Annotated in this window: 55 protein-coding genes and 1 pseudogene (2 of these 56 only partly in view); 31 read left to right on the top strand and 25 right to left on the bottom strand. The window is 69.0% G+C overall.

Annotated features, from left to right (window positions below; all coding sequences use genetic code 11):
* The 3 genes and pseudogenes from BVIR_RS17290 to BVIR_RS16110 form a co-directional block, all read right to left on the bottom strand.
* On the bottom strand, positions 1-989 hold the 5' portion of the coding sequence (locus tag BVIR_RS17290; protein ID WP_055038980.1) for an argininosuccinate synthase. Its footprint begins 244 nt before the window's first position; only the first 989 of its 1,233 coding nucleotides appear in the window; the start codon lies at positions 987-989; its stop codon lies off the left edge, out of view.
* A 93-nt stretch (positions 990-1,082) separates the two neighbouring features.
* A pseudogene (locus tag BVIR_RS17285) lies at positions 1,083-1,529 on the bottom strand (phosphatase PAP2 family protein); the annotation flags it as partial.
* Between the two features lie 185 nt (positions 1,530-1,714).
* Complete coding sequence (locus BVIR_RS16110) at positions 1,715-2,251, bottom strand: L,D-transpeptidase family protein (RefSeq protein WP_055038543.1); 537 nt, start codon at positions 2,249-2,251, stop codon at positions 1,715-1,717.
* Positions 2,252-2,392: 141 nt separating this feature from the next.
* Between BVIR_RS16110 and BVIR_RS16105 the strand changes: the two genes are divergently transcribed.
* From BVIR_RS16105 to leuB, 4 genes are all read left to right on the top strand, one after another.
* Positions 2,393-3,091 carry a response regulator transcription factor gene (locus BVIR_RS16105; RefSeq protein ID WP_055038542.1) on the top strand — a complete coding sequence of 233 codons (699 nt, stop codon included), beginning with the start codon at positions 2,393-2,395 and terminating at the stop codon, positions 3,089-3,091.
* 114 nt (positions 3,092-3,205) lie between these two features.
* Complete coding sequence (locus tag BVIR_RS16100; RefSeq protein WP_082417259.1) at positions 3,206-3,673, top strand: cyclic nucleotide-binding domain-containing protein; 468 nt, start codon at positions 3,206-3,208, stop codon at positions 3,671-3,673.
* 48 nt (positions 3,674-3,721) lie between these two features.
* Positions 3,722-4,945, top strand: coding sequence for a lytic murein transglycosylase (locus BVIR_RS16095; RefSeq protein ID WP_055038541.1), 1,224 nt, complete (start codon positions 3,722-3,724; stop codon positions 4,943-4,945).
* 240 nt (positions 4,946-5,185) lie between these two features.
* A complete protein-coding gene (gene leuB / locus BVIR_RS16090; protein WP_055038540.1) occupies positions 5,186-6,298 on the top strand; it encodes a 3-isopropylmalate dehydrogenase in 1,113 nt (370 codons plus the stop codon).
* A gap of 210 nt (positions 6,299-6,508) precedes the next feature.
* Here leuB and BVIR_RS16085 read toward each other — a convergent pair whose 3' ends face one another.
* Positions 6,509-6,811 (bottom strand): hypothetical protein, encoded by a 303-nt coding sequence (locus BVIR_RS16085; RefSeq protein WP_055038539.1) that lies wholly within the window; start codon positions 6,809-6,811, stop codon positions 6,509-6,511.
* A gap of 241 nt (positions 6,812-7,052) precedes the next feature.
* On the opposite strand from BVIR_RS16085, the gene BVIR_RS16080 reads away from it, so the two are divergent.
* Positions 7,053-7,265, top strand: coding sequence for a hypothetical protein (locus BVIR_RS16080; protein WP_055038538.1), 213 nt, complete (start codon positions 7,053-7,055; stop codon positions 7,263-7,265).
* Between the two features lie 297 nt (positions 7,266-7,562).
* Positions 7,563-8,597: an aspartate-semialdehyde dehydrogenase gene (locus BVIR_RS16075; RefSeq protein WP_055038537.1), complete on the top strand. Its 1,035-nt coding sequence runs from the start codon at positions 7,563-7,565 to the stop codon at positions 8,595-8,597.
* A 177-nt stretch (positions 8,598-8,774) separates the two neighbouring features.
* Here the strand turns inward: BVIR_RS16075 and BVIR_RS16070 are convergent, their stop codons facing one another.
* Positions 8,775-9,458 carry a carbonic anhydrase gene (locus tag BVIR_RS16070; RefSeq protein ID WP_055038536.1) on the bottom strand — a complete coding sequence of 228 codons (684 nt, stop codon included), beginning with the start codon at positions 9,456-9,458 and terminating at the stop codon, positions 8,775-8,777.
* 178 nt (positions 9,459-9,636) lie between these two features.
* On the opposite strand from BVIR_RS16070, the gene rlmN reads away from it, so the two are divergent.
* Together rlmN and BVIR_RS16060 are read left to right on the top strand one after the other, a co-directional pair.
* Positions 9,637-10,869, top strand: a complete 1,233-nt coding sequence (rlmN, locus tag BVIR_RS16065) for a dual-specificity RNA methyltransferase RlmN (protein ID WP_055038535.1) — start codon at positions 9,637-9,639, stop codon at positions 10,867-10,869.
* Positions 10,866-11,390, top strand: a complete 525-nt coding sequence (locus BVIR_RS16060) for a hypothetical protein (RefSeq protein ID WP_055038534.1) — start codon at positions 10,866-10,868, stop codon at positions 11,388-11,390. Before rlmN ends, BVIR_RS16060 begins: the two co-directional genes overlap by 4 nt.
* On the opposite strand, the gene BVIR_RS16055 is transcribed toward BVIR_RS16060, so the two are convergent.
* Positions 11,365-12,009 carry a LysE family translocator gene (locus tag BVIR_RS16055; protein WP_055038533.1) on the bottom strand — a complete coding sequence of 215 codons (645 nt, stop codon included), beginning with the start codon at positions 12,007-12,009 and terminating at the stop codon, positions 11,365-11,367. The two genes, BVIR_RS16060 and BVIR_RS16055, sit on opposite strands and share 26 nt — an antisense overlap.
* A 120-nt stretch (positions 12,010-12,129) precedes the next feature.
* Here BVIR_RS16055 and BVIR_RS16050 point away from each other — a divergent pair, with 120 nt between their 5' ends.
* A complete protein-coding gene (locus BVIR_RS16050) occupies positions 12,130-13,104 on the top strand; it encodes an NADPH:quinone oxidoreductase family protein (protein ID WP_055038532.1) in 975 nt (324 codons plus the stop codon).
* Between the two features lie 176 nt (positions 13,105-13,280).
* On the opposite strand, the gene BVIR_RS16045 is transcribed toward BVIR_RS16050, so the two are convergent.
* The 5 genes from BVIR_RS16045 to mnmE all read right to left on the bottom strand — a co-directional run bounded on the left by BVIR_RS16045 (position 13,281) and on the right by mnmE (position 20,354).
* Positions 13,281-14,162 (bottom strand): ParB/RepB/Spo0J family partition protein, encoded by an 882-nt coding sequence (locus tag BVIR_RS16045; protein WP_055038531.1) that lies wholly within the window; start codon positions 14,160-14,162, stop codon positions 13,281-13,283.
* 241 nt (positions 14,163-14,403) lie between these two features.
* Positions 14,404-15,210, bottom strand: coding sequence for a ParA family protein (locus tag BVIR_RS16040; RefSeq protein ID WP_055038530.1), 807 nt, complete (start codon positions 15,208-15,210; stop codon positions 14,404-14,406).
* A gap of 3 nt (positions 15,211-15,213) precedes the next feature.
* Positions 15,214-15,921: a 16S rRNA (guanine(527)-N(7))-methyltransferase RsmG gene (gene rsmG, locus BVIR_RS16035; RefSeq protein ID WP_055038979.1), complete on the bottom strand. Its 708-nt coding sequence runs from the start codon at positions 15,919-15,921 to the stop codon at positions 15,214-15,216.
* 577 nt (positions 15,922-16,498) lie between these two features.
* Complete coding sequence (mnmG, locus tag BVIR_RS16030; RefSeq protein ID WP_055038529.1) at positions 16,499-18,382, bottom strand: tRNA uridine-5-carboxymethylaminomethyl(34) synthesis enzyme MnmG; 1,884 nt, start codon at positions 18,380-18,382, stop codon at positions 16,499-16,501.
* 640 nt (positions 18,383-19,022) lie between these two features.
* Complete coding sequence (gene mnmE, locus BVIR_RS16025; RefSeq protein ID WP_055038528.1) at positions 19,023-20,354, bottom strand: tRNA uridine-5-carboxymethylaminomethyl(34) synthesis GTPase MnmE; 1,332 nt, start codon at positions 20,352-20,354, stop codon at positions 19,023-19,025.
* Between the two features lie 81 nt (positions 20,355-20,435).
* Between mnmE and BVIR_RS16020 the strand changes: the two genes are divergently transcribed.
* Positions 20,436-22,490, top strand: coding sequence for a thioredoxin domain-containing protein (locus BVIR_RS16020; RefSeq protein ID WP_082417431.1), 2,055 nt, complete (start codon positions 20,436-20,438; stop codon positions 22,488-22,490).
* Between the two features lie 196 nt (positions 22,491-22,686).
* On the opposite strand, the gene rho is transcribed toward BVIR_RS16020, so the two are convergent.
* From rho to hemE, 3 genes are all read right to left on the bottom strand, one after another.
* Positions 22,687-23,952 (bottom strand): transcription termination factor Rho, encoded by a 1,266-nt coding sequence (gene rho / locus BVIR_RS16015; RefSeq protein WP_055038527.1) that lies wholly within the window; start codon positions 23,950-23,952, stop codon positions 22,687-22,689.
* Positions 23,953-24,195: 243 nt separating this feature from the next.
* Positions 24,196-24,717: a protoporphyrinogen oxidase HemJ gene (gene hemJ / locus BVIR_RS16010; protein WP_055038526.1), complete on the bottom strand. Its 522-nt coding sequence runs from the start codon at positions 24,715-24,717 to the stop codon at positions 24,196-24,198.
* The gene (gene hemE, locus BVIR_RS16005) at positions 24,717-25,739 is read right to left on the bottom strand and encodes a uroporphyrinogen decarboxylase (protein WP_055038525.1); all 1,023 of its coding nucleotides are present in this window, start codon (positions 25,737-25,739) and stop codon (positions 24,717-24,719) included. Before hemE ends, hemJ begins: the two co-directional genes overlap by 1 nt.
* 362 nt (positions 25,740-26,101) lie before the next feature.
* Here hemE and BVIR_RS16000 point away from each other — a divergent pair, with 362 nt between their 5' ends.
* From BVIR_RS16000 to dnaQ, 5 genes are all read left to right on the top strand, one after another.
* On the top strand, positions 26,102-26,944 hold the full coding sequence (locus BVIR_RS16000; RefSeq protein WP_055038978.1) for a pyruvate, water dikinase regulatory protein: 843 nt from the start codon (positions 26,102-26,104) through the stop codon (positions 26,942-26,944).
* A 25-nt stretch (positions 26,945-26,969) separates the two neighbouring features.
* Positions 26,970-27,566, top strand: coding sequence for a Maf family protein (locus BVIR_RS15995; protein WP_055038524.1), 597 nt, complete (start codon positions 26,970-26,972; stop codon positions 27,564-27,566).
* A complete protein-coding gene (locus tag BVIR_RS15990) occupies positions 27,563-28,432 on the top strand; it encodes a shikimate dehydrogenase (RefSeq protein WP_055038523.1) in 870 nt (289 codons plus the stop codon). The genes BVIR_RS15995 and BVIR_RS15990 overlap by 4 nt, the downstream gene beginning before the upstream one ends.
* Positions 28,429-29,025 (top strand): dephospho-CoA kinase, encoded by a 597-nt coding sequence (coaE, locus tag BVIR_RS15985; RefSeq protein ID WP_055038522.1) that lies wholly within the window; start codon positions 28,429-28,431, stop codon positions 29,023-29,025. The genes BVIR_RS15990 and coaE overlap by 4 nt, the downstream gene beginning before the upstream one ends.
* A gap of 132 nt (positions 29,026-29,157) precedes the next feature.
* On the top strand, positions 29,158-29,895 hold the full coding sequence (dnaQ, locus tag BVIR_RS15980) for a DNA polymerase III subunit epsilon (RefSeq protein WP_055038521.1): 738 nt from the start codon (positions 29,158-29,160) through the stop codon (positions 29,893-29,895).
* Positions 29,896-30,040: 145 nt separating this feature from the next.
* On the opposite strand, the gene secB is transcribed toward dnaQ, so the two are convergent.
* Positions 30,041-30,526: a protein-export chaperone SecB gene (gene secB / locus BVIR_RS15975; RefSeq protein ID WP_055038520.1), complete on the bottom strand. Its 486-nt coding sequence runs from the start codon at positions 30,524-30,526 to the stop codon at positions 30,041-30,043.
* Between the two features lie 258 nt (positions 30,527-30,784).
* On the opposite strand from secB, the gene BVIR_RS15970 reads away from it, so the two are divergent.
* The 3 genes from BVIR_RS15970 to BVIR_RS15960 are packed head-to-tail and all read left to right on the top strand — an operon-like array spanning position 30,785 to position 33,253.
* Complete coding sequence (locus tag BVIR_RS15970; RefSeq protein ID WP_055038519.1) at positions 30,785-31,471, top strand: Tim44/TimA family putative adaptor protein; 687 nt, start codon at positions 30,785-30,787, stop codon at positions 31,469-31,471.
* 58 nt (positions 31,472-31,529) lie between these two features.
* On the top strand, positions 31,530-32,672 hold the full coding sequence (gene mltA / locus BVIR_RS15965; RefSeq protein WP_236823635.1) for a murein transglycosylase A: 1,143 nt from the start codon (positions 31,530-31,532) through the stop codon (positions 32,670-32,672).
* On the top strand, positions 32,669-33,253 hold the full coding sequence (locus BVIR_RS15960; protein ID WP_055038518.1) for a Smr/MutS family protein: 585 nt from the start codon (positions 32,669-32,671) through the stop codon (positions 33,251-33,253). The genes mltA and BVIR_RS15960 overlap by 4 nt, the downstream gene beginning before the upstream one ends.
* 151 nt (positions 33,254-33,404) lie before the next feature.
* On the opposite strand, the gene BVIR_RS15955 is transcribed toward BVIR_RS15960, so the two are convergent.
* The 3 genes from BVIR_RS15955 to hslV form a co-directional block, all read right to left on the bottom strand.
* On the bottom strand, positions 33,405-34,994 hold the full coding sequence (locus tag BVIR_RS15955; protein ID WP_211197752.1) for a peptide chain release factor 3: 1,590 nt from the start codon (positions 34,992-34,994) through the stop codon (positions 33,405-33,407).
* Between the two features lie 289 nt (positions 34,995-35,283).
* Positions 35,284-36,591, bottom strand: a complete 1,308-nt coding sequence (gene hslU / locus BVIR_RS15950; RefSeq protein WP_055038976.1) for an ATP-dependent protease ATPase subunit HslU — start codon at positions 36,589-36,591, stop codon at positions 35,284-35,286.
* A gap of 19 nt (positions 36,592-36,610) precedes the next feature.
* Positions 36,611-37,177: an ATP-dependent protease subunit HslV gene (gene hslV / locus BVIR_RS15945; RefSeq protein ID WP_055038516.1), complete on the bottom strand. Its 567-nt coding sequence runs from the start codon at positions 37,175-37,177 to the stop codon at positions 36,611-36,613.
* Positions 37,178-37,332: 155 nt separating this feature from the next.
* Here hslV and hisB point away from each other — a divergent pair, with 155 nt between their 5' ends.
* The 10 genes from hisB to BVIR_RS15895 all read left to right on the top strand — a co-directional run bounded on the left by hisB (position 37,333) and on the right by BVIR_RS15895 (position 45,217).
* Positions 37,333-37,926: an imidazoleglycerol-phosphate dehydratase HisB gene (gene hisB / locus BVIR_RS15940; protein WP_055038515.1), complete on the top strand. Its 594-nt coding sequence runs from the start codon at positions 37,333-37,335 to the stop codon at positions 37,924-37,926.
* A gap of 136 nt (positions 37,927-38,062) precedes the next feature.
* Complete coding sequence (locus BVIR_RS15935) at positions 38,063-38,515, top strand: DUF2628 domain-containing protein (protein WP_055038514.1); 453 nt, start codon at positions 38,063-38,065, stop codon at positions 38,513-38,515.
* A complete protein-coding gene (gene hisH, locus BVIR_RS15930; protein WP_055038513.1) occupies positions 38,515-39,165 on the top strand; it encodes an imidazole glycerol phosphate synthase subunit HisH in 651 nt (216 codons plus the stop codon). The genes BVIR_RS15935 and hisH overlap by 1 nt, the downstream gene beginning before the upstream one ends.
* Entirely contained in the window at positions 39,162-39,899 is a 738-nt protein-coding gene (gene hisA, locus BVIR_RS15925) for a 1-(5-phosphoribosyl)-5-[(5-phosphoribosylamino)methylideneamino]imidazole-4-carboxamide isomerase (protein ID WP_055038512.1), read from the top strand. Before hisH ends, hisA begins: the two co-directional genes overlap by 4 nt.
* 126 nt (positions 39,900-40,025) lie before the next feature.
* Positions 40,026-40,802: an imidazole glycerol phosphate synthase subunit HisF gene (hisF, locus tag BVIR_RS15920; protein WP_055038511.1), complete on the top strand. Its 777-nt coding sequence runs from the start codon at positions 40,026-40,028 to the stop codon at positions 40,800-40,802.
* Positions 40,803-40,809: 7 nt separating this feature from the next.
* Positions 40,810-41,157 carry a phosphoribosyl-ATP diphosphatase gene (locus tag BVIR_RS15915; RefSeq protein WP_055038510.1) on the top strand — a complete coding sequence of 116 codons (348 nt, stop codon included), beginning with the start codon at positions 40,810-40,812 and terminating at the stop codon, positions 41,155-41,157.
* A 225-nt stretch (positions 41,158-41,382) separates the two neighbouring features.
* Complete coding sequence (coaA, locus tag BVIR_RS15910; protein WP_055038509.1) at positions 41,383-42,345, top strand: type I pantothenate kinase; 963 nt, start codon at positions 41,383-41,385, stop codon at positions 42,343-42,345.
* 155 nt (positions 42,346-42,500) lie between these two features.
* The gene (locus tag BVIR_RS15905; RefSeq protein WP_055038975.1) at positions 42,501-43,193 is read left to right on the top strand and encodes a glutathione S-transferase family protein; all 693 of its coding nucleotides are present in this window, start codon (positions 42,501-42,503) and stop codon (positions 43,191-43,193) included.
* 26 nt (positions 43,194-43,219) lie between these two features.
* Complete coding sequence (gene queG / locus BVIR_RS15900; protein WP_236823634.1) at positions 43,220-44,314, top strand: tRNA epoxyqueuosine(34) reductase QueG; 1,095 nt, start codon at positions 43,220-43,222, stop codon at positions 44,312-44,314.
* A 3-nt stretch (positions 44,315-44,317) separates the two neighbouring features.
* Positions 44,318-45,217: an NAD-dependent epimerase/dehydratase family protein gene (locus BVIR_RS15895; protein WP_055038508.1), complete on the top strand. Its 900-nt coding sequence runs from the start codon at positions 44,318-44,320 to the stop codon at positions 45,215-45,217.
* Positions 45,218-45,347: 130 nt separating this feature from the next.
* Here BVIR_RS15895 and BVIR_RS15890 read toward each other — a convergent pair whose 3' ends face one another.
* The 4 genes from BVIR_RS15890 to BVIR_RS15875 form a co-directional block, all read right to left on the bottom strand.
* Entirely contained in the window at positions 45,348-46,067 is a 720-nt protein-coding gene (locus BVIR_RS15890; protein ID WP_236823632.1) for a M48 family metallopeptidase, read from the bottom strand.
* Positions 46,068-46,323: 256 nt separating this feature from the next.
* Positions 46,324-47,931: a polyhydroxyalkanoate depolymerase gene (phaZ, locus tag BVIR_RS15885; RefSeq protein WP_055038506.1), complete on the bottom strand. Its 1,608-nt coding sequence runs from the start codon at positions 47,929-47,931 to the stop codon at positions 46,324-46,326.
* Positions 47,932-48,163: 232 nt separating this feature from the next.
* On the bottom strand, positions 48,164-48,973 hold the full coding sequence (locus BVIR_RS15880) for an ABC transporter permease (protein ID WP_055038505.1): 810 nt from the start codon (positions 48,971-48,973) through the stop codon (positions 48,164-48,166).
* Complete coding sequence (locus BVIR_RS15875; RefSeq protein WP_055038504.1) at positions 48,970-49,728, bottom strand: ABC transporter ATP-binding protein; 759 nt, start codon at positions 49,726-49,728, stop codon at positions 48,970-48,972. Before BVIR_RS15875 ends, BVIR_RS15880 begins: the two co-directional genes overlap by 4 nt.
* A 189-nt stretch (positions 49,729-49,917) precedes the next feature.
* Between BVIR_RS15875 and BVIR_RS15870 the strand changes: the two genes are divergently transcribed.
* Together BVIR_RS15870 and BVIR_RS15865 are read left to right on the top strand one after the other, a co-directional pair.
* Positions 49,918-51,219, top strand: a complete 1,302-nt coding sequence (locus BVIR_RS15870) for an ActS/PrrB/RegB family redox-sensitive histidine kinase (RefSeq protein WP_236823631.1) — start codon at positions 49,918-49,920, stop codon at positions 51,217-51,219.
* 49 nt (positions 51,220-51,268) lie between these two features.
* Positions 51,269-51,838: an ActR/PrrA/RegA family redox response regulator transcription factor gene (locus tag BVIR_RS15865; protein ID WP_055038502.1), complete on the top strand. Its 570-nt coding sequence runs from the start codon at positions 51,269-51,271 to the stop codon at positions 51,836-51,838.
* A 16-nt stretch (positions 51,839-51,854) separates the two neighbouring features.
* Here BVIR_RS15865 and BVIR_RS15860 read toward each other — a convergent pair whose 3' ends face one another.
* Genes BVIR_RS15860 through mtnA form a run of 3 tightly spaced genes read right to left on the bottom strand, consistent with a single transcriptional unit; the run spans position 51,855 to position 54,213 of the window.
* The gene (locus BVIR_RS15860) at positions 51,855-52,400 is read right to left on the bottom strand and encodes an MmcB family DNA repair protein (protein WP_082417254.1); all 546 of its coding nucleotides are present in this window, start codon (positions 52,398-52,400) and stop codon (positions 51,855-51,857) included.
* A gap of 29 nt (positions 52,401-52,429) precedes the next feature.
* Positions 52,430-53,110: a class II aldolase/adducin family protein gene (locus tag BVIR_RS15855; RefSeq protein ID WP_236823629.1), complete on the bottom strand. Its 681-nt coding sequence runs from the start codon at positions 53,108-53,110 to the stop codon at positions 52,430-52,432.
* A gap of 5 nt (positions 53,111-53,115) precedes the next feature.
* Positions 53,116-54,213, bottom strand: a complete 1,098-nt coding sequence (gene mtnA, locus BVIR_RS15850) for an S-methyl-5-thioribose-1-phosphate isomerase (RefSeq protein WP_055038971.1) — start codon at positions 54,211-54,213, stop codon at positions 53,116-53,118.
* A 307-nt stretch (positions 54,214-54,520) separates the two neighbouring features.
* Here mtnA and BVIR_RS15845 point away from each other — a divergent pair, with 307 nt between their 5' ends.
* Positions 54,521-54,781 carry the 5' end (the start) of an alpha/beta hydrolase gene (locus BVIR_RS15845; RefSeq protein ID WP_055038501.1) on the top strand. 591 nt of this gene lie beyond the right edge of the window, so the window shows 261 of its 852 coding nt (coding positions 1-261); its start codon is at positions 54,521-54,523; the stop codon falls past the right edge of the window.

Raw genomic sequence — 54,781 nt, 5'->3', positions numbered from 1 at the left:
TCGCGCTCGGGCGCGAACCAGAAGCCGTTATAGATCAGCTCGGCATAGCGCGGCATCAGCTCGTCCTTGAGGTGCGCGGCGCCGCGGTCGAGGGTGACGCTCTCGATGCCGCGATGGGCCAGCAGCAGGATGGTGCCGCCCGGCGTCTCGTACATGCCGCGGCTCTTCATGCCGACGAAGCGGTTCTCGACCAGGTCGAGCCGGCCGATGCCATTCGCCCGGCCAAGCTCGTTGAGCTTGGTCAGCAGCGCCGCTGGCGTGAGCTGAACGCCGTCGACCGACACCGCATCGCCCTTCTCGAAGCCGATGGTGACGTAGGTCGGGGTATCGGGCGCCTGCTCGGGGCTGAGGGTGCGCGAGAACACGTAGTCGGGCACCTCGACCGCCGGGTCCTCCAGCACCTTGCCCTCGGAGGAGGTGTGCAGCAGGTTGGCGTCCACCGAGAACGGCGCCTCGCCGCGCTTGTCCTTGGCGATCGGGATCTGGTTCTGTTCGGCGAACTCGATCAGCCGGGTGCGCGAGGTCAGGTCCCACTCGCGCCAGGGCGCGATGATCTTGATGTTGGGCTCCAGCGCGTAATAGGCCAGCTCGAAGCGGACCTGATCGTTGCCCTTGCCGGTGGCGCCATGGCACACCGCGTCGGCGCCGACCTTGCGGGCGATCTCGATCTGGCGCTTGGCGATCAGCGGCCGGGCGATCGAGGTGCCGAGCAGATAGAGCCCCTCATACTGGGCGTTGGCGCGGAACATCGGGAACACGTAGTCCCGCACGAATTCCTCGCGCAAATCCTCGATGAAGATGTTCTCGGGCTTGATGCCGAGCAGCTCGGCCTTCTTGCGCGCCGGCTCCAGCTCCTCGCCCTGGCCCAGGTCGGCGGTGAAGGTCACCACCTCGCAAGCATAGGTGGTCTGCAGCCATTTCAGGATGATCGAGGTGTCGAGCCCGCCCGAATAGGCGAGCACCACCTTCTTGACGTCGCCTTTCGGCATGTCGGCACTCCGGATTGTGGGGTCGGCGCGGTGTATCAGCGCCCTCCCCCGCTGCCAAGCTTCGCCACCCTGGCGGTCGTCACGGCGGTACCAGCGATAGCCGAGCCGCACCAGCACCAGCGACACCAGCGCGCCGAGCACCACGTCGGATAGGAAATGGGCGCCGAACACCACCCGCAGCGCCGAGGTGGCGGCGGCGTAGGTGGCAGCGGCGGCGATCGCGATCGCCCGCCACGGCGGCGGCGCCAGCGCGGCCGGCGCCAGCGTCCAGGCCGACGACGACGCCTCGCCCGACACGAACGAGCGGTTGTCGAACCAGCCCTTGCCGGGCTGCCACCACGGCTGGAACGGCTGGGTGCCGCCGAACGCGGCGACATCGCGCGGCCGCGGCCGGTCCCAGGCGTTCTTGACCACGCCATTTACAATCAGGCCGGGGCCGAGCGCGAAGGTGGCCACCACAAAGATCAGCGCCCGCCGCGGCAGCCGGAGCGTTGGCCGCACCAGTGCCAGCGCCAACAGCAGCAGCGCCGGCCAGAACATCAGGTGCGGCAGGAAGCGGAGCGCCTCACGCACCACCTTCAGCGCCGGGTCATCGGCGGCGGGAAAGCGGCCGGAGACCGGGTCGTACATCGCCGCGGAGATGGCGAAATCGAGCTCGGGCCACACCCCGAGCACGGCAACGGCGGCAAGGGCAGCGCCGAGCAGCAGCGACAGCCGGGTGCGGGTCAGCACGGCGCGATGACGATCCGGCTCGCACGGCCGAGCCGGGCGATCAGCCGGCGCAGCTCGGCAGGGTGAAGCGCGACGCAGCCGGCGGTGGGCGCAAAGCCGGGCCGGGCGGCGTGAAGGAAGATGGCGCTGCCGCGACCTTTGCGGCGTGGCCAAACATTACAGCAAATTTCGACGACGAGGTCGTAAAGTCCGTCATTGCGCCACATCTCTTCGTGGGAGGCGCGGCATGGCAGCCGCACCGGTCGGTTGTAGCGGGCATCGCACGGCGCGTCGCACCAGCCGTCATCGCGGCGGATGCGACGTCGCGGCAGGCCGCCGCCCGGCGGCGGCACACGGTCGGCCCGCCACCACACCCGCCCCAGCGCGAACGCGCCGGCCGGGGTGGCGCCGTCGCCCTCGCGCTTGTCGGCGCGGATGCCGGCACGGCCGAGGGCGCAGCGGATGGCGCGGCCGCCGGCCACGACGATGCCGCTGGTGCGGCATCCGGGACGACGGGTGACCCGCAGGCGGGACAGAGGCGAGACTGGCATGGTTAACCAAGACTTGAGATTAGCGTTAAAATTGGTTCCGCTGGCCTGCCGTCTGCGGCAACCTGAACCGGCCGGTATTGCCCCCGCGGCCCAAGCCCGCCGCGGTGGGGTGGCGTTGCGGCTAAGACCAAGAGATGCAGCATGAGTACGACCATATCGGCTTCGCGCAAGATCCTCGTCGTCGATGACGACGACGACCTGCGAACGGCGCTGGTCGAACAGCTCGACCTGCACGAGGAGTTCGAGACCGCCTTCGCCGACACCGCCCAGGGCGGCATCCAGGCCGCCAAGGCCGGCCAGATCGACCTCGTCATCATGGACGTCGGCCTGCCGGACCTCGATGGCCGCGAGGCGGTGCGGCTGCTGCGCAAGTCCGGCTTCAAGTCGCCGATCATCATGCTGACCGGGCACGACGCCGATTCGGACACCATTTTGGGCCTGGAGGCCGGCGCCAACGATTACGTCGTCAAGCCGTTCCGCTTTGCCGTGCTGCTCGCCCGCATCCGCGCCCAGCTTCGCCAGCACGACGCCAGCGAGGACGCGGTGTTCGCCGTCGGCCCCTACAGCTTCAAGCCCAGCCAAAAGCTGCTGATCAACGCCAAGGGCTCCAAGATCCGGTTGACCGAGAAGGAAACCGCCATCCTGCGCTACCTCTACCGCGCCTCTCAGCAGCCGGTGGCGCGCGACGTGTTGCTGTCGGAGGTGTGGGGTTACAATTCCGGCGTCACCACCCATACTCTGGAAACCCACATCTATCGCCTGCGCCAGAAGATCGAGAAGGATCCGGGCAATGCCCAGCTGCTGGTGACCGAAGGCGGCGGCTACAAGCTGGTTCCCTGACGGATTTTCAGCCTACCCCGGTTGCCAATGAACGATTGGAAACTCAAATACTTCGTGCGTTTTTTGGCCCGATGACGTCAGATCGGACAGCGCTTTTGAGAGGTCGGCAGGCCGATGGCTCTCGATGACGACGTTGCGTTGCTGGAACGCGTGGCCGTGCTGCAGGTGCTCGGCCGCGACGCTCTGCGCATTCTCGCCATCGGCGCCGAGGCCCGGCGGCTGAAGGCCGGCGACACCTTGTTTCGCGAAGGCGAGGACGCCGACGCCGCGTACGTGGTGGCCTCCGGCACGGTGGCGCTGAAGAACGTGCTCCACACCGACCGCGCCGAGGTGCTGGCCGGCCCCGGCGCGATGATCGGCGAGACCGCGCTAATCACCGAGGTGCGCCGCCCGGCCACCGCGGTCGGCCGCAACGACGCCACCTTGCTGCGCATTCCCCGCCACACCTTCCTGCGCATGCTGGAGGGTTACCCTGCGGCGGCCGAACAGCTGCAGGCGCTGCTGGCCCGGCGCCTCGCCGATACCATCGCTGAGCTCGACCGCGTCCGCCGCCGCCTCGACGTCAGCGACCGCGCATCCTGAGCGGCGGCGCTGTCGGCAGATCGCCGCGTCTCGGCTAGACTGCCGGCCATGGCTCGAATCGCACCCTGTCTCGCCCTTGCCGCCGTCGCCGCGGCGACGCCCGCCCTCGCCGTCGGTCCGGTCGACGGCCCGCCGCTGCCGACCGCCTGCGTCGACAGCGTCAAGGCCGAGGCCCGCACCAAGGGCGTGCCGGAAGCGGTGCTGGAGCGCGCCTTCCGCGGCCTCCTCACCGACGCCTCGGTGGTCGGCTTCCTGCAGAACCAGCCGGAGTTCCGCACCCCGGCCTGGGACTATGTCGCCGCCCTGGTCGACGACGAGAAGATCACTGAGGGCAAGCGCCTCCTGCGCGAGCACGCCGCCCTGCTGGCGCGGCTTGAGGCAAGGTACGGCGTCGACGCCGCCACCATCGTCGCGGTGTGGGGCATCGAGAGCGACTACGGCAAGACGGTGGGGTTGCGCCACGTGGTGCGCTCGCTGGCGACGCTGGCCTGCACCGCGCCGCGCCGGCGCGACTATTTCCGCACCGAGCTGATCGCGGCGCTGCGCGTCGCCGCCACCGGCGAGATCCCCTATGAGGCACTGTACGGCTCGTGGGCCGGCGCGTTCGGCGGGCCGCAGCTGATGCCGACCGTGTTTTTCCGCGTCGCGGTCGACGGCGATGGCGACGGCAAGCGCGACGTCGCCCGCTCGGTGCCGGACGTGCTGGCCTCAATCGCCAATTTCGTGCGCATCAATGGCTGGCAGGCCGGGCTGCCGTGGGGGGTGGAGGTCGCGCTGCCCGATGCCGTCACCGAGAGCGAGACCGGGCGGCTCAACCGCAAGCCGGTCGCGGCGTGGGCAGCGGCCGGTGTGCGGCGGGTCGACGGCCGGGCGTTGGGCGGCAGCCTCGCCACGGATGCCCCGGCGGCGATCATCCTGCCGGCCGGGCGGCGCGGCCCGGCCTTCCTGGTCACCCGCAATTTCGAGGCGTTTTACCGCTACAACCCCACCATCGTTTACGCCCTTTCGATCGGCCACCTCGCCGACCGGCTGCGCGGCGGCAGCCCGATCACGACGCCGTGGCCGACCACTGAGCGCCCGCTCGACCGCGCCGGCCGCCGCGAGCTGCAGACGCTGCTGATGCGCTCGGGCTTCGACATCGGCGGCGTCGCCGACGGCGTGATCGGGCGCCAGACCGTGGCCGCCATCCGCACGGTGCAGCAGAGGAACGGCCTGCCGGTCACTGGCCGCGCCACCGCCGATGTTCTTGAGGCGCTCCGGCGCGGACGCTGAGCATGGTACGCAAAAGCGGGATCGGAACGCGGTGTGACCCGCCGCCCGCGCTGATACTTGCGGCCCGCCCCGCGAGCTTCTAGAGGAATCGTCTCATTCTCGTCGTCCCGGCCGAGGCGGAGCCGAGAGCCGGGACCGCAAGCAGACATTTGACCTGCTGACGATCCCGGCTCTCCGCTCGGAGATGTCCTCGCTCCGGCCGGGATGACGATCTCCTTCAGCCCGACCTGCGAGAGAACCATGCCTTCGTTCAAGCTCCTGCTTCTGCCCGGCGACGGGATCGGCCCCGAGGTGATGGCGGAGGTGAAGCGCCTCCTGGTGTGGTTCGAAAAGCGCGGCGTCGCCGCCTTCAATTATGACGAGCGGCTGGTCGGCGGCTCATCCTATGACGCCGACGGCGTCGCCATCACCGACGCCACCATGGAGCTGGCGCACGCGTCCGACGCCGTGCTGTTCGGCGCGGTCGGCGGGCCGAAATGGGACGGCGTGCCCTATGACGCCCGTCCGGAGGCGGGCCTGTTGCGCCTTCGCAAGGATCTCGGCCTGTTCGCCAACCTGCGCCCGGCGATCTGCTACCCGGCGCTGGCCGATGCATCGTCGCTGAAGCGCGAGCTGGTCGAGGGCCTCGACATCATGATCGTGCGCGAGCTCACCGGCGGGGTCTATTTCGGCGAACCCAAGACCATCACCGACCTCGGCGGTGGCCAGAAGCGCGCCATCGATTCCCAGGTCTACGACACCTTCGAGATCGAGCGCATCGCCCGCGTCGCCTTCGACCTCGCCAAGAAGCGCCGGAACAAGGTGACCTCGACCGAGAAGCGCAACGTCATGAAGTCGGGCCTGTTGTGGAACCAGGTGGTGACCGAGGTCCACCGCCGCGAATTCCCAGAGGTCGAGCTGGAGCACCAGCTGGCCGACGCCTGCGGCATGCAGCTGGTGCGCCGGCCCAAGCAATTCGACGTCATCGTCTGCGACAATCTGTTCGGCGACATGTTGTCCGACATCGCCGCGATGCTGACCGGCTCGCTCGGCATGCTGCCGTCGGCCTCGCTCGGTGAAGCGGACCCCGTCACCGGCAAGCGCAAGGCGATGTACGAGCCGGTGCACGGCTCCGCCCCCGACATCGCCGGCAAGGGCATCGCCAACCCGCTGGCGATGATCGGCTCGCTCGGCATGGCGCTGCGCTATTCGTTTGGGCTCGGCGAGGCGGCGGATCTGCTCGACACCGCCACCGCCAACGTGCTGGCGAAAGGCCTGCGCACCGGCGACATCGCCGCGCCGGGTCAGGCCACCATCGGCACGACGGCGATGGGCGACGCCATCCTGGCCGAGCTCGACGCGCTGTCGGGCTGACCGCGGCCGGGCGTCAGGCCCCAACGCCACCGGGACGCGCCCAAGGCGTGGCCGCTGGCGGGCTCCGCCACCTCGAAGCTGCTGAGGCGCCCTCGCCGGGCGCCTCTTGCTCCCTCAAAGTGGGAAGACGACGCCATCAACGCAAAACGGCCGGGCGCGTGCCCGGCCGTTTGATATCGAAATCCGAAAGAGACCTGCCCGAACGCCCGTTCAGAACGGCAGCGGCCGGGTGCCGCCCAGCTCGAACGGCTGCGGCAGGTTGAAGCGGCCGCCGTCGCCGCCCGGTCCGGTCATGGTCTCGGCCGGCACGCCGGAGCGAAAGCGCAGATCGACGGCGTAATCGGCGGCATTGAGCGCCGGATAATTGGTGCCCGGATAGAGATAGGACTGCTTGGGCGTGACGGTGAGACGCGAGGGCGACCGCCGCGTCTGGGCGTCGGCCACACTCGGCAAAACGGTGGCCGCCGCAAACGCGAGCGCCACGGTGGAAACGACAAGACCGGCGAGCCGCATGACACCCTCGAAAACCTGAATCGAGCTTAGGATAGAGGGGTTAACAAACCTCCGCCAGAGCGGATGTGCCCCACCCCGGCGTTCCCGAGCCGCCGTTGCAAGACGGCAACGCGGCGAGCGACGGCGCGGTTCCCTCGGCAGGCCGCAGCGGACCCCCGGCCGGCAATCCCCAAACGGAACCTCGAACCGTCTGCCGCGTTGCGCGACAGGATGAGTTCCGGGGAACCCCCGAGGAGGCCCTATGTACAAGGCCGGCAAATGGTTCGACGCCCTGTTCGAAGACATGCCCGAGCGCGGACAGGTGATCTGGCTGGACTGGCAGGTTCGTGCGAACCGGCCGCCGCGGGCGGTGGCGCCGGCCGAGGAACGCGGCCGGCTGGTGCCGTTCGCCACCTTCGTCGCGCACGCCCAGGCCCGGCGCCGCCAGCGCGCCCGGCTCCGCACCCCGGCCTGAGGCCGCCCGGCACACCGCAACGATCGCAGATTTCCGTGAAATCATCGATTTCATGGATGAAAGTTTGCGAGCTTCAACGGCCCCTGCGTCAGCATCGGGGGCCGTTGGTACGAGACGCCGCGGCGCGGCAGACGAACGGGTGCTGCCGCAGCCGCCCGCCGGGTGGTTCGGAGCACCGGTGCCGGAATGTTCCACCCTCGACCGTGTTGTGTCCGTCCGCCTTCTGCAATAGAAGCCGGGAATCCCAGGTTGCCGCAGGTATTCCTGCGGCCCGGGATCTTCGCCGGAGAGTCAAGGATGGGTTACTCGGTCGCAGTCGTCGGGGCCACGGGCAATGTGGGCCGCGAAATGCTGGCGATTCTCGCCGAGCGGGGCTTCCCCGCCGACGAGGTGGTGGCGCTCGCCTCGCGCCGCAGCATGGGCGTCGAGGTGTCCTACGGCGACAAGACGCTCAAGGTGAAGGCGCTCGAGAATTTCGACTTCACCGGCACTGACATCTGCCTGATGTCGGCCGGCGGCACGGTGTCGAAGGAATGGTCGCCCCGGATCGGCGCCCAGGGCTGCGTGGTGATCGACAATTCCTCGACCTGGCGCACCGACCCCGACGTGCCGCTGATCGTGCCGGAGGTGAACGCCGACGCCGTCGCCGGCTTCACCAAGAAGAACATCATCGCCAATCCCAATTGCTCGACCGCGCAGCTCGTGGTCGCGCTGAAGCCGCTGCACGACGCCTTCACCATCAAGCGGGTGGTGGTGGCGACCTATCAGTCGGTGTCGGGTGCCGGCAAGGACGCCATGGACGAGCTGTTCTCCCAGACCCGCGCGGTGTTCACCGCCTCGGAGATGGAGACCAAAAAATTCCCAAAGCGCATCGCCTTCAACCTCATTCCCCAGATCGACGTCTTCATGGAGGACGGCTCGACCAAGGAAGAGTGGAAGATGATGGTCGAGACCAAGAAGATTCTCGACCCCAAGATCAAGCTCACCGCCACCTGCGTGCGGGTGCCGGTGTTCGTGTCGCACTCGGAGGCGGTCAACGTCGAGTTCGAGCAGCCGGTGACGGCGGACGAAGCGCGCGCCCTCCTGGCGCGGGCGCCGGGCTGCCTCGTCATCGATAAGCACGAACCCGGCGGCTACATCACCCCGGTCGAGGCCACCGGCGAGGATGCCACCTACATCTCGCGCATCCGCGAGGACAGCACGGTCGACAACGGCCTGTCGTTCTGGTGCGTGTCGGACAATCTGCGCAAGGGCGCCGCCCTCAACTCGGTGCAGATCGCCGAGCTCCTGGTCAACCGCAAGCTGATCTCGCCGAAGAAGCAGGCGGCGTAAGGCCGCGCGAATTTCGGTTCCGGACTTGATGCATCAAACGGGCGGGCTTCGGTCCGCCCGTTTTGTTTGAAGGAGGAGGCACGAATGCGCCTGATCAAGTGGGCGTTTCGTCTGCCGCACCCGCTGTGGCCTGGCTTGATGCCCCCACCCGCCCTCGCCCGTGGATAGCGGGGGCGCTCAGCCGCCGTCGACGTCGACCGCCTCGGCGCGGAACGGGTTGCGCGTTCCCATCGGAACGAAACGGTCGGTGGCCGGGTCGAGCCGCTCCAACATGCCGGTGGCGATGGCGAAATAGGCGCCGTGCAGAAACAGCCGGCCGGTCTTCACCCGGTCACGCACCCACGGAAACGTCATCAGATTGGCCAACGACTGGCGGACGCCGCTGCGCTCCAGCCGTGTCACCGCCTCATCGGGCAAATCCGTCGCCGGCATGATGCCCTCGGCGGCGGCCGCCGGCTCCAGGATCGCCATCCAATGGCCGATGAAGTCGCTGGCGCTAAGGTCGGTGTGGCGGCGGGCGTAGGACATCACGCCGCCGCAGCTGGCGTGGCCGAGCACGACGATGTGTTCGACCTTGAGGCCGAGCACGGCATATTCCAGCGCCGAGGAGGCGGCGTGGTGGCCGCCCGGCTCGTAGGGCGGCACCAGATTGGCGACGTTGCGCACGGTAAACAGCTCGCCCGGCATGGCATCGAAGATGACGGTCGGCGAAACACGCGAGTCGCAGCAGGCAATCACCATCAGCTTGGGCGACTGCCCTTTCGCCAGCACCTCGTATTGCTCGCGCTGCTCGGCATAGCGCCGATCGAGAAACGACTGGTAGCCGGCGATCAGGCGTTCGGGAAAGGCAGCGTGGGTCATGGCAAGTCCGCTTGTCGCGTCGGGGCAAGGCGTGGTCCAAGGCGCCACCCGTCATGGACGTAAATGGGCCGGTTTGGCAACCGTTCGGCCCCGCCGTCGTCATTGACAGTTACCGCCGCCGTTCCGAGATGTTGTTTCGCGCCGGCTGTGGTATGACGCGGCACCCAAGACAGATCCCATGACAACACACATTGATACTTGCGCGGCCGCCGGCGCCGCCCCCGAAGCCGTCATTCCCGCCCCGATCACCGCGGCGAAGCCCTCGATTGCCGGGCTCGGACGCGGTCGCCTCGCCAAGGCGCTGTTCGAGATCGGCGTGCCCGAGCGCGAGCTGCGCATGCGGGTGCAGCAGCTGTGGGGCTGGATCTATGAGCGCGGCGTCGCCGATTTCGACGCCATGACCAATGTCGGCAAGGCGCTGCGCGCCAACCTCGCCGCCCACTACACGCTGGCCCGCCCCGAGGTGGTGACCGAGCTGGTGTCGGCCGACGGCACCCGCAAATGGCTGCTGCGGCTCCCGCCCCAGCACCCCGGCGACCAGCCGCACGACATCGAGACGGTCTACATCCCCGAGCCCGGCCGCGGCACGCTCTGCCTGTCCTCGCAGGTCGGTTGCACCATGACCTGCGCGTTCTGCCACACCGGCACCCAGATGCTGGTGCGCAACCTGACCGAAGACGAGATCGTCGGCCAGATGCTGGTGGCGCGCGACCGGCTCGGCGACTGGCCGGGCAACGCCGCGCCCGACGGCGCCATCGTGCCGACCGACGGCGGCCGCTTCATCACCAACGTGGTGATGATGGGGATGGGCGAGCCGCTGTTCAATTTCGAGGCGGTCAAGCGCGCCCTTCTCACCATCGGCGACGGCGACGGCCTCTCGCTCGGCAAGCGCCGCATGACCCTCTCCACCTCGGGCGTGGTGCCGATGATCCCGCGCGCTGGCGCCGAGATCGACTGCATGCTGGCGATTTCGCTGCACGCGGTGCGCGATGATCTGCGCGACGTGCTGGTGCCGCTGAACCGCAAATACCCGATCAAGGAGCTGCTGGCCGCCTGCCGCGACTATCCTGGCCTGTCGAACGCGCGGCGCATCACCTTCGAATACGTGATGCTGAAGGACGTCAACGATTCCGCCGCCGACGCCCGCGAGCTGGTGCGGCTGCTCAAGGGCATCCCGGCCAAGATCAACCTGATCCCGTTCAACCCCTGGCCCGGCACCACCTACGAGTGCTCGGACTGGACCAGCATCGAGCGCTTCTCCGAAGTCGTGTTCGACGCCGGCTACGCCAGCCCGGTGCGCGCGCCGCGCGGCCGCGACATCTTCGCCGCCTGCGGCCAGCTCAAGAGCGAGACCGCGCGGCTGTCGCACCAAGAGCGCGACGCGCTGCGCGCCATGGCATTGGCTGAATGAGCGTGCTCTGGCGCCTCATCGTCATCCTGTTCGGGTTAACGCTGGCGGCCGGCGCCGGGCTGGTGTTTCTCACCGCCTCGTTTGCCTCGACCGAGTTCGGCGACGCCGGGCCCGAGGCGTTCGCCCAGTTCGCGCTGTTCGCCTGGCTGATCACCTTCTTCAGCGCCGAGCAGGGCATCGACCCGCTGCAGCTGCTCGGCATGGTGATCGCGGCCGCGGTGGTGGCGCCGGTGGCGATGCCCGGCGCGCTGGTGGCGATTCTCACCGAGGCGTTCGGCTGGCGCTCGCTGACGCTGCACATGACCGCCAACGCCGCGCTGGGCGCGGTGGTGGGCGCGCTGGTCGGGCTCTACGATCTGATGGCGGTCGAGGGGGTCGGCGCCGCCCCGGTCGAGACCCGCGCGGTGCTGATGATGGCGGCGACCGGCGGCGTGGTCGGCTTCATCTATTGGCTGATTGCCGGCCGCAACGCCTCCGGCTTCCTGGTCGCCCCGGTCAGCTCCCGACCGTCCGGGCGGTGATCAGCTTCAGCGCGAACGCGCCCATCACCCCGGCGAACAGATAGTCGATGGTCCGCATCACCGCCGGCGAGGCCCGCAGCCAGCCGGCGATGCGGTCGGCCGCCAGCACCATCAGCGTGCAGGACGGCGCCGCCAGCGCGATGAAATAGAGCCCGAGGAAGCCGAGCCGGCCGGCGGCGGCGGGATCGTCCGCCGCCACGAATTGCGGCAGGAACGTCACGAAGAACAAGATGACCTTGGGGTTGAGCAGGTTGACGCCGAGCCCGCTGGCATAGAGCCGGGCGGTGCTCAGCCGCGCCGGCGCCGGCTCGAGCGTGAGGCCGCCGCGATGGCGCAGCGCCTGGAAGGCCAGCCACACCAGATAGGCGGCGCCGGCGAACTTCAGCACGTCAAACGCCGCCGGCGAGGCTGCCAACAGCGCCGAAAGCCCGAGCGCCGCCAGCGCCGAATGGACCAGGATGCCGCTCAGCGCCCCAGCCAAGGTGGCAAGGCCGGCGAGCCGGCCCTGCGCCACCGTGCGCGACAGGAACAGCGCCATGTCCGGCCCCGGCGTGACGATCAGCACGCCGCAGGCCAGCGTGAAGGCGGCAAGGACGTCGGGCGCGGGTACGGCGAGCATGGCAACCTCCGGCCACTGTTCTAATCCGCGCCGGCGCGTTCGACCAAGGGCGCGCCACGCGGCCCTCCCCTGCCGGCAGCGCCGGGGTTAAACTGCCGGCCCATCCGCCGGAGCCCCGCCATGAAAGCCCTGCTGTCGACAAGGGTCGGCCCGCCCGACGCGCTCGAACTCACCGACGTCGCCGAGCCGGTCGCCGGCCCCGGCGAGGCGGTGGTCGAGGTCCGCGCCGTCGCGCTCAATTTCTTCGACACGCTGATCATCCAGGACCGCTACCAGCAGCGGCCGCCGCGTCCGTTCGCGCCCGGCGGCGAATGCGCCGGGGTGGTGGCCGCGGTCGGCCCCGGCGTCACGGAGGTGCGGCCCGGCGACCGCGTCGGCGCCTATCTCGGCTGGGGCTGCGCCCAGGACAAGGTGGTGGCCCGGGCCGCGCGGCTGGTGCGGCTGCCCGATCAACTGTCGTTCGAGCGGGCGGCGGCGACAATCGTCACCTACGGCACCACGCTGCACGCGCTGGAGGACCGCGCCCGGCTGAAGCCGGGCGAGACGCTGGCGGTGCTCGGCGCCTCCGGCGGGGTCGGCGCCGCCGCCATCGAGATCGGCAAGCTGATGGGGGCGCGGGTGATCGCCTGCGCCTCCTCGGCGGAGAAGCTGGCATTCTGCCGCGCGCTCGGCGCCGACGACGGCCTCGACTACACCGCGCAGAACCTCAAGGCGGGCCTGCGTGCCCTGACCCGCGGCGCCGGCGTCGACGTGGTCTATGACGCGGTCGGCGGGCCGTATTCGGAGCCGGCGCTGCGCGCCACCGCCTTCGCCGGCCGGTTCCTGGTGATCGGCTTCGCCGCCGGCGACATTGCCAGAATCCCGCTCAATCTCGTGCTGCTCGGCGGCCGCGACGTCCTCGGCGTCAGCCTCGGCGGCTGGGCCGAGCGCCACCCCGACGCCTTCCGCGCCGCGCTAAGCCGGTTGTTCGGCTGGGCCGCCGACGGAACGCTGACGGTGCCGATCGACGCCACCTACCCCCTGGCGGAGGCGGCGCGGGCACTGGAGGCCATCGCCACCCGCCGCGTCCGCGGCAAGGTGGTGCTGACGGTGTGAACCGGTAGTCGCGAGATCCCTTCGCGTCACCGGAAGGCGGGCGTTCCTGCGCCCTGCGCGCCGACGTTTCGGCGCCGAATCGGACGAGCTGCGACCGCGGTGCCGGGCAGATCGCCTTGGTTTTTCAGGGAATTTCCGCCTGAAATCGACGAAACGGGGGCGAATCGATCGCCCGGTCAGCCGTCGGTGAGGCGGCGGCAGACGTCATCGAGCTGTTCGAGCGAGCGGTAGCGGATACGCAGTTCGCCGCCCTCGCCGCGATGATCGACCGACACCTTCAGCCCGAGCGCATCCGACAGCCGCTTCTCCAGCGCCAGGGTGTCGGCGTCCTTGTCGCCGCGGGGGCGGGTCTGCGGCGCCCGGCCGGCTTTTTCGGCGCTGGTCTGCGCCAACGCCTCGGCCTGACGCACCGACAGGTTCTTGTCGAGGATTTCCTTGGCCAGCTCCTCGGGCTGGTCGTGGGCGAGCAGCGCACGGGCGTGGCCCGCCGTCAGCTTGCCTTCGGCCAGCGTGGTCTTGATACCCTCCGGCAGCTTGAGCAGGCGCAGCGTGTTGGCGACGTGCGAGCGGCTCTTGCCGATGGTCTTGGCGAGGTCGGTCGGGCTGTAGCTGAACTGGCTGATCAGGGCGTCGTAGCCCATCGCCTCTTCCAGCGGGTTGAGGTCGGCGCGCTGGACGTTCTCGATGATGGCGATTTCCATCGCCTCGCGGTCGCTGGCCTCGACCAGGATCACCGGCACGTCGTGCTGGGCGGCGCGCTGGGCCGCCCGCCACCGCCGCTCGCCGGCGATGATCTCGTAGGCGTCGGGATGGCCCGGCACCGTGCGCACCAGGATCGGCTGGATGATGCCCTTTTCGCGGATCGAGGCGGCGAGCTCCTCCAGTTCGTCTTCCTGGAAGATCCGGCGCGGGTTGCGCGGGTTGGCGCGGATGAACTCGATCGGCACCCGGCGCTGACCGTAGCGCGCCCGCTCGACCGCCGCGCTCTCCTCACCCACGTCGCCGATCAGGGCGGCGAGGCCGCGCCCCAGCCGCGAGCGTGCCGATTCGTCTGCCATGGCCACGTTCGATCTCCAGAATTGTGTGCGGCGGGTGTCGCACCGCCGACCTCCTCACTTCGGGACCGCGCCGCCACGCTCCCGCCGTTTCGGCCGCCCGCCCGGCCTCGCCGCGACGGCTCATACAGCGTCCGGCCGCTCGGGCCGGAAAACCATCGTCCGGTCGCCGACGAATCCTGGCCTTTGAGGATTCTCCGGCGAGCGGCGTCCGCGACCCCGGCGGGGTCGGCCGGAAGCCGCGTCAGGCCGCGCGCAGCTCGCGCTCGCGCTGGATGATCTCCGACGCCAACCGCAGATAGGCCTGGCTGCCGCTGCACTTCAAATCGTACAGCAGCACCGGCTTGCCGTAGGACGGCGCCTCCGACACCCGGACGTTGCGGGGGATGATGGTGTCGTAGACCTTGTCCTTCAGGAATGCCCGGACGTCGGCCACCACCTGGCTCGAAAGGTTGTTGCGGGCGTCGTACATCGTCAGCACCACGCCCTGCAGCGACAGCGCCGGATTGAGGGTCGAGCGCACCTGCTCGACGGTCTTGAGCAGCTGCGACAGGCCCTCCAGCGCGAAGAACTCGCACTGCAGCGGCACCAAGATGGCGTCGGCCGCCGCCATGGCGTTGACGGTGAGCAGGTTCAACGACGGCGGACAGTCGACCAGGATGTAGGAGTAGGGACAGGCCGCGCCGTCCTCCAGGCCCTCGATGGCGTGGCGCAGGCGGAAGGCGCGGTCGCGCGAGGCGGCGATCTCCAGCTCGATCCCGGACAGATCCATCGTCGAGGGTGCGATCGCCAGCCGCGGCACCGCGGTGTCGAAGATGGCGCCGGCGAGCGAGACGTCCCCGGCCAGCACGTCGTAGGTCGACACCCGGCGCGCCTTGCGATCGATGCCGAGCCCGGTCGAGGCGTTGCCCTGGGGGTCGAGATCGATGATCAGCACGGTCTCGTTCACGGCGGCTAGCGCCGTGCCGAGGTTGATCGCGGTAGTGGTCTTGCCGACGCCGCCCTTTTGATTGGCGATGGCAATGACCCTGGGTTTGGTGAATCCGGTCATGCCTTAAGATCCTGAGGAGCTGCTCGGAGCCCGGGGTTCCGCCCTATTGACGCGAACAATCCGCCCTCCGGGATCGGTGTGGCTGGGCGTGGTGACGACCTCAAGTGTCCAAGATTTAGAGGTTTCGGTCAATTCTCGTTCTACATCTTGTCCCTTGAGAAAGAGACCGACCGCTCCGCTTTTCAACAGCGGATAGGACAGCGCGACCAGATCGGCCAGCGGCGCCAGCGCCCGCGCCGTCACCGCCGCGACCGGGGTCGGGATCGCCGCAAGCACGGCCTCGATGCGGGCGGCGTGCACCGTGGCCGGCGCACCGGTGACGCGGGCGGCCTCCCGCAGGAACGCCGCCTTGCGCTGATTGCTCTCGACCAGATGGACGCGGGCGCCGGGCCGCTCCGCCAGCGCCACTGCCAGCACCAGGCCGGGAAAGCCGGCGCCGGAGCCGAGATCGACCACGCTGTCGCCGGGCAGCGAGTCGGCGAGCTGCAGCGAATCGGCGATATGGCGGGTCCACAGCGTCGGCAGCGTCGAGGCCGCCACCAGATTTTGCGCCGGCTGCCATTTGCGCAGCAGCGCGACGAAGCGATCGAGCCGCTCCGCTATTTCACGTGAAACAGGGACGATTGCCAGCGCTCGCGCCCGGTCGTCGGCCAGAGCGGCGTCGAGATCGACGTCGGCGTCGCGCCGCACCGGCTTGAACTGTCGAGTCATCGCCATGGCGCGACAGTGCGGCCGTGGCGCTCCGAGCGCAAGCCATCCACAGTCACCCCGCCGCACGGTATTTTGCTACATTCTGTCGCCGCGCTGCTCGCACAGCGCCGAATTTACGCCCGCTGCCAATGCACTAGCGCGGCTGACAGTCGTTGCGGATCCGACTCGTTCACAGCTTGTCCACCGCAACACCGCGCCCGCGCACCGGGTTTTCCCCAGCATTGCGGCCGGCGCCACCCCCCCCCGGCCCCGAACCGACTTCGACGCGCGCGCTGGGCGACCGAGCGCCAGGCCATACGGCTCGAGACGCCACCGAGCCGTATGGCCAGGTCTCTCTCGGCGACTCGATTGATCGGCGTCGCGCCGCCTCGCGCAATCACGCCGCGCTCTTAGGCTGTCGCTCCCCAATTTTAGTCCAGCCGACCAGACCGGCGGCAGCACCGACGTCACCCGCCGGCGGGAAGGTCGAGGGTCCAGTCCACCGGCGACTGCGGCAGCGGCGCCGGCCCGCTGAGCAACGCGCCCTCGCCCGTCGCACCGAGCGGCGGCGCCGCCGACTGACGAAACCAACACCCGCTCAGCCCGACTGCGCCTCACCGCCGCCGCTTCGCCGCTCCGGTCGCCGCGCCCGCACGCACACCAGCGCCAGTGCCGCCGGGGTCATGCCCTCGACCCGGCCGGCCTGGCCGATCGTGCGCGGCCGCACCGCGCTCAGCCGTTGCCGCAACTCGGTCGACAGTCCGGCGATGGCGCCGTAATCGAGCTCGTCGGGGATCGCCAGCGCTTCGTCGCGCCGAAACGCCGCGATGTCGGCGGCTTGGCGGTCGAGATAAACCGCGTAGGTGGCGTCGACGGTGAGCTGGCCGGCGATCGCGGGGTCGAGCCCGCCCAGCTCCGGCCACACCTGCACCAGCTGGTCGAACCCGATGTCGGGATAAGACATCAGCTCGAACGCCGACCGCCGCTTGCCGTCGCGATTCAGTACGAGGCCGAATCGGTCGCCCTGGTCCGGCGTCACCGTCAGCGACCGCGCCAGCGTCAGTGCGGCGTCGAGCGCCGCCCGCTTGCGCGAAAACCGCCCCGCCCGCTCCGCCCCGACGCAGCCGAGCGCAACCCCGCGCGGCGTCAGCCGCTGGTCGGCATTGTCGGCCCGCAGCGTCAGCCGGTATTCCGCCCGCGAGGTGAACATCCGGTAGGGCTCGGTCACGCCGCGGGTGACCAGATCGTCGACCATGACGCCAAGATAGGCTTCGGCGCGGTCGAACACCACGCCGCCGCCGCCACCGGCACGGCGTGCCGCGTTGAGGCCGGCAATCAGGCCCTGGGCCGCCGCCTCCTCATAGCCGGTGGTGCCGTTGATTTGGCCGGCCAGGAACAATCCGGTCAGCCGTTTCGCCTCCAGCGTCGGTGCCAACTCGCGCGGGTCGACGTGGTCGTACTCGATGGCGTAGCCCGGCCGCACGATCTGCGCTCGCTCCAGCCCGGGAATCGAGGCCACCACCGCGCGCTGGACGTCCTCCGGCAGCGAGGTCGATATGCCGTTGGGATAGACGGTGGGGTCGTCGAGCCCCTCCGGCTCGAGAAAAATCTGGTGGCCGTCGCGATCGCCGAACCGCACCACCTTGTCCTCGATCGACGGGCAATAGCGTGGGCCGCGACTCTCGATCTGGCCGGAGAACAGTGGCGAGCGCGCCAGGTTGGCGCGAATGGCGGCGTGGGTCGCCGCGGTGGTGCGGGTGATGCCGCAGGCGATCTGGCGGTTCGGCAGTCGCTCGGTCAAGGTCGAGAACGGCTCCGGCGGGTCATCGCCGGCCTGCATCTCCAGGCTGGCCCAGTCGATGGTGCGGCCGTCGAGCCGCGGCGGCGTGCCGGTCTTCAGCCGCGACAGCGCAAAGCCGAGCCGCGACAGCGTCCGCGATAGACCCAACGCCGGCGGCTCGTCGATCCGGCCGGCCGCCGTCGTCACTTGGCCGATATGAATCACCCCGCGCAGGAAGGTGCCGGTGGTCAGCACAACCGCCCCGGTCCGCAGCGTGCGCCCGTCGGCGGTGACCGCGGCGGCAACGCGGCCGTCGGCAGCGATCACATCGTCAATCTCGGCCTCGATCACCGTCAGATTGGGCTGGGCGCGCAGCGCCGCCTGCATCGCCGCGGCGTAGAGGCGGCGGTCGGCCTGGGCGCGCGGGCCGCGAACTGCCGGGCCCTTGCGACGGTTGAGCACCCGGAACTGGATGCCGCCGAGGTCGGCCACCCGCGCCATCAGGCCGTCGAGGGCGTCGATCTCACGCACCAGATGACCCTTGCCGAGCCCGCCGATGGCGGGGTTGCAGCTCATCGCCCCGACCGTGGCAAACCGGTGGGTCACCAGCGCGGTGCGGGCGCCAAGGCGCGCCGCCGCCGCGGCCGCTTCACAGCCGGCATGGCCGCCGCCGACCACGATGACGTCATAGCTCTCGTTCATGCCCGTCCCTAGCGCGGCTCGTGCCGGGCGTCAAAGGGCGCTCGTCGTCAGCCGCGTTGGTGTTTACGGTACCGAATCGACCGTGTTTCACGTGAAACGACGACGCCCCTCGTCCGGCCAGCCGTGTCGCGCAAATGGCCGCCGTCTCCGGCGGCAACGATTTCGTCGGCGTAACGGCGGACGGTCGGGCAACCGATGCACGGTGCGTTCAAAAATCGCCAGGGTACGCCAGCCCGACCTCGTTGCCGGCCCCTCGGTTAGCGCGATCCGAACTCGCCCGCGAACCTGAAGGAGTTGATCGGCCAATTCATCGCCGTCCCGGCGATTGGTCGAAGGTGGCAAATTCAAAATTCTGTCGCCGCGCCGCCGCCGCCCGGTGTCCCGCTGGCAGCGGGACGCGCATCCCGCGCGCGATTCGAGACGCCGATGAGCGCATAACCGGCTTGCCGCTTGGCTTGACCGGCGGAAACGAACGAACCCCACGCCAACGACCAATAGGCCGGACAGGCGACGGTGTGGCCGGCCCATGGCGACGTAACGATGGGCCAGCGCGCCGTCCCAGGCTGGCTCGGGAGCGCCTGTTTCACGTGAAACGGAGGTCAGCGGCGGCCTTCACTGCGCGTTTCACGTGAAACACGGATCACTTGCCGATGCAGAACTGCCGAAACACCGCGTCGAGCACGTCTTCGACGTCGACCGCGCCGACGACCTGGCCCAACCCGCGCGCCGCGCGCCGCAGGTCTTCCGCGAACAGTTCCGGTGCCGAATCGGACCGCTGCACCGCCTCGCCGAGCGCGGCCGCCACCGCCCGCAGCGCCGCCGCCTGCCGCGCCCGCGTCACCAGCGCCGGCTCGCCCCCGACCAAATCCACCGCGACCCGCGCCAACTCGGCGACCAACCGGTTCAGACCCGCACCCGACACCACCGATATCCGGTGCCGTTCCGCCCCATCGTCGCGCTCGGCGCCCGCCTCACCCGTGTCGAGATCGTGCTTGGTGCCGACCCGCCACACCGGCGCCGCCACCGCTGGCGGCTCGGCGGCTGCCGCGCCGGCCGGCTCAAGCCACAGTACCAGATCGGCCAGCGCCATCCGCGCCAGCGCCCGCTTGATGCCCTCTGCCTCGACCGGGTCCACCCCGTCGCGCAGTCCGGCGGTGTCGATCACCGTCACCGCCACCCCGTCGAGGTCGAGGTGGACCTCGATGGCATCGCGGGTGGTGCCCGGCGTTGCCGAGACAATGGCGACCTCCCGCCGCGCCAGCGCGTTGAGCAGGCTCGATTTTCCCGCGTTCGGCGGCCCGGCGATCACCACCGTCAGCCCACCGCGCACCCGCTCGCCGCGCCGGGCGCCGGCCAGCACCGCCTCGATGTCGCCGAGCAACGCCGCCGCCGCCGCCCGCGCCGGGCCGATCAGTCCGTCGGGCACGTCGTCCGCGTCGGCAAAGTCGATGGCCGCCTCCGCCAGCGCGGCGATACCGATCAGGCGCTCGCGCCAGCCCGCGACCACGCCGCCGAGCGCGCCTTCGGCCTGACGCAACGCCTGCCGACGTTGCGCCGTGGTGTCGGCGGCGATCAGGTCCGCCAACCCCTCGACCGCGGCGAGGTCCAGCACCCCGTTGGCGAAGGCGCGGCGGGTGAATTCGCCCGGCTCGGCCAGCCGGAGCCCGTCCAGCCGCCCCAGCGCCGCCAGCACGTCCGCCACCACCGCACGGCCGCCGTGCAGGTGAAACTCCGCGACATCGTCGCCGGTTGCGCTGGCCGGCGCCGGAAACAACACTGTCAGCCCGCGGTCGAGCGCCTCGCCAGAGTTGGGATCGCGCAGGCTGACCAGCCGCACCCGACGCGGCTCGCCCACCGATCCCGCCAGGGCTTCGAGCGCGGATCGGGCGTTGGGGCCAGCCACCCGGACCACGGCAATCCCTGCCGGTGGCCGGCCCGACGATAGCGCGAAGATGGTATCCGATCTGGTCATGGTCGGCCGTGTGCGGTTCCGGTGCGGCGTTGCCGCTTCCCGTCGAATGTCCGAATTTGCGTGATTCTGAAAGGCTTGCCGATGTCCGAAAACCGCCTCGCCGCCGAGACCAGTCCTTATTTGCTCCAGCACAAGGACAATCCGGTCCATTGGTGGCCGTGGGGCGCCCCCGCCCTGGCCGAGGCAGAGCGAACCGGCCGGCCGATCTTGTTGTCGGTCGGCTACGCCGCCTGCCACTGGTGCCACGTCATGGCGCATGAGAGCTTCGAGGACCCGGCCACCGCCGCGGTGATGAACGAGCTGTTCGTCAATATCAAGGTCGACCGCGAGGAGCGCCCCGACGTCGACCACGTCTATATGTCCGCGCTCCACGCCATCGGCGAGCAGGGCGGCTGGCCGCTTACGATGTTCCTCACCCCGGCCGGGGCGCCGGTGTGGGGCGGCACCTATTTCCCGAAGGCGGCCCGGTTCGGACGCGCCGCCTTCGTCGACGTCTGCCGCGAGGTCGCCCGCGTCTTTCGCGACGAGCCCGACACCGTCGCCGCCAACGCCGCGGCGATCCGCGAGGCGCTGCTGACCCGGCGGCTCGCCACCGGCACATCCGACCTTGGCCGCGCCGAACTCGACGCCGCCGCCGGCCGAATCATCGGGTTGTTCGACCCGGTCAATGGCGGCACCCGCGGCGCGCCGAAATTTCCGCAATGCCCGGTGCTGGAACTGCTGTGGCGCGCCGGACTTCGCACCGGCCGCGCCGCCTATTTCGAGCCGGTCGAAACCACTCTGACCGCAATGTGCGAGGGCGGCATCCGCGACCATCTCGGCGGTGGCTTCGCCCGCTATGCCGTCGACGCGGCGTGGCAGGTGCCTCACTTCGAAAAGATGCTTTCCGACAACGCCCAGCTGCTGGCGTTGCTGGCATTGGCCCACGCCCGCACCGGCGCCCCGCTCTTTCGCGAATGTGCCTCCGAACTGGTCACCTGGCTCGACCGCGAGATGACGGTCGACGGCGCCTTTGCCGCCAGCCTCGACGCCGATTCGGACGGCGCCGAGGGCCGCTTCTATACCTGGACCTTGGACGACATCGTCGGCGTCCTCGGCCTCGACGATGCCGCGGCATTTGCCGCCGCCTACAACGTCTCGGCCGGCGGCAATTGGGAGGGCACCAATATCCTTAACCGCCGCGGCGCCCCGCCCATTTTGGATTCGGACCGCAGCCGATTCGATTTGCTGCGCGCCAAGCTACGCGCCGGCCGCGCCGGCCGGCCCGCGCCTGGCCGTGATGACAAAATTCTGGCCGACTGGAATGGCCTGATGATCGCGGCGTTGGCGGACGCCGGCGCGCTGCTGGGCGAGCCGGGCTGGATTGATCGCGCCCAGCGTACGTTCCGTGTGATCGCCGAGACCATGACCCGCGGCGACCGTCTTGGCCACGCCCTTCGCGCCGGGCGGCTGATGTTCCCCGGTCTGGCCACCGACTACGCCATGATGATCAAGGCAGCGCTCGCGCTGGCTGAGGTCACCGGCGCCCGCGGCTATATCGACACCGCCGTGGCGTGGCAGGCCGCGCTCGAGCGCCACCACGCCGCGCCCGACGGCAGCTATTTTCTCGCCGCTGCCGATGCCGAAGCCGTCGTGCTCCGCCTTCGGCCAAGCGAAGACGACGCCACGCCCAATTTCCAGGCCATCACGGTCCACAACCTGATCCGCTTGGCGGTGGTGACCGGCGAGGATCGCTATCGCGACCATGCCGACCGGCTGGTCGCCGCCCTGGTTCCGGCCGCCGCCGCCAACCTGTTCGCCCACGCGTCGCTGCTGAACGCCATCGATCTCCGTCTCCACGGCGCCGAGATCGTCTGCGTTGGCCCGGACCGCGACCGTTTTGCCGCTGCCGCGTTGCAGCTGCCGTTTCTGGGCCGAATCGTTCGCCGCCTCGCCGAGCCGGATGCGTTGGTGAGCGGGCATCCCAGCCACGTCCCCGGCGTCAGCTTCGCACTGGTGTGCGCCGGCCAGCATTGCTCCTTGCCCATCACCGTGCCGGATCGTATCGCCGCGTCGCTCGCAACGCTTGCCGAGAATCCCGGGCAGCATCCCACCGGCGAAGCGGCCAGGACTTCTCCCACCGAACCCGCACCATAATCCCACATTCGCGCAGGCCGGATTGACGCTCTACCGGTCGGCGGGCCGCTCGGGCTCGGGTTCTCATATGACCCACGGTCCGGTGTTCGGATGATGATCCGCCGCAAACCGCGCCAAACCGCAAACGGGCGGCCGAAGCCGCCCGTTCATCACCTGTCCGAATCGATCCCGCGCGCCAGCTTTGGCCGGCCGCAGTTCAGGTGTTCATCGAATCGAAGAATTCCTGGTTGCTCTTGGTCTGACGCAGCTTGTCGATCAGGAACTCGATGGCGTCGACCGTGCCCATCGGCGTCAGGATACGGCGCAGCACGTACATCTTCTTCAGCACGTCACTCGGCACCAGCAGTTCTTCCTTGCGGGTGCCCGACCGCGTGATGTCCATCGCCGGGAAGGTGCGCTTGTCGGCGACCTTGCGATCAAGGATCAGCTCGGAATTGCCGGTGCCCTTGAACTCCTCGAAGATCACCTCGTCCATGCGGCTGCCGGTGTCGATCAGCGCGGTGGCGATGATCGTGAGCGAGCCGCCCTCCTCGATGTTGCGGGCAGCGCCGAAGAAGCGCTTGGGCCGCTGCAGGGCGTTGGCATCGACGCCGCCGGTCAACACCTTGCCGGACGACGGCACCACCGTGTTGTAGGCGCGGCCGAGGCGGGTGATCGAATCAAGCAGGATCACGACGTCGCGGCCATGCTCGACCAGGCGCTTGGCCTTCTCGATCACCATTTCGGCGACCTGAACGTGACGCGCCGCCGGCTCGTCAAAGGTCGAGGAGATCACCTCGCCCTTCACCGAGCGCTGCATGTCGGTGACTTCCTCCGGCCGCTCGTCGATCAGCAGCACGATGAGGTAGCACTCGGGATGATTGGTGGTGATGGCGTGGGCGATGTTCTGCAGCAACACCGTCTTGCCGGTGCGGGGCGGCGCCACGATCAAGGCGCGCTGGCCCTTGCCGAGCGGCGCCACGATGTCGATCACCCGTGGCGACAAATCCTTGGAGGTCGGGTTGTCGACCTCCATTTTGAGCCGCTCATCCGGGTAAAGCGGCGTCAGATTGTCGAAATTGACCTTGTGACGGGTCTTCTCCGGGTCTTCGAAATTGATGGTGTTGACCTGGAGCAGGGCGAAATAGCGCTCGCCTTCCTTGGGGCTGCGGATTCGTCCCTCGACGGTGTCGCCAGTCCGCAGCGAGAATTTTCGGATTTGCGAGGGTGAAACATAGATGTCGTCGGGGCCCGGCAGATAATTGGCATCGGGCGATCGCAGGAAGCCGAACCCATCCGACAGCACCTCGACCACGCCCTCGCCGATAATGTCGATGTCGCGCGAGGCCAGCTGCTTCAGGATCGCGAACATCTGCTCCTGCTTGCGCATGGTGCTCGCGTTTTCGACCTGCATTTCCTCGGCAAAGGCGAGGAGTTCAATGGGAGTTTTCGACTTCAGGTCCTGAAGTTTCACTTCGCGCATGGCGAGAACCCTGACGGATCACGCGGGTGGGGCGTCCGTCGGCAGAAGGAGGGAAAATCGTAGGTCTTGGGAACGAGCCGCTAAAGGCTTATCGACCGTGATTCGTCGACACGACGTGCCGCCGACCACAAAGACGCCGGCCGACCAGGCTCTCGCGTCCGCCTACGCTGGGAGAACAATTCGGATTTAAGCGATCGGGACTTGCGACGCAAGCCCCGACAAGGCGAGCCGCGGCAAAAGGCGTCAAAAGCCCTTGACCACGACGAAGATGACGATGGCGATCATCAACACGGTGGGCACCTCGTTGACGATCCGCCAATGCTTTTCCGAGCGGGTGTTGCGGTCCTCGGCGAAATGGCGAACGCCCATGGCGAAGTAGCCATGCGCCGTCGACAGCAGCACCACCGCAACGATCTTGGCCCACAGCCAGCCGCCCTCGAAGCGGTAGATATCCCAGGCCAGCCACAACCCGACCGCCCAGGTCACGATCATCGCCGGGTTCATGATGTAGCGCAAAAGCTTGCGCTCCATCATCTTGAAGGTCTCCGAGGCCTGGGAGCCGACCGGCACGGTGGTGTGATAGACGAACAGCCGCGGCAGATAGAACATGCCGGCCATCCAGGCGAGCACCGCCATGATGTGCAGCGACTTCAGCCACAGCACCGCGGTGGGGCTCGCCCCGTACACCAGCATCAGAGCCAGCGCCGCGGTGATGACCAGCGCCATCACCGCCCGCTGCACCACCTTCGCCGTCGACATCGCCATCACTTGGGTTCCGTGCTGGTGCGCACCCGCTTGATCATCCGCTCGACATGCGCGATCGGCGCGTTGGGGGTGATGCCGTGGCCGAGATTGAAGATCCACGGGCCGTGGCCATAGGCCGCGATCGCGGCATCGACCGCACGGTCCAGCGCCTCGCCGCCGGCAATCAGCACCAGCGGGTCGACGTTGCCCTGCACCGCGACCTTGCCCTGCACCTCGCGGCGCACATAGGCCGCGTCCGCCGTCCAGTCGAGCCCGACCCCGTCAACCCCGGTCTCGGCGGCGTAGCGCGCGAGCCGAGCGCCGGCACCGCGCGGAAACCCGATGATTCGCGCCCCCGGAACCTGGGCTCGCACGCCCTCGACGATCGCCCGCGTCGGGGCGATCGCCCAGCGGTCGAACTCGGCGTCGGGCAGAATGCCGGCCCAGGTGTCAAACACCTGCACCGCGTCAACGCCGGCCTTGAGCTGTGCCACGAGGTAGGTCACGGACGCTTTGACCAGCCGATCGATGATGGCCCCGAACAGCCCAGGATCGTTGTAGGCGAGCTGGCGTGCCGGTCCCTGATCCTCGGTACCCTCCCCCGCGACCATGTAGGTCGCGACCGTCCACGGTGCCCCACAGAAGCCCAGGAAGGTGGTTTCAGGCGACAGCATGCCCGACACCTTGGTCACGGTGTCGAGCACCGGCTGCAGCACGCCAAGATCGATCTCCTGGTGGATTGCGTCCAACGCTGCGGAGGTCGCAACCGGGTCGAGCTTCGGCCCTTCGCCGGCCTCGAACCGCACCGCTTGGCCGAGCGCGTGCGGCACCACCAGGATGTCGGAAAACAAAATCGCCGCGTCGAAGCCGAACCGGCGGATCGGCTGCATCGTCACCTCGGCGGCGAGCTCGGCGTTGTAGCACAGCGCCAGAAACGAGCCGGCCCGATCGCGCGTGGCGCGATACTCCGGCAGGTAACGGCCGGCCTGGCGCATCATCCACATCGGCGGCGGCCACAGCCGCTCGCCGGCCAACACCCGCATCAAGGGCTTCGCAGTCTTTCCCAAGAGCTCACTCAAAACAAAAATCCTTTTAGAAGAGTCTGTTGAGTTAGTTTGGGGGATGCATAGGACTCATACGTTGGGATCAACAGTCCGTCCACAGCCCGAGCCCCCGAATCGGACCCTCGTTCGCATGCCGACCGCTGGCGAGCAAGCCCTTGGTGACAGCGGATAATGCCGTAGTGGCGCCAAAACGAAGCCCCATGATTCACAGTTGCCGGATTCAGCCTTTCCCGCGGGGCACGTCTGTGGAGCATTTTCGCAGTTGTCCCCCGCCGGCGCTTGCACCATGGGTCCGGTCATGGCCTTCTCCCGGTCTGTCCACAGGGGCGCACGTGTCGATCATCGAGCAGCAGGAAAGCTACTTTCACCTCCACCTCGTCTCGGACGCCACCGGCGAGACGCTGATCACGGTCGGCCGCGCCGCCTCGGCGCGCTACTCGCCGTTCTCGCCGGTCGAGCACGTCTTCCCGCTGGTGCGCACCCAAAAGCAGCTCGACCGTGCCATTGCCGAGATCGAGACGGCGCCCGGCATCGTGCTCTACACCTTGGTCGATCGCGAATTGTCGAGTCGGCTGGAACAGAAGTGCCGAGAGTTCGGCATTCCCTGCCTGTCGGTGCTGCAGCCGGTGCTCAGCCTGTTCCAGTCCTATCTCGGCGCGGAAACCGCGGCGCAGGTCGGCGCCCAGCACACCCTCGATGCGCAGTACTTCAAACGTATCGACGCGATGAATTTCACCATGATGCATGACGACGGCCAGATCGTCGACGACCTCGACCAGGCCGACGTCGTGCTGGTCGGCATCTCGCGCACGTCCAAGACACCGACCGCAATCTACCTCGCCAATCGCGGCATCAAGACCGCCAACGTGCCGCTGGTGCCGTCGATCCCGCCGCCGCCCCAGCTCGCCACCATCGCCAATCCGCTGGTGGTGGCGTTGATCGCCAGCCCGGAGCGCATTTCGCAGATTCGCCAGAACCGCATGCTCGGCCTCAATGCCGTGCACGCCGCCGACACCTATGTCGACCGCCAGGCCATTGCCGAGGAACTGGCTTTCACCAAGAGGCTCGCCAGCCGCCACAATTGGCCGCTGATCGACGTCACCCGGCGGTCGATCGAAGAGACGGCTGCCGCGATCGTGTCGCTGTTGAACGACCGTCGGCGGGAGCGCCTCGGCCACGACTGACAAACCCAGCCAGACGGATCCTGCCATGTCGCTGTGGCGTCTACCCGAGCCATTGTGTTTGGCTTCGAAAAGCCCGGCTCGGCGCGATCTTCTGATCGCCGCCGGCATTCCGGTCGAAATCCGGCCGGCCGACATCGATGAGCGCGCAGTTTCGGTACCGGAAGGAACGCGACTGGCGCTTGAGCTGGCAGCGGCGAAGGCGCTGGCGGTGTCACGCCTCCTGCCAGGTCGGCTGGTGCTCGGCGCCGACCAGACCATGAGCATCGGCCCCACTGTTATCCACAAGGCGGCGAACCTCGCCGAAGCCCGGCGAATCCTTGATTTGCTGCGTGGCCGTACCCACCATCTGCACAGCGCCGCGGCACTGGCCAGGGACGGCGCGGTGGTATGGCGCGGCGTCGATGTCGCCGAGCTTGAGATGCGCCAGTTCGGCGATCGCTTTCGCGAGTGCTATCTCGACGCGATCGGTGAATCGGTGACCGAAACGGTCGGCGGCTATCGGCTGGAAGGGCTCGGCATTCATCTGTTCAGCCGCATGAGCGGCGACCATGCCACCATTCTCGGCCTGCCGCTGCTGGCGCTGCTGGCAGCGCTGCGCCAGGAGGGAGCGCTGGAGCAATGACCGCACCACCCCGCGCCTGCATCATCGGCCACCCGGTGGCACACAGCCGTTCGCCGCTGATCCACCGCCATTGGCTCCAGCATTACCGCATCGCCGGTGAATACTGCCGCGAGGAGGTGACCCCGGCGGCGTTTCCGGCCTTCCTGCGCGACCTCGCCCGGCACGGTTACGTCGGTGCCAATGTCACGCTGCCTCATAAGGAGACCGCGCTCGCGGTGGTCGATGAGGCCGACGAGGCCGCCCGCACCCTCGGCGCCGTCAACACCGTGTGGATCGAACGCGGCCGGCTCTTTGGTGCCAACACCGACGTCACCGGGTTTCTCGCCGACCTTGACGCCCGGCTCGCCGGCTGGGACGGCCGCAGCGAACATGCCGTGGTGCTCGGCGCCGGCGGCGCCGCCCGCGCCATCGTTTATGGATTGTTGCAGCGCCGAATCGATCGCGTCAGCGTGATCAACCGCTCGCCCGAGCGCGCCGAGCAGCTTGCCGTTCGGTTCGGGCCGCGGGTGAAGCCGGCCGGGTGGGCCGAATTGCCGGGATTGCTGGCGAGTGCTGACCTTGTGGTCAACACCACCTCGCTCGGCATGGCCGGGCAGCCGCCGCTCGTGGTCGATCTTGCGCCGCTGCCGCCCGCCGCCGCGGTTGCCGACATCGTCTATGTGCCGTTGGAAACCGGGCTGCTCGCCGCGGCACGGGCCGGCGGCCACGTTGGGATCGACGGGCTCGGCATGCTGCTGCACCAGGCGGCGCCGGGCTTCACCCGCTGGTTCGGGGTCGAGCCGACGGTGACGTCGGAACTCCGGGCGGAGATCGTCGCCGACATCCTCGCCAAAACCGCCGCGGTGGCGCAGGAGCCGGCGCAATGATCGTGCTTGGCCTCACCGGTTCGATCGGCATGGGCAAATCCGCGACCGCGCAGATGTTCGCTGAGGCCGGGGTGCCGGTCCATGATTCCGACGCGGCCGTCCACCGGCTCTATCGCGCCAACGCGGTGGCGGCGGTAGAGGCGCGGTTTCCCGGCACCACCACGGCGGCTGGGGTCGATCGTGATGCGCTGGCGCGGCGGGTGCTGGGCGACGCTGCGGCGATTGCCGATCTTGAGGCCATCGTTCACCCCTTGGTACGGGCCGATGCCGACGCCTTTCTCGCCACGGCGCGGGCGGCGGCGCGGCGGGTGGTGGTGCTCGACATCCCGCTACTGTTCGAGACCGGCGGCGCGGCCCGGGTCGACGCGGTGGTGGTGGTCAGCGCGCCGAAATCTGTGCAGCGGACCCGAGTGCTGGCCCGGCCGGGGATGACGGAGGACAAGCTTGCCGCCATCCTGGCCAAGCAGATGCCGGATGAGGAAAAACGGCGGCGGGCGCACTTCGTGATCAACACCGGCCGCGGCGTCGATGCCGCCCGCGCCGAGGTCCTCGGGCTGCTGCGGACGGTGAACATGATGGCCCGCCGTCGCTGAGATCACATCTCGCCAAGACGGCCGGAACATCGGGTTCCGGTCGCCAGAAACCGTCTCGCGACGTCGCTCTGGCGGAAAACGGCTCCGGGATCGCGCGATGATCGCCCGGATTGGACCAAGGGACAGGCTTGGATGCGCGAAATCGTCTTCGACACCGAGACCACCGGCCTCGATCCGCTGACCGGCGATCGGCTGGTCGAAATCGGCTGCGTCGAGCTGGAAAACCGCTGGCCGACCGGCCGGACCTTTCACCGTTACGTCAATCCCGAGCGCGACGTGCCCCAGGGCGCGGTCGCCGTCCACGGCCTGACCGCCGATTTCCTTAAGGACAAGCCACGCTTCGCCGAGGTCGCCGACGCCTTCCTGGAGTTCATCGCCGACTCCCATCTGGTGGCGCACAACGCCGCCTTCGACATGGGGTTTCTCGACGCCGAACTCAGGCGGCTCGGCCGGCCGCTGATCGGCCGCGAGCGGGTGGTCGACACCGTGATGCTGGCGCGGCGCAGGTTTCCCGGCGGCTCCAATACGCTCGACGCACTGTGCACCCGGTTCGGCATCGACAACTCGAACCGCGTCAAGCACGGCGCCCTGCTCGACGCCGAGCTTCTGGCCGAGGTCTATGTCGAACTGGTCGAGGCGCGGCAGGCCCATCTGGGGCTGGAGGTGCGCAGCGCCGCCCGGCTCCGCGCCGAGGTCCGCACCGTGCGCACCCGCCCGGCGCCGTTGCCGCTGCGGTTGACGACGGCCGAGGTCGAAGCCCACCACGCCTTCATCGCCACGCTGGGCGGGGCGGCGGTCTGGACGCTGTATGAAGACGACCTCGCCGATACCACCATGGTGGCGCCAGGCGCGGCCGCGCCAAAGGCGTGAGACTGGCGGCGACCGGCCGTTGGCGCCGATCGCAGATTTTCCTCAAATTATTGAGGTCACAGACGAAAACCTGCGCGTCTGACAGGATCCGCCTGTGCCGATCAGGCCGGCCGAGGGTGATGAGATGGCCGGTCTTGCCGGCCGATCACGCCAGCGGCGGGGTCGGAGCCGCCGACTGAAGCTCGGCGATGCGCTGACGATAGAGCGCGGAGAAATCGACCGGCTCCAGCAGCAGCGGCGGAAAGCCGCCGTTACGGACGGCGTCGGCAATGATCTGCCGCGCGAACGGGAACAATAGCCGCGGGCACTCGATCAGCACCACCGGATGCACGCTCTCCGCGGCGATATTGTTGACGCGGAACACGCCACCATAGGTCAGCTCGAACGAAAACAGCACGAGGTTCTCGTGCTCGGCCTTGCCTTCGATCACCAGGTCGACCTGGTAGTCGGTTTCGCTCAGCGGCCGTGCGTTGACGTTGATCTGGATGTTGATCGCCGGCGCTTGGCTCGGCGGCACCAGCGACTGCGGTGCGTTGGGATTCTCGAACGAGAAATCCTTGATGAACTGCGCCAGAACGTTCAAGCCGGGCGCCTTGGATTCGGCGGGGGCTCCGTTCGCGGTGGTGGTCATAACGATCTCCGTTCGATCCGACGGAACGTCCGCCCGTCGCGTTGGTCGCTACCATGGCGGCACCGCCAGCGGCAAGCCGGCCGCCTTCGGGGTTTGGCGCTCCGCCGCGCATCGTTTAGGATATCAAATGGCGGATTGGAGTCGCGCGGTATCTGGAATGCCGCCAGCCCCTACATAGATGAGAGTGGATAGGACGCGGCATGCTCCGTCGCGACCGGCTCGACAGATCACGCCCCCGGCGACGAGGCAGAGACAGTGTTGGACATTTATACGATTATTTTCCTGGCACTCGCCGTCTTCATCTTCCTGCGGTTGCGTAGCGTGCTGGGTCAACGCACCGGTCACGAACGTCCCCCGATCGACACCGCACCCGATCTGCGGCCCAAGCCCGGGGAAAATGTGGTTCGGCTGCCGACCCGCGCGGTCCACAACGAGCGCCCGGACCAGGAGACGCCGGCCGCCAACCGCTGGGAGGGCGTCGCCGAGCCGGGCTCGCCGCTGGAGCGCACGCTCAACGATGTCGTCGCGCTCGATACCAGCTTCGACCTTGCGCATTTCCTCGGCGGTGCCCGCGCTGCCTATGAAATGATCGTCACCGCGTTCGCCAACGGCGACCGGCGCATGTTGCGGGATCTGCTGGCCAAGGACGTCTATGACGGCTTCGTTGCCGCCATCGCCGACCGCGAGGCCCGCGGTGAAACCGTCGAGTCGCGCTTCGTTGCCATCGACAAGGCCGAGCTGGTCGGCGCCGACCTCAAGGACCGCGTGGTCCAACTCACCGTGCGCTTCGTCTCCCAGCTGGTGTCGGTCACCCGCGACAAGGCCGGCGCGGTGGTCGACGGCAACGCGAACCAGGTCACCGACGTCACCGACATCTGGACGTTTTCGCGCGACCTCGGCAGCCGCGACCCCAACTGGAAGCTGATCGCCACCGAAGCGGCGTGACCGCGGCCGCAATGCCGGAACCCCTGCCGTGGCAGCGCCAACATCATTCCGAACCGCGGTGGCGACCGCCGCTGCGATCGCCCTCGGCGCTTTGATGACCCCGGCCGTGTCGGCGCCCCGCCTCGCCGATGCGGCGCTCGAGCCGCTGACGTTCGAACAGCTGGAGGGCTGGCGCCGCGACGACCATGCCGCGGCGTTTGCCACCTTCCTCGCCAGTTGCCGCGCCATCACGGCCGCGGCGACGCCGTCGCGAGCGGCGCGCCCGCTCGCTGACGGCCTTCGGGCGGTGTGCGCCGACGCGGTGGCCGATCCGGCCCCGGATGCCGGGGCGGCACGGCAGTTCTTCGAGACCCGGTTCCGCCCGTTCCACATCGCGCCCGGCGGCGGCGGCGAGGGCTTTCTCACCGGCTATTATGAGCCGATCGTCGACGGCGCGCTCTCCCCCTCGGCCACCTATGCCACGCCGCTGCTCGCGGTCCCGCCGGAGCTGGCCCGCCGCATCGGCAGCCGCAAGGACGGCCGGCCGGCGGAGCCGTGGTTCGACCGAGCCGCCATCGAGACCGGTGCGGTTGATCTCCGCCGCCACGCCCTGGTGTGGCTGAAGGATCCGGTCGACGCATTTTTCTGCCAGATCCAGGGTTCAGCCCGGGTGCGGCTGCCGGACGGCAGGATGCTGCGGCTGGCGTTCGCCGCCCGTAACGGCCACGACTACACGCCGGTCGGCCGCATCCTGATCGCGCGCGGCCTGGTGCCGAAAGACGAGATGACGCTCGACCGCATCCGCGCCTACATCGAGGCCAATCCGCACGATGGCCGCGAGCTGATGCGGATGAACCGCTCCTACGTGTTCTTCCGCAAGGCAGACCTCACCACAGACCAGCACGCCATCGGCGCCCAAGGCCTGCCACTGACGCCGGGGCGCTCGATCGCGATCGACCGGCTGCTTCATGGCTACGGCACGCCGTTCTGGATCGAAGCCAGCCTGCCGTTGGCAAAAGCCGGTGCTGCCGACCCGTTCGGCCGGCTTATGATTGCCCAGGATACCGGCACCGCCATCGTCGGGCCGGCCCGCGCCGATATCTATTTCGGCGCTGGGACGGACGCCGGCGCCGTCGCCGGCCGCATCCGCCACCCCGGTCGCTTCGTCATCCTGCTGCCGCGCGGGGTGGACCCGGCTTCGGTCGGGCAGCCGGCGCGATGAGCCCGCGGCGAACCCGCGGCTCACTTTCGGACGCCGACCGTGCCTTGTGGGAACACGTCATCCGCGAGATCCGGCCGCTGCGCGGCCGCAAGCCGCGGCCCAAGAAGGACGTCAAATCGGGTTCGGAGCCGGCCGCACCGGGCGCAGAGGTCGAGCTTGCCGGCAAGCCACCGGTTGCCAAGCTGGCCAAGGCTCCGGGAAAAACCGCGACCCCGCGACCGCCGGCTGGGCCACCGCCGTTGGCGCCGATCGAGCGGCGCACCCGGTTGCGCCTGGTGCGCGGGGTGGTAGAGATCGACGCCCGCATCGACCTCCACGGCCTGACGCGGCACGAGGCCCACGGCCGGCTGACGCGGTTCCTGATCCAGGCCCAGGGCCATGGTGCCCGCATCGTGCTGGTGATCACCGGCAAGGGCGCGCCCGCGGGCTGGGGCCCCGAGAGGGGGGTGCTGCGCCGCGAGGTGCCGCTGTGGCTGGAGGCGGCCGAGTTGCGGCCGCTGGTGGTGGGGTTCGAGACCGCGCACGTTCTCCATGGCGGCGAGGGCGCGCTGTACGTCCGGGTGCGGCGGCGGCGGGAGTGAACCGGATGCCGCCTGCGCGTCCTCATCCTGAGGAGGCCCGAAAGGCCGTCTCGAAGGATGAGGAAAGGTGGAGCATGAGCCGGGGCGAAGCCCTCATGGTTCGAGACGACGCCTCTGGCGTCTCGAACCATGAGCGCGGACGAGCGTCCGCTCAATAGCGCTCGCGCACCGCCAGAAAACGGATGCCCGGCCATTCCTCCATGGTGCGGTTGAGCGTCCAGGCGTTCTTGGCCAGAAAGGTCAGCGCCTCGTCCTTGTCCTCGGCGACGTTGGAGCGGTTGGCCTCGACGAAACGCTTGAGCTCGTCAGGGTGGTCGCTTGCCACCCAGCGCGCCAATTCGTACGGCGCGGTCTCCAGCTTGATCGGCAGGCCGTATTCCTGGTCGAGCCGGGAGGCCAGCACCTCCAGCTGCAGCGTGCCGACCGCGCCCAGGATCGGCCACGCCCCGTTCACCGGGCGGAAGATCTGGGCGACGCCCTCCTCGGCCATGTCGCTGAGGGCGCGGTTGAGCTGCTTCGCCTTCAGCGAGTCGGAGAAGATCACCCGCCGCAGCACCTCCGGCGCGAAGTTGGGGATGCCGACGAAATTGAGCGCCTCGCCTTCGGTCAGGGTGTCGCCAACCCGGAGCAGGCCGTGGTTGGGAATGCCGATGATATCGCCGGGGAAGGCCTCGTCGGCGCTCTCGCGCTGCTGGGCGAAGAAGAAGATCGGCGCATTGATGGCAACCTGCCGCTTCTCACGGACGTGGTACAGCTTCATGCCGGCCTTGAACCGCCCCGAGCACAGCCGGACGAAGGCGACGCGATCGCGGTGATTGCGGTCCATGTTGGCCTGGACTTTGAAGACAAAGCCGCTGACCGCCGGTTCGGTGGGTTCGATGTTGCGCACATTGGTGGCGCGCGGCAGGGCGCCGGGGCCGTACTGCACCAGAAAATCGAGCAACTCGCCGACACCGAAGTCCTTCAGCGCGCTGCCGAAGATGACCGGCGACAAGTGGCCTTCCAGGAACGATAGGTGGTCGAACTTGGGCAGATCGTCGAGACAGAGGTCGAGCATCTCCAGCGCCGGCTCGGCGATGCGGCTCTCAACCTCGGGCAGATCGGCGATGGCGCCGGCGTCGGCGAGCTCGACCGTGCGGCCGAACGCATCGGTGCGGATTTCCTTGGGCATCAACAGCCGCGAGCGGCGGATGTCGTAGACGCCGCGGAAGTCGACGCCCATGCCGATCGGCCAGGTCCACAACGTCAGGTCGAGCGCGAGGCCCGACGAGATCTCGTCGAGCAGCGCCAGCGGATCGAGGCCCTCGCGGTCGATCTTGTTGATGAAGGTGACGATCGGGATGTCGCGCAGCCGGCACACCTCGAACAGCTTGCGGGTCTGGCTCTCGATGCCCTTGGCGGCGTCGATCACCATCACCGCGGCGTCGACCGCGCTCAAGGTGCGGTAGGTGTCCTCGGAAAAGTCGGCGTGGCCGGGGGTGTCGAGCAGGTTGAAGGTGATGCCGTTGCGTTCGAACGTCATCACCGACGACGACACCGAGATGCCGCGCGAGCGCTCGATCTCCAGCCAGTCGGATCTCGTGCGGCGGTTCTGGCCGCGGGCGCGGACGTGCCCGGCCATCTGGATGGCGCCGCCGAACAGCAGCAGCTTCTCGGTCAGCGTGGTCTTGCCGGCGTCCGGGTGCGAGATGATGGCGAAGGTCCGGCGCGTTGCCGCGGGCGATCTCGTTTCGGCAGCCATGGCAAAGTCCATTCAGTTGTATGTTCCGAAACATCACGGCGTGATGTTCAGAACCGCGCGGCAGCGCATCCGCTGCCGCGGCACAGGCGTGCCCATTGGTGCGTGGGAGCAGCGATCCGGAAGGAACAGGCGTGGCGGTTCAACACGCCGGCGGGCCGGTGTCAATCATCGAAACCGCACCGCGCGCCGCCTGCCACACCGCCGTCACAGAGGGATGCGGGACCGCCCCATGCTTCGAGACGATGGCTGATGGCATCTCCTCAGCATGAGGCTCCCGGTTTGGCGCGCCCTAAAGAATGAAGCGCGACAGATCGGCGTTCTTGGCGAGGTCGCCGACGGCGCTCTGCACGTAGGGCGCGTCGATGGCCACGGTTTCGCCGGAGCGGTCGGGCGCCGAGAAGCTGATGTCGTCGAGCACCCGCTCGATCACCGTCTGCAGCCGCCGCGCGCCGATGTTCTCGACCGTGGAGTTCACGCTCACCGCGGCGTCGGCAATGGCGTCGATGGCGTCGGCGGTGAACGCCAGCGTCACCCCCTCGGTCGCCAACAACGCGATGGTCTGCTTGATCAGCGAGGCCTCCGGCTCGGTGAGGATGCGCTTCAGGTCATCCCGCGTCAGCGCCTGAAGCTCGACCCGGATCGGCAGCCGGCCCTGCAGCTCGGGCAACAGGTCCGACGGCTTGGCGACATGGAAGGCGCCCGAGGCGATGAAGAGAATATGGTCGGTCTTCACCGCGCCGTGCTTGGTCGACACCGTGGTGCCCTCGATCAGGGGCAATAGGTCGCGCTGCACGCCTTCGCGCGAGACATCGCCGACCCGCGCGCCCTCGCGGGCGCAAATCTTGTCGATCTCGTCGAGGAACACGATGCCATTGTTCTCGACTTGGCGGATCGCCTCCTGCACGATGGTATCTTGATCCAGCAGCTTGTCGGATTCCTCGGCGATCAGCGGAGCGTAGGCCTCGCGGACGGAGGTGCGGCGGGTGCGGGTGCGCCCGGCCATCTTGCCGAACAGGTCGTTGAGCGACATCGCCCCCATCTGGGCGCCGGGCATGCCGGGTATCTCGAACATCGGCGCGCCGGAGGAGCCGGCCTGCACCTCGATGTCGATCTCCTTGTCGTCGATCTCGCCCGAGCGCAGCCGGCGGCGGAACGACTCTCGGGTCGCCGGGGTGGCGCCGGGGCCGACCAAGGCGTCGAGTACCCGCTCCTCGGCGGCAAGATGGGCCCGCGCCTGCACCGCCTTGCGCTTTTCGTCGCGCACCAAGGCGATGCCGACTTCGAGCAGGTCGCGCACGATCTGCTCGACGTCGCGGCCGACATAGCCGACCTCGGTGAACTTGGTCGCTTCCACCTTCAGAAACGGCGCCCCGGCCAGACGCGCCAGCCGGCGGGCGATTTCGGTCTTGCCGACGCCGGTCGGGCCGATCATCAGGATGTTCTTGGGCAGCACCTCCTCGCGCAGCTTGTCGTCGAGCTGCAGCCGCCGCCAGCGGTTGCGCAGCGCGATCGCCACCGCGCGCTTGGCGGCGCCCTGGCCGACGATGAAGCGGTCGAGCTCGGAGACGATCTCGCGGGGGGAGAAGGTGCTCTTCATCAGCGGATCGGGACGGGGGTCAACGGGCGCCATCGAGAGCCTCCACCACGATCTCGCGGTTGGTATAGACGCAGATGTCGGCGGCGATGCCGAGCGACTTCCGAACGATCGCCTCAGCCGGCAGGTCGGTGTCGATCAAGGCGCGCGCCGCCGCCAGCGCGAAGGTGCCGCCCGAGCCAATGCCGGCGACGCCAGCCTCCGGCTCCAAGACGTCGCCATTGCCGGAGAGAACCAGGGTCGCCTCGCGGTCGGCGACGATCATCATCGCTTCCAACCGGCGCAGGTAGCGGTCGGTGCGCCAGTCTTTCGCCAGCTCCACGCAGGCGCGCACCAGCTGGCCGGGATACTGGTCGAGCTTGCCCTCCAGCCGCTCGAACAAGGTGAAGGCATCGGCGGTGGCGCCGGCGAAGCCGCCGATCACGTCGCCCTTGCCGATCCGGCGTACCTTCTTGGCGTTGGACTTGATCACGGTCTGGCCAAGCGTGACCTGACCGTCGCCGCCGACCGCCACCACCCCGCCCTTGCGGACGGTGAGAATGGTGGTGCCGTGCCACACCGGCATGGCGGAGTTCTCGTGCGCATTCATGGGAAGGCCGCTCCAAAGGTTGGAACCTATGTAGGCACGCCGCTCAAGCGCTGCAAATCGGCCGAGGCACACGCGCGGTGGCGAAACCTGCGCCGGCCTGCTAGGAAAGCCTCCACTTTTGTCTCCGGCCCCTCACACCATACCCAGTCACACCTATGCGGACTGCCGCGATCGAGCGCGACACGCGCGAAACCAAGATCAGGATCGACCTCGACCTCGACGGCCGCGGCACCGCGCGGATCGCCACCGGCGTCGGCTTCTTCGACCACATGCTGGAGCAGGTCGCCCGCCACGGCCGCATCGATCTCACCGTCGCCGCCGAGGGCGACCTGCAGGTCGACGACCACCACACCGTCGAGGACGTCGGCATCGCGCTCGGCCAGGCGGTGCGGCGGGCGCTCGGCGACCTCGCCGGCATCAACCGCTACGCCGACGTGCATGTGCCGATGGATGAGACCCTGACCCGGGTGGTGATCGACATCTCCGGCCGGCCGATGCTGGTGTGGCGCACCGCCTTTCCGGCCGCCAAGATCGGTACCTTCGACACCGAGCTGGTGCGCGAGTTCTTCCAGGCGTTCGCCACCCACGCCGGCCTGACGCTGCACGTCGAGACGCTCTATGGCGTCAACGCCCATCACATCGCCGAGAGCTGCTTCAAGGGCCTGGCACGGGCGCTGCGGGCCGCGGTGGCGCTGGACCCGGCGCTGGAAGGGGCGGTGCCATCGACCAAGGGGCGGCTGGGAGACTGACAGCGGCCCCCAAGCGTTACCGAAAACGTTGAGGCCGCGTCATGCCGGGTTCGGATGGCGCAACACGGAAATGTTGCGTAAGACCGCGGTCTCGGCGTGAAATCTGAGGAGCCCCAGTCGGGCGGAGATCAAGGCCATGGCAATCTGGACGGTTCATGAACCCCCTGCCCGCGGCCGCGGCTGGTTCGATCAGGCCGAACGCATCGAATTCGTCAAGGACGGGCTGTCGTGGTGGGCGCTGCTGGTGCCGCTGCCGTGGATGCTGGTGCGGCGGCTGTGGCTGGTGGCCGTGCTCTATCTTGCGGCAATGGTGGCGCTCAACGTCGCGCTGGTGCTGCTCGACCTTCCGACCGCGGCGGCGGTGCTGAACCTGGCGAGCTCGGTGATCGTCGGGCTGGAGGCGGCCAATCTCCGGCGCTGGACGCTGGGGCGGCGCGGCTTCCGCCTCGTCGCCGTGCTGTCCGAGCCCAGCCTCGAGGCTGCCGAGCACCGCTTCTTCTCGACGACGCGCCCGCTCGTGCCGCGGGATCCTGCGCCCGATCAGGTGCAGGCCGGCGCGATCGGCCAACCTTCCGCACTGGGGGCGTGATGTCCGTCGCGATCGTAGACTACGGCTCGGGCAATCTGCACTCGGCCAAGAAGGCGCTCGAGCGCGCCGCCCAGGATGCCGGCCGCACCCAGGACATCGCGGTCACCGCCGACCCCGACGTCATCCGCCGCGCCGACCGCATCGTGCTGCCGGGGGTCGGCGCGTACGCCGACTGCCGCGCCGGGCTCGACGCCATTCCCGGCATGATCGCGGCGCTGGAGGAGACCGTGCACCGCCGCGGCCGGCCGTTCCTCGGCATCTGCGTCGGCATGCAGCTGATGGCCGAGCGCGGCCGCGAGTATCAGGTGACCGAGGGCCTCGGCTGGATCGACGGCGAGGTCGACCGCATCCAGCCGTCCGATCCGACCCTCAAGATTCCGCACATGGGCTGGAACACCCTCGAGGTGCGCCACCCTCACCCGCTGCTGGCCGGCATTCCGACCGGGTCGGCCGGGCTGCATGCCTATTTCGTGCATAGCTATCATCTGACGCCGCGCGACAGCGCCGATCTGGTGGCCGAGGCCGATTATGGCGGTCCGGTGACCGCGATCGTGGCCAGGGACACCATGGCCGGCACCCAGTTCCACCCCGAAAAGAGCCAGCGCCTCGGCCTGGCTCTGCTCGCCAACTTTCTCAGCTGGTCTCCGTGATCCTCTATCCTGCCATCGATCTCAAAGCCGGTCAGTGCGTTCGCCTCGAGCAGGGCGACATGGCGCGGGCCACCGTGTTCAACGCCGATCCCGCCGCCCAGGCGCGGGCCTTCGCGGGCGCCGGCTTCTCCTGGCTGCACGTGGTCGACCTCGACGGCGCCTTCGCCGGCCGGCCGATCAATGCCAGCGCGGTCGGCACCATTCTCGAAAACGTGTCGATCCCGGTGCAGCTCGGCGGCGGCATCCGCAACATGGCGACCATCGAGTCCTGGCTGAAGCGCGGCGTCGCCCGTGTGGTGATCGGCACCGCCGCCATCAAGGATCCGGCGCTGGTGCGCGAGGCTGCCCGCGCCTTCCCCGGCCAGATCGCGGTCGGGCTCGACGCCAAGGACGGCTTTATCGCCGTGGAGGGCTGGGCGGAGGATTCCGACGCCACCGTGCTCGACACCGCCAAGCGGTTCGAGGACGCCGGCGTCGCCGCCATCATCTACACCGATATCGGCCGCGACGGCTTGCTGAAGGGCCTCAATGTCGGCGCCACCGCGGCGCTGGCGCGGGCGATCTCGATCCCGGTGATCGCCTCCGGCGGCCTCGCCTCGCTCGACGACGTTCGGCGCCTGCTGTCGGACGAAGGCGCCGGCATCACCGGGGCCATTGCCGGCCGCGCGCTCTATGACGGCCGGCTGGACCCGGCCGAGGCGCTGGCGCTGGTCGCCGTCGCAGCCGCGGCATGACCGCCGTCCCTTGCCCGCCGGCGCCGTGGCCCCCCTTTGGGCGAATGGTTTTGCGGCGGGCGACCGTGCTAAACGCGTCCGCGATGTTCGCGGGCGGCCTGCCGCCCCTCAACTGAGCCGAAGCCCGTGTTCAAGGTCCGCGTCATTCCCTGCCTCGACGTCAAGGACGGCCGCGTCGTCAAGGGCGTCAAGTTCGTCGACCTGCGCGACGCCGGCGATCCGGTCGCCTGCGCCATCGCCTACGACGCCGCCGGTGCGGACGAGCTGACCTTCCTCGACATCACCGCCAGCCACGAGAAGCGCGGCATTCTGCTCGACGTGGTGCAGCGCACCGCGGAAGCCTGCTTCATGCCGCTGACGGTGGGCGGCGGCGTGCGCACGGTGGACGACATCCGGGCGTTGCTGCTCGCCGGCGCCGACAAGGTGTCGATCAACACCGCCGCGGTGAACCGCCGCGACTTCGTGCGCGAGGCGGCGGAGAAGTTCGGCGACCAGTGCATCGTCGTCGCCATCGACGCCAAGCGGGTGTCGCCGCCCGCCGCGCCGGCGCGCTGGGAGATCTTCACCCATGGCGGCCGCCACCCGACCGGGCTCGACGCCATCGCCTATGCCGAGGAGGTGGTCAGCCTCGGCGCCGGGGAAATCCTGCTCACCTCGATGGACTGCGACGGCACCAAGGCCGGCTTCGACGTCGCGCTCACGCGCGCGATCGCCGACCGGGTGCGGGTGCCGGTGGTGGCCTCGGGCGGCGCGGGAGCGCCGCAGCACTTCGTCGATGCCGTGCGCGACGGCCACGCCTCGGCCGTGCTCGCCGCGTCGCTGTTCCATTTCGGCGAACTGACCATTCGCGACGTCAAGACCGCGATGGCCGCCGCCGGCCTGCCGGTTCGGCTCGACCCGTGAGGGCGCAATGACCACTCAGGACAAAACCGGCATCAGCCGCGTCAGCTTCGAAGACCTGACCCGGATCGTGGCCGAGCGCGCCAAGGCCGATCCCTCGGTGTCCTATACCGCCAAGCTGATGGCCAAGGGCGTCGAGGTGGTGGCCAAGAAGCTTGGCGAGGAGGGCGTCGAATTGGCGCTCGCCGCGGTGGCGGGCCCGAAGGAGCGCGTCATCGCCGAGACCGCCGATCTTCTGTATCATCTTGCCGTGCTGCTGGCCGCGCGCGAGGTCACCCTCGCCGAGGTCGAGGCGGAACTGGCAGCACGAACCGGGCGGACCGGCCTCGCCGAAAAGGCGTCGCGCCCGACCGATTGAGACGACTGCCGGCTCGGTGGAGCCGGCGGCTTCGCAGGGGGCGGTGGCTGAACCTCCGGTTTCGACCGGCGTTGTCCGCGGCCCTGGGGTCCGGCCTCGCGATGTGCGGCTCCGGACCTTGATGCAGAGAACGGGGTCGGGGATCGCGGCGGCATCGCCCCGGTCCCATTTTGTCGGTCATCTGGTCCGGCGCAGCGCCGGACCGCGGGGGAAGCGGGGCGCACCATGGACACCCGGGCTCATCACGACGGGCTGTCGCCCTACCGCACCTTTTCGCGGTCGGCGTGGGCCGAGCTGCGCGCCGACGCGCCGATGACGCTGACGCCGGCGGAGGTGGCCAAGCTGCAGTCGGTCAACGACCGGCTGTCGGTCAAGGAGGTCGAGACGATCTACCTGCCGATTTCCCGCCTGCTCGGCCTCTATGTCTACGCCACGCAGAAGCTGTTTCGCGCCCAGCAGCGCTTCTTGGCGATCGAGGACGCCAAGATGCCCTACGTCGTCGGCATCGGCGGCTCGGTCGCGGTCGGCAAGTCGACCACCGCCCGCGTGCTGCAGGCGCTGCTCGCCCGCATGACCCCGGCGCCCAAGGTCGATCTCATCACCACCGACGGCTTCCTTTATCCCAACGCCGTGCTGGAGGCCGAAGGGCTGATGGAGCGCAAGGGCTTTCCCGACAGCTACGACATGCCGGGGCTGTTGCGCTTTTTGTCCGACGTCAAGGCCGGCCGCCACCCGGTGCGGGCGCCGATCTATTCCCACCTCGTCTATGACGTCGTGCCGGGGGCCTATACCGAGATCGACCGGCCGGACATTCTCATCGTCGAGGGGCTCAACGTGCTGCAGACCGGGGAGATGCTGCTGCCGCGGGACGGCAAGGCGATCCCGTTCGTGTCCGATTTCTTCGACTTTTCGGTCTATATCGACGCCGAGGAGGACGTGCTGGAGCGCTGGTACGTCGATCGCTTCCTGGCGTTGCGCTCGACCGCCTTCCGCGACCCGCAATCCTACTTCCGCCGCTATGCCGACCTGTCGGACGACGAGGCGACAGAGGTTGCGCTGGTGATCTGGCGGCGCATCAACCTCACCAACCTGCACGAGAACATCCTGCCCACCCGCCAGCGCGCCGACCTCATTCTGAAGAAGGGCGCCAACCACCTCATCGAGGAAGTGGCGCTGCGGAAACTTTAATGCCGCGCCGCCCGTTTTGATGCCGGTGTTCGGCGGTCTTAACGACGCCAGTGCACGGAAATCTCCATCTTGGCCAAACCGGTTGCCCCTGCCCGGTCCGACCGGGTATGGACATCCGCCTTTCCGGTGCCCCAATGCCCGGCGAAACCGAGGCCATGCCCCAACTCTTCCATCGTCCGTTTTGTCCGCTGTCGCGTTTTATCCGGCTTGCCCTTGGTGAGTACGGGGTGGACGTCGAACTGGTCGAGGAGCGTCCATGGGACCGGCGGGAGGCGTTCCTGCTGATGAACCCCGCCGCCACCTTGCCGGTCTACATCGAAGACGACGGCCTCACCGTGCCCGGTGCCGGCGTGGTGGCGGAATATCTCGACGAGACGCTGGGACCCTCGCTCTGCGAGCGCCGGCTGCTGCCGGAGGCGGCGGCCGACCGCATCGAAGTGCGGCGGCTGTGCTCGTGGTTTCTCGACAAGTTCTACGCCGAGGTGTCGGGCCCGCTGGTCGGCGAGAAGATCGACAAGCGGATGATGACGTTTGCCCAGGGCGGCGGCCCGCCCGACATGATGGCGATCCGGGCGGCGAAGGCCAATATCAAGTATCATCTGCAATACATCGGCTGGCTGCTGCGCGACCGCAACTGGTTGGCCGGCGACCGTCTGACCTACGCCGACGTCGCGGCGGCGGCGCAGCTCTCCAGCGCCGATTATCTCGGGGACGTGCCCTGGCACGAGGACGAGGCGGCAAAGCAGTGGTACGCCAAGATGAAATCGCGGCCGTCGTTCCGGCCGATCCTGGCCGACGCCATGGCGGGCATGCCGCCGGCGCCGTATTACGCCAATCTCGACTTCTGACCGGCGGTGCCCTCAAGGCGGCGCTGGTGGCGCGTGCCGGTGGCGAGGGCTTCGACAGCATCGGCATCGCCGACCCCGACGCCATTGCCGGCGCCGGCGAGCGCCTCGCCGCCTGGCTCGCCGCCGGTCGCCACGGCGGGATGGACTGGATGATGGCGACCGCGAACCGCCGCCCGGCGCCGCGCCTGCTGTGGCCGGAGGTGAATTCGGTCATCATGCTCGGGCTGAACTACGGCCCGACGGCACACCGCGGCGCCGGCCGGGCGCAACCGGATCGCGGCGCCATCTCGACCTACGCCCAGGGCGACGACTATCACGACGTCATCAAGGGCGCGCTGAAGCGGCTGGCGCAGTGGCTAGTTGCGCGCGGCGGCGGCGACGTCAAGGTGTTCGTCGACACCGCGCCGGTTATGGAAAAACCGCTGGCCGCCGCCGCCGGGCTGGGCTGGCAGGGCAAGCACACCAATCTGGTGTCGCGCGAGTTCGGCTCCTGGCTGTTCCTGGGCGCGATCTTCACCACCCTGGCGCTGCCGGTCGACCAGCCCGAGCACGGCCATTGCGGGTCCTGTCGCGCCTGCCTCGACGCCTGCCCGACCGCGGCGTTCCCGGCGCCCTACCAGCTCGATGCCCGGCGTTGCGTCTCCTATCTCACCATCGAGAACAAGGGGCCGATCCCGCCGGAATTCCGGGCTTTGATCGGTAACCGCATCTATGGCTGCGACGACTGTCTTGCCGCCTGTCCGTGGAACAAGTTTGCGGTGGCCGGCCGCGCGCTCAGGCTCGCCGCCCGCGAGGCGCTGATCGCGCCACCGCTCGCCGAGCTCGCCAGCCTCGATGATGCAGCGTTCCGGGCGCTGTTCGCCAAAAGTCCGATCAAGCGCATCGGGCGGGACCGCTTCGTGCGCAACGTGCTGATCGCGATCGGCAATTCCGGCGATCCGGCGCTGGCGGCAACGGCTGAGGCGTTGCTCGGCGATGCGGCACCGGCGGTGCGCGGCATGGCGGCGTGGGCACTCGGCCGGCTCGACACCGCCGCGGCGGTGGCGATGGCGCCGGAGCGGCTGGCGCGCGAGTCCGACGACGATGTCCGCGCCGAGTGGTGTGCGGTGTTGGAGGGGTAAGAGATGTCGACGCTGGTGGTGATCGGGCTTGGCTATTCGGCGACCCGCATCGTTCAGGAGGTGTCCGGCCGGTTCGACCACGTCGTGGTCACGGTGCGCGACCCGGTCCGCGCCGAGGCGCTGACGCTGGGCGGCCCGGAGGCCCGCCTCGCCGTGTCGATCGAGGCGATCGCCTTCGACGGCACCCGAAGGGTGCCCCGCCTCGCCGCGGCCCTGCGGGCCGCCGACGCGGTCCTGGTTTCGGCGCCACCACGGGAGGACAGCGCCGATCCCCTGCTGGCCTGCCACCGCGCGGACCTCGCCGCCGCGGGCAGGCTCGGCTGGGTCGGCTACCTCTCCACCGTCGGGGTCTATGGCGATGCCGGCGGCGGCTGGGTCGACGAGGCCTCGGCGTGCTGGCCGGTGTCCCGGCGCTCGGGCGCGCGCCTCGCGGTCGAGCAGGCCTGGACGGCGTTCGGTGCCGAGCGCGGCGTGCCGGTGATGCTGATGCGGCTGTCGGGCATTTACGGCCCCGGCCAGAACGCACTGGTGCAGATGAAGGCCGGCACCGCCAAGCGCATCGTCAAGCCGGGCCAGGTGTTCAACCGCATCCATGTCGACGACATCGCCGGCGCGGTGGCGTGGAGCCTCGCCAAGCCGGGGATCTCAGGTCCGCTCAACGTCACCGATTGCGAGCCCTCGCCGCCTGAGGACGTCATCGCCTATGCCGCGGAGCTGTTGGGCGTCGCGCCGCCGCCGGAGCAAAGCTGGGATGAGGTGGCGGCGACGCTGTCGCCGATGGCGCGCTCGTTCTGGGGCGAATCGAAGCGGGTCTCCAACCGCCGCCTGCGCGAGGACCTCGGCTACCGCCTGCGCTATCCCGACTACCGCGCCGGCCTCACGGCGCTGCGCGCGGGGATGTGAACCGGAGCCGCCAAGCCCTCATCGCTGAGGAGCCCTGCGAAGCAGGCGTCACGACGGGCGAGGGCGGCTTCCAATCGGCTCGGGACAACGCGCTCCGCGCTTCCTCACCAAAGGCGGCGGCAAACCCAAGCTACCCGCCATAGCGGTGCAGGCCGGCGCCGTGCCGCTTCAGCCACAGCCGCGCGGCGGCGTGCTCCGGGCACAGCTTGGCCACCAAGTCCCAGAACCTGCGCGAATGGTCGAGATGGACGAGGTGGGCGACCTCGTGGGCGGCGAGGTAGTCGATCACCGCGGGCGGCGCCATCACGATCCGCCACGAGAACGACAGCCGGCCGGACGACGAGCACGACCCCCAGCGCGAGCGGGCATCGCGGATGGTGATGCGGGCGATGCGCCGGCCGACCGTCGCGGCGTGCCGGGCGCTGGCGGTGGTCAGCTCGGCGCGCGCCAGCCGCACCAGATGGTCGCGCACCCGCCGCCCGACGTGCGGGGCCTCGCCCGCCACCATCAGCCGTGGCGCGCCATCGGCGCCGGGCTCGACCCACACCGTGCCGCGGGCATCGGGCCGATGCTCGATCAGGTGCGGCACGCCGCGCACCGGCACGCTGGCGCCGGCGACGAACTCGATCTGCGGCGGCAGCCGGCGCAGCCGCGCCATCAGCCAGGCGGCGTGACGCTCGGCGAACGCGGTGGCCTCGGCCAGCGAGCCGCGCTTGGGCACGGTCAGCACCGCGTCACGCTCGGCGGTTCGCAGCCGCAGCGTGTAGCGGCGCGCCCGCACCGAGCGCTTCACCGCAACCGTCACCTGGGTGCCGTCAAAGCGCAGAAGGAGGGTGGCGGCCTCAGCCATTGAGGACGGGCGATTCGTCATCGTCGCCGATCATGCCAGAAACCCTGCGGCAAGCGGAACGGCTTGGCCGCACCTCATACGGCTCGCAGAGGGGCAAGCGTGACCGGCGCCAGCGTCTCCGGCGAAAACCGGTGATCGGACGGGGGTTTACCGGCAAAGAGCTATTTCGGAAACCGGATGACAATTCTCCGCCTTGACCGGCCGAAAACGCTATCGGGACCCGCCGCCGGCAGGTCGTCCCGCCGGCGGTGGAGGATCAGACGATGGCGATGGGCTGCTTTTCGGCCAGCCGGGCCGCCTGGGCGATCCATTTGTCGCGCACGGCCCGGCCCTTGTAGCTGGGCAGCTTGGCGTCGAGTGCCTTGATGTCGGCTTCGGTGAAGCGGGCGATCTGCCAGAAATGCCAGATTCCGGCCTCGTTGAGCATATGGGCCAGTCGCGGCCCGACGCCGGAGATCAAGGTCAGGTCGTCGGCGGTGCCGTGCGGTGCCGCCAGGAAGGCCGAGGTGGGGTCCGGCGCGGCGTCGCTGCCGGGGGCGGGCGCGTTGGCGGCGAGCGCCTCGATCAGCCGCTCGGACGCCGATTTCCGCTGCGGGGTGGCTGCCGGCCTGGCGGGATTTTTGGCGGGATCTTTCGTGCCGTGGCGGCGGATGAAGGCGGCCAGCCGCGGCGCGATCTCCTCGCGGAAGCGCGAGCCGTTGAAGACGCCGTAGTGGCCGACGCCCGGCTGCACATAGTGCAGGCGCTTGTCGTCGGGCAATGAACTGGCGAGGCGGTGCGCCGCCTCGGTCTGGCCGCCGCCGGTGATGTCGTCCTTTTCGCCCTCGATGGTGGCCAGCGCGACGTTGCGGATCCGGCTCGGGTCGACCAGCACGCCGCGGTGGGTCATGGTGCCGGTCGGCAGCGCGTGCTTGATGAACACTGTCTCGACGGTCTGGAGGTAGAACTCCGCAGTGAGGTCCATCACCGCCAGGTATTCGTCGTAGAATTCCTTGTGCTTGGTGGCGTTGTCGCCGTCGCCGCGCACCATGTGCATGAACAGCTTGCGGTGGGCATCGACGTGGCGATCGAGGTTCATGGTCATGAACCCGGTGATCTGCAGGAAGCCAGGATAGACGTCGCGCATGAAACCGGCGTGCGGGAACGGCACCTGGGTGGTGACGTGGCGCTTGAACCAGCCGATGTCCTTGTCGTGGGCGAGCTTGTTGACCGCGGTGGGGTTGGAGCGGGTATCGATCGGTCCGCCCATCAGCGTCATCGACAGCGGGCTGTCGGGGTCGTCGTCCGCCTCCATTCGGGCGACCGCGGCAAATACCGGCACCGAGGGCTGGCACACCGCCATGACGTGGGTGTCACCGCCCAGCCAGTGCAGCATGTCGATGACGTAGTCGATATAATCGTCGAGGTCGAACCGCCCGGCCGCCAGCGGCACCACCCGGGCGTCCTCCCAGTCGGTGATGTAGATGTCGTGGTTCGGCAGCAGCGTCTCCACCGTGCCGCGCAGCAATGTGGCGTAGTGGCCGGACATCGGCGCCACCAGCAGGATCTTCGGGTCGGCGGGGCGGTCCTCGGGCACCGCGCGCTCGAAGTGCAGCAGCCGGCAGAACGAGCGCTCCCACACCGGTTGGGGGTGGACCGCGACCTCCTGGCCGTCCACCACCGTGGTGTTGAGGCCCCATTCGGGCTTGCCGTAACGGCGTGTCACCCGCTCGAACATTTCGCACGAGGCGGCGATGGTTTTGCCGACCGGGGTGTGCGCCAGGGGGTTGAACGGGTTTTGGAAATAAAGACGGGCGACGTCTGCCGCCGCCCGGTAGGGCGACAGGGCGGCGTGGGTCATCTCGAACAAATGGTAGTACGGCACGGCGACCTTCCCTCCGTTTCGGGCCGATCGGTGCGTTGTCCCCGTACCGTTCCGGCCGGTGTGTGACACCCCCGGAACTGGCGGTTCCGGCTTGCTGCGATGCAACGGCGTTTGGCGGGTCGAGGTTGCGGAACGGTATAATATTATTCCGCGGAGGCCGGAACCGACCAAGCTGCGCACTCTAGCCAATTCGTTGCGGGAGAGACAATCCGCCTTTCGGCGATTATCCGTTTCATTCGCCGGCGGAAATCAGCGACCCTTGGTCGCGGGCGGCATCCAGCAGCCGCAGGAAGGCCCATGCTGCGGCTGCGAACAGCACCGCGTTGAGCGCGAGCGCCTGCACCATCAGGTCGGCGCGGAACACCTGGTCGATCAGCAGCGCCCGCATGCCTTCGAACACATAAGTCGGCGGCAGTAGCCAGGCGACGTGCTGCAGCACCATAGGCAGCACCGCAACCGGGTAGTAGACGCAGGATAGCGGCAGGAGCAGGAACATGACGGTCCAGGCCAGCCCCTCGGCGCCGAGGCCGTTGCGCAGCACCAGGCCCGACACCACCAGCCCGACCGACCAGCTGGTCAGGATCAGGTTGACGAAGAACGCCGCCAGCGCCAGCCCCATGCCGTAAAGATTGAAGTCGAAGAAGGCGATCGCCATCACCGTCACCGGCACCATGCCGATGGCGAGACGTACGACGCTCATGATCATCAAGGCGGCGACGAACTCGAACGCGCGCAGCGGGCTCATCAGCAAATTGCCCATGTTGCGCGCCCACATCTCCTCCAGGAACGACACCGAGAAGCCGAGCTGGCCGCGCATCAGAATGTCCCACAGCAGCACCGCGCCGAGGAAGGTGCCGCCGGCGCGGGCGAAGAAGCTGGCATTGTCGGCGACATAGAGCTGGATGAAGCCCCAGGTGAACAGCTGCACCGCCGGCCAGTAGACCAGCTCCAGCAGGCGCGGCCACGACGAGCGCAGCAGGTACCAATAGCGCAGCACCATGGCGCCGATGCGCCGGGTGGCGGAGCCGGGCGCAGCACTCATGCCTCGCCCCCCGCCGCCGCCTGGACGCCGCGACCCCGGGCGACGTCGAGGAACACCTCTTCGAGGTTGGTCCGGCTGTAGCGGGCGAGCAGGCCGGCCGGGGTGTCGTCGTCGACGATGCGGCCCTGCTTCATCATGATCACGCGGTCGCACAGCCGCTCGACCTCGGCCATGTTGTGGGAGGCGAGCAGGATGGTGGCGCCGCGCGCGCGCCGGTAGTCCTCCAGCCGGGTGCGGATCCAGTCGGCGGTGTCGGGGTCGAGCGAGGCGGTCGGCTCGTCGAGCAGCAGCACCTCGGGGTGGTTGATCAGGGCCTTGGCCAGCGCCACGCGGGTCTTTTGCCCGGCCGACAGCTTGCCGCACGGGCGGTCGAGCAGGCCGGCGAGGTCGAGGTCGGCGGCGAGCGCGGCGATGCGGCCGTCGACCTCGGCGACGCCGTAGAGGTTGGCGAACACCGACAGGTTCTGCCGCACCGTCAGCCGGTGCGGCATGTCGACGTACGGGCTCTCGAAATTCATCCGGTGCAGCACCTTATATCGCTCGTGCCCCATATCGGCGCCGAGCACGGCGATGCGGCCTTGGGTCGGCCGCACCAGTCCCATGGTCATGGCGATGGTGGTGGTCTTGCCGGCACCGTTGCCGCCGAGCAGCCCGGTCACCGAGCCGGCGGCCAGGGCGAAGCTGATGCCGTCGACCGCCACCGTGGCGCGGTAGCGCTTGAACAGCTCGATTGCTTGGATGGCGGGCGCTGACATCGATAAACCGGCGAGGCGGGGCGGGGACGGCGGCACCGGATGCGCCGGCCGCCGCGAATTTGGTCTATATGACTTGGCCTATATGAGAAGAACCGGGCGGCGGCGGCAAGCGGGGGCTGGCGCCCGGTTGCGCTTCCTTCCTGCCCGGACCGTGATGCCATGCCCAAACTTCTCGCCAGCACCCAACGAATGGAACGGCGCAGCCTCCGGCTCGACACGCTGCTGATGTTGCGCTGGCTGGCGGTGGCCGGCCAGGCCATCGTCATCGTCGTGGTCTATCACGGCTTCGGCTATCCGCTGCCGGTCGGCTGGGCGCTGGCCGCGGTCGGCATCTCGATCTGGCTCAACGTCGCGCTGCGGCTGAAGTACCCCAACGCCCACCGGCTCTCCAACACCGAAGCGGCCACCATCCTCGCCTTCGACATCGTCCAGCTCGCGCTGCTGCTCTATCTCAGCGGCGGGCTGGAGAACCCGTTCGCGCTGTTGTTCCTGGCGCCGGTGCTGATCTCGGCCAGCGCCCTGCCGCCCTCGACCACGGTCTATCTCGGCCTGCTGGCGCTGGTGTGCGCGCTGGTGGTGGCGGCGGTGCACCAGCCGCTGCCGTGGGCGGCCGACAGCCCGCTCAGGCTGCCGCCGCTCTATCAGGCCGGGGTGTGGCTGGCGATCTTCCTCGCCATGTCGTTCGTCGGGGTCTACGCGTGGCAGGTGGCGGAGGAGACCCGCCAGCTCACCGATGCCCTGACCGCGGCCGAACTGGTGCTGGCGCGCGAGCAGCACCTGTCGGCGCTGGATGGTCTTGCCGCCGCGGCGGCGCACGAGCTCGGCACCCCGCTCGCCACCATCGCCACGGTGGCCAAGGAGCTGGAACGCGAGCTGCCCGCGGAAGGCCCGCACGCCGACGACCTCCGGCTGCTGCGCGAGCAGAGCAACCGCTGCCGCGAAATCCTCAAGAAGCTGACCTCGCTGGGCTCGGACGAGGCGCCGTTCGACCGCATGCCGATTTCGATGCTGCTGGAAGAGGTCGCCGCCCCCCATCGCCTGCTCGGCGTCGCCGTGCGCATCGAGCGGCCGGCCGACCGCTCCACCGAACCGATCCTGCAGCGCAACCCCGGCCTGCTCTACGGCCTCGGCAACATCATCGAGAACGCGGTCGACTACGCCGAGCGCGAGGTGGTGGTGTCGATTCGCTGGACCCCGCGCGACGTGGTGGTGACCGTGGTCGACGACGGGCCGGGCTTCGCCCCGGTCCTGCTCGGCAAGCTCGGCGAGCCCTACATCACCGCCAGCTCGCAGGAGCGCAAGAAGGCGGCGGCGGGCGACGAATCCGGCCTCGGCCTGGGTTTCTTCATCGCCAAGACCCTGCTGGAGCGCTCCGGCGGCATGCTCACCATCGCCAATCGGGTGCCGCCGGAACATGGCGCCATCGTGCGGATTGGCTGGTTGCGCTCGTCGCTGGAGGTTGAGCCTGCGACCGCGGCCTTGCCGAGTTGAACGAAGGATATATCTTAAGTTTATGCCTCGATATGAGGAGCGATTGAGCATGACCGAAGCGATTCCCGGCGATTTGGCCGAGGACACCCAGCCCGACGAAAAGTCGCTGCTCATTGTCGACGACGACAAGGCATTCCTGCAGCGTCTGGCGCGGGCGATGGAGGCGCGGGGATTTACGGTCTCGATCGCCGAATCGGTGGCCGACGGGCTCGCCTTTCTCGATCATGGCGCCCCGGCGTTCGCGGTGGTCGACATGCGGCTTGGCGACGGCAACGGCCTCGATGTCATCGCCAAGCTGAAGGAAAAGCGGCCGGATGCCCACGCCATCGTGCTCACCGGCTATGGCAACATCGCCACCGCGGTGAACGCGGTGAAGGCCGGCGCCATCGACTATCTGGCCAAGCCCGCCGACGCCGATGACGTCGCCGCCGCCCTGCTCGCCACCTCGAGCCGCAAACCCGAGCCGCCGGAGAACCCGATGTCGGCCGACCGGGTGCGGTGGGAGCACATCCAGCGCGTCTACGAGCTGTGCAGCCGCAACGTCTCGGAGACGGCGCGGCGCCTCAACATGCACCGCCGCACCCTGCAGCGCATCCTCGCCAAGCGCGCGCCGCGCTGAGGACCTGCCGAGCCGGTCATTCGCTGAGCCCGACCAGCGGGTCGATGGCGGCGTGGAGCCGGAGCGCGGCGGCGCGGGCGAACCTGAGCGTCAGTGCTTTGCGGGTCGGGCCGGGCAGGCGGTGCTCCGGCGCGGCGCGAATCAGCTCGGCGCCGTGGCCGTCGGCGATGATCAGGCCGACGTCGTCGGGCAGGATGTCGGTCGGAAACGCGGGGTCGACCGCGAACAGCAGGCGGTCGCAGTGCAGCCGGTAGTCCGGCCATTTGTGGTCGGCACGGAAGTCGGCGACGCACGACTTGATCTCGACGATCCACACCTCGCCGTTTGACGAGAGGGCGACCAGATCGGCGCGCCGGCCGGAGGCCAGCTTCAGCTCCGACACCAGCGAAAAGCCGAGCTGGACCAGCAGGCGCCCGCTGCCGCGGGCGATCAGGGCGGCCCGCACCGACTGGCGGCCGTCGAGCGCGACCGCGCTATCGGCAGAAACCAGCGCGCTGTCGCCGGCCGCGGCGAGGTGGCACTCGACCAGGGCGGGTGGGCGCCGCACCAGCGCAGGGCTCATCGTCTGTTCCAATCTCTTCCGGCCGTCCATCACCCCCGCCGCACCACGCCCGATACCGCGCTTGCGCCGGCCTGCCGGCCGTAGCCGGCGAACACTTGGCTCACCCGCGCCATTTCGTCGTCGTCCAGCAGGACCGGCGCGCCGAGGCTGGCGGCGATGGCGTATTGTTCGGCCAGCTGCTCGATTTCCGCCATCAGGTTCAGCGCCGCATCCGCAGTCCTGCCGAGGGTCACCGCACCGTGATTGGCGAGCAGGCAGGCGGTGCGGCCGGCGAGTGCTGCCATCATCGCCGCCGCCAGCTCGGCCGAGGCGACGGTGGCGTAGCAGGCACAGCGCACCGAATCGCCGCCGGCGGCGGCGACCATGTAGTGGAAGGCCGGGATGTCGCGGCGCAGGCACGCCAGCGCGCTGGCATGGGTCGGGTGGGCGTGGACCACGCCGCCGGCCTCGGGCCGCGCGCGATAGATCTCGGCGTGCAGCCGCCACTCGGTGGAGGGCAGCAGATCGCCCCAGTAGCCGCCGTCAAGGTCGGCCCGGACGATCATTTCCGCCGTCATGTTGGCGTAGGGCACGCCGGACGGCGTCACCAGGAACATGTCACCGGTCAGCCGGGCGGAGACGTTGCCCGAGCTGCCGCGGCTGAGGCCGGCGGCGACCATCGCCATCGCCGCTGCCACCACCTGTTGTCGCAGCGCCGGCTCGCGGTCCAATTCGGTCAGCCCTTCGGTCTGGCGCGCTCGGGAAACAGCCGCAACAACCCCTGTTCTGTCGCCGGCGCGATGCCGCGCTCGGTGATCAGCCCGGTGACGAGCCGGGCCGGGGTGACATCGAAGCCGGGGTTGGCGACCTTTGAGCCGTCCGGGGTGAGCTGCACCGTGGCGATGGCGCCATCCTTGGTGCGGCCGGCGATGTGGGTCACCTCGGCGCCCGAACGTTCCTCGATCGGGATGTCGCGGCCGTCCGTCAGCGTCCAGTCGATGGTCGAGGACGGCAGCGCGACGTAGAACGGCACGCCGCAGTCGTTCGCCGCCAGCGCCTTCAGATAGGTGCCGATCTTGTTGCAGACGTCGCCGGTGCGGGTGGTGCGGTCGGTGCCGACGATGGCGAGGTCGACCATGCCGTGCTGCATGAAGTGGCCGCCGGCATTGTCGGCGATCACGGTGTGCGGCACGCCGGCGCGGCCCAGCTCCCAGGCGGTGAGGAAGGCGCCCTGGTTGCGCGGCCGCGTCTCGTCGACGAAGACGTGGAGCGGGATGCCGGCCGCGAAGGCCTGGTAGATCGGCGCGGTGGCGGTGCCCCAGTCGACGGTGGCGAGCCAGCCGGCGTTGCAGTGGGTGAGGATGTTGACGACCTGCCCCGGCTTGCGGCCGGCGATCTCCTTGATCAGCTCGGCGCCGAACCGGCCGATCGCGGCGTTGATGGCGACGTCCTCCTCGGCCAGGGCGTCGGCCTCGGCGAACGCCGTGGCCACCCGGACCTCCGGCGGCAGCGCGCACACCGCGTCGACCACCCGGCCCAGCGCCCACCGCAGGTTCACCGCGGTCGGCCGCGTCTCGATCAGCCGGCGGTGGGCGCGCTCAAGGCCGAGGTCGGTCGCGTCCTCGGTGAGGCCGAGCGCGAGGCCGTAGGCGGCGGCGGCGCCGATCAGCGGTGCGCCGCGCACCTGCATGGTGCGGATTGCCACCGCTGCGTCATCCAGCGTGCGCAGCGTCAGGGTTTCGAAAGCGTGGGGCAGCCGGGTCTGGTCGATGATCCCGATTCCACCCGATTGGTTGCGCCAGATGGTGCGCCAGGGTTTGCCGTCGATCTGCATGGCGCGAACCATAACCGTGTCGGCCGATTCTCTCCAGCCGGCCGCGTCCGGTCCGGACGCATTGACGGGGGCACCGCCAGGGTATCGAGTGGCGGCGCCGCGATTACCTTTGCGGCGAAGTGGATTTCGCGCCGGAAGCCGGGCACGATGGCGCCGACAGAACCAAGATTCGCCCGACTTGCATGGTCTCCCCCACCGGCAGGAACGGCAGCTCGCAGAACGGGGCCGCGCCATGCGACGCTGGCAGACGCGCTTTCGAGCGTGGTTCCGCCACACGCAGGCCCCCTTTGGACCGAACGGTGACCCGGTGACGCTCGATTACGAAGCCGAATACAACACCCGCGCCAGCGTTCCGGAGCACTCCGACCTTGTCGCCGAGTGGGAACGCGACGCCAGCGTCCATCGCTCGACCCACCGCCTGGCGCAGATCGGCCTGAAATACGGCCCCTCGCCGCGGCAGACGCTCGATCTGTTCCGGCCCGACCTCGATTCGGTCGGTGCGGCCATCCTGTTCATCCACGGCGGCGACTGGCAGTCGCTGAGCCCTTCATTGTTCAGCCACCTCACC

This window comes from Blastochloris viridis, from assembly GCF_001402875.1.
Classification (GTDB): domain Bacteria; phylum Pseudomonadota; class Alphaproteobacteria; order Rhizobiales; family Xanthobacteraceae; genus Blastochloris; species Blastochloris viridis.
This window is presented reverse-complemented; position numbering and strand designations above follow the sequence as displayed.

Coding starts and splice junctions, on each gene's coding strand:
- hemE (WP_055038525.1), bottom strand. CDS start 25,739: ATGCGGGTGTTGGCCGGCGAGCGGCTGTGGCCGCCGCCGATGTGGATG.
- BVIR_RS16040 (WP_055038530.1), bottom strand. CDS start 15,210: ATGACCGGATTCACCAAACCCAGGGTCATTGCCATCGCCAATCAAAAG.
- BVIR_RS15990 (WP_055038523.1), top strand. CDS start 27,563: ATGACCGCACCACCCCGCGCCTGCATCATCGGCCACCCGGTGGCACAC.
- dnaQ (WP_055038521.1), top strand. CDS start 29,158: ATGCGCGAAATCGTCTTCGACACCGAGACCACCGGCCTCGATCCGCTG.
- BVIR_RS16080 (WP_055038538.1), top strand. CDS start 7,053: ATGTACAAGGCCGGCAAATGGTTCGACGCCCTGTTCGAAGACATGCCC.
- BVIR_RS15890 (WP_236823632.1), bottom strand. CDS start 46,067: ATGGCTGAGGCCGCCACCCTCCTTCTGCGCTTTGACGGCACCCAGGTG.
- BVIR_RS15905 (WP_055038975.1), top strand. CDS start 42,501: ATGCCCCAACTCTTCCATCGTCCGTTTTGTCCGCTGTCGCGTTTTATC.
- BVIR_RS15895 (WP_055038508.1), top strand. CDS start 44,318: ATGTCGACGCTGGTGGTGATCGGGCTTGGCTATTCGGCGACCCGCATC.
- hemJ (WP_055038526.1), bottom strand. CDS start 24,717: ATGGCGATGTCGACGGCGAAGGTGGTGCAGCGGGCGGTGATGGCGCTG.
- BVIR_RS16050 (WP_055038532.1), top strand. CDS start 12,130: ATGAAAGCCCTGCTGTCGACAAGGGTCGGCCCGCCCGACGCGCTCGAA.
- BVIR_RS16110 (WP_055038543.1), bottom strand. CDS start 2,251: ATGCCAGTCTCGCCTCTGTCCCGCCTGCGGGTCACCCGTCGTCCCGGA.
- coaE (WP_055038522.1), top strand. CDS start 28,429: ATGATCGTGCTTGGCCTCACCGGTTCGATCGGCATGGGCAAATCCGCG.
- BVIR_RS15870 (WP_236823631.1), top strand. CDS start 49,918: ATGGAACGGCGCAGCCTCCGGCTCGACACGCTGCTGATGTTGCGCTGG.
- BVIR_RS16100 (WP_082417259.1), top strand. CDS start 3,206: ATGGCTCTCGATGACGACGTTGCGTTGCTGGAACGCGTGGCCGTGCTG.
- rho (WP_055038527.1), bottom strand. CDS start 23,952: ATGCGCGAAGTGAAACTTCAGGACCTGAAGTCGAAAACTCCCATTGAA.
- rsmG (WP_055038979.1), bottom strand. CDS start 15,921: ATGACTCGACAGTTCAAGCCGGTGCGGCGCGACGCCGACGTCGATCTC.
- hisB (WP_055038515.1), top strand. CDS start 37,333: ATGCGGACTGCCGCGATCGAGCGCGACACGCGCGAAACCAAGATCAGG.
- hslU (WP_055038976.1), bottom strand. CDS start 36,591: ATGAAGAGCACCTTCTCCCCCCGCGAGATCGTCTCCGAGCTCGACCGC.
- mnmG (WP_055038529.1), bottom strand. CDS start 18,382: ATGAACGAGAGCTATGACGTCATCGTGGTCGGCGGCGGCCATGCCGGC.
- BVIR_RS15960 (WP_055038518.1), top strand. CDS start 32,669: ATGAGCCCGCGGCGAACCCGCGGCTCACTTTCGGACGCCGACCGTGCC.
- coaA (WP_055038509.1), top strand. CDS start 41,383: ATGGACACCCGGGCTCATCACGACGGGCTGTCGCCCTACCGCACCTTT.
- BVIR_RS16095 (WP_055038541.1), top strand. CDS start 3,722: ATGGCTCGAATCGCACCCTGTCTCGCCCTTGCCGCCGTCGCCGCGGCG.
- BVIR_RS15995 (WP_055038524.1), top strand. CDS start 26,970: ATGTCGCTGTGGCGTCTACCCGAGCCATTGTGTTTGGCTTCGAAAAGC.
- BVIR_RS16105 (WP_055038542.1), top strand. CDS start 2,393: ATGAGTACGACCATATCGGCTTCGCGCAAGATCCTCGTCGTCGATGAC.
- mnmE (WP_055038528.1), bottom strand. CDS start 20,354: ATGACCAGATCGGATACCATCTTCGCGCTATCGTCGGGCCGGCCACCG.
- BVIR_RS15880 (WP_055038505.1), bottom strand. CDS start 48,973: ATGAGTGCTGCGCCCGGCTCCGCCACCCGGCGCATCGGCGCCATGGTG.
- BVIR_RS15860 (WP_082417254.1), bottom strand. CDS start 52,400: ATGAGCCCTGCGCTGGTGCGGCGCCCACCCGCCCTGGTCGAGTGCCAC.
- BVIR_RS15955 (WP_211197752.1), bottom strand. CDS start 34,994: ATGGCTGCCGAAACGAGATCGCCCGCGGCAACGCGCCGGACCTTCGCC.
- rlmN (WP_055038535.1), top strand. CDS start 9,637: ATGACAACACACATTGATACTTGCGCGGCCGCCGGCGCCGCCCCCGAA.
- hisH (WP_055038513.1), top strand. CDS start 38,515: ATGTCCGTCGCGATCGTAGACTACGGCTCGGGCAATCTGCACTCGGCC.
- BVIR_RS16055 (WP_055038533.1), bottom strand. CDS start 12,009: ATGCTCGCCGTACCCGCGCCCGACGTCCTTGCCGCCTTCACGCTGGCC.
- BVIR_RS15915 (WP_055038510.1), top strand. CDS start 40,810: ATGACCACTCAGGACAAAACCGGCATCAGCCGCGTCAGCTTCGAAGAC.
- BVIR_RS16085 (WP_055038539.1), bottom strand. CDS start 6,811: ATGCGGCTCGCCGGTCTTGTCGTTTCCACCGTGGCGCTCGCGTTTGCG.
- secB (WP_055038520.1), bottom strand. CDS start 30,526: ATGACCACCACCGCGAACGGAGCCCCCGCCGAATCCAAGGCGCCCGGC.
- BVIR_RS16070 (WP_055038536.1), bottom strand. CDS start 9,458: ATGACCCACGCTGCCTTTCCCGAACGCCTGATCGCCGGCTACCAGTCG.
- BVIR_RS16045 (WP_055038531.1), bottom strand. CDS start 14,162: ATGGCAGACGAATCGGCACGCTCGCGGCTGGGGCGCGGCCTCGCCGCC.
- mtnA (WP_055038971.1), bottom strand. CDS start 54,213: ATGCAGATCGACGGCAAACCCTGGCGCACCATCTGGCGCAACCAATCG.
- BVIR_RS16020 (WP_082417431.1), top strand. CDS start 20,436: ATGTCCGAAAACCGCCTCGCCGCCGAGACCAGTCCTTATTTGCTCCAG.
- BVIR_RS16075 (WP_055038537.1), top strand. CDS start 7,563: ATGGGTTACTCGGTCGCAGTCGTCGGGGCCACGGGCAATGTGGGCCGC.
- BVIR_RS15865 (WP_055038502.1), top strand. CDS start 51,269: ATGACCGAAGCGATTCCCGGCGATTTGGCCGAGGACACCCAGCCCGAC.
- leuB (WP_055038540.1), top strand. CDS start 5,186: ATGCCTTCGTTCAAGCTCCTGCTTCTGCCCGGCGACGGGATCGGCCCC.
- hslV (WP_055038516.1), bottom strand. CDS start 37,177: ATGAATGCGCACGAGAACTCCGCCATGCCGGTGTGGCACGGCACCACC.
- BVIR_RS15935 (WP_055038514.1), top strand. CDS start 38,063: ATGGCAATCTGGACGGTTCATGAACCCCCTGCCCGCGGCCGCGGCTGG.
- BVIR_RS15875 (WP_055038504.1), bottom strand. CDS start 49,728: ATGTCAGCGCCCGCCATCCAAGCAATCGAGCTGTTCAAGCGCTACCGC.
- BVIR_RS16060 (WP_055038534.1), top strand. CDS start 10,866: ATGAGCGTGCTCTGGCGCCTCATCGTCATCCTGTTCGGGTTAACGCTG.